The sequence below is a fragment of the Saccharopolyspora sp. NPDC047091 genome, from assembly GCF_040643635.1.
In the GTDB taxonomy this organism is placed as follows: Bacteria; Actinomycetota; Actinomycetes; order Mycobacteriales; family Pseudonocardiaceae; genus Saccharopolyspora_C.
The window spans coordinates 56636-100042 of record NZ_JBEYUS010000014.1; the positions used below are offsets into that span (position 1 = coordinate 56636).

Here is a 43407-nt window from a genome sequence, read left to right on the forward strand (position 1 = left end):
TGCCGCAGGACCGTCCAGGTCAACCCCGAGGCCTGCAACGCCTGTTCGGCGAAGACGTCCGAGTCCGTGACACCGGCCTGCCGGACGTCCGAGTCCTCGTCGCGCTGGACGGCCGTGAAGACCACGTGCTCGACCCCGGCCTGCTTCGCCGCGGCGATCGCGTTGAAGTGCTGCGCGTTCCGGTCGGTGAGGGCGACGGCCGAGACCAGCAGCAACCGTTCCACCCCGGCGAAGGCCCGCACGAGCGATCCGTGGTCGAAGTAGTCGCCGCGGCGCACCTCGACGCCCCGCTCGGCCAGGTCCGCGGCGCGGGACGGGTCGCGGGCGAGCCCGAGCAGCCGGTCCGCGGGCTGCCTGCGCAGCAGCTGGTGCAGGACGGCCCGACCGAGATGACCGGTCGCGCCGGTCACCATCAACTTTCCCATCGTTCTCGTCTCCCGTTCGGTGGTGATCGTTTCGGTGGTGATCGTTCGGCGGTGATCGTTCGGCGGTGATCGTTCGGCGGTGATCGTTCGGCGGTGATCGTTCGGCGGTGATCGTTCGGCGCGGACCGAGCTCAGAACCGGATCACGGTCTTCCCGACCGTCCGCGCGCTCTCGACCAGTTCGTGGGCCCGCCGCATCACGTCCGCGCCGAGGCCGTCCAGCACCGTCGTGGCGATGGGGCGCAACTGGCCCGCGACGACGTCCCGCGCCAGCTCGGCGAGGATCCGGCCCTGGCGGTCGACGTCGACTCCGGCCGTGATCCGGCTGAACACCATCTCGGTGTGCAGCGACAGGGACTTGGCCGCGAGCGGCATCGGGTCGAGCGGGCCGGTCAGATCGACGGCGGCGAGGTGGCCGAACGGCCGCAGCACCTCCGCGATCCAGCCGAGGTTGCCCGCGGTGCCCGCGGTGGACAGCACCAGGTCGACCCGGTCGATCCCGGCGGCGCGGAGCTGGGCGGGCACGTCCCCGGTGTGGTCGACGACGAGGTCCGCCCCCATCGCCGTGCACCACTCGCGCGATGCCGGGCGCGAGGCCGTGGTCGCGACCAGCGCGGGCGTCCTGGTCTTCAGCAGCCGGGTCGCCAGGGTGCCCACCCCGCCCGCACCGCCGACGATCAGCACGCGGTCGATCCCCGCGGCCAAGCCGTCGTGCTCGCGGAACAGCGCTTCCCACGCCGTGAGGCCGCCGATGGGCAGCGACGCGGCGTCGGCGAAGGCCAGCTCGTCCGGGATCGGCGCCACCACCCGGTGGTCCACCGCGACCCGTTCCGCCCAGGTGCCGTCCCGCGCCATGTCCCCGGTGCCCATGACGCGGTCGCCGACCGCGAAGCCCGCGGCGGCCGGTCCCACGGCTCGAACGACCCCGGCGAACTCCCAGCCCAGGACGAGCCGTCCACCGGGTTCGGCGCTGCGGGTCCGCCGGACGCCGGCCTCGCCCGGGTTGATCCCGACGGCCCGGACCTCCACGAGCAGGTCCGCGTCGCGCAGCCGCGGTTCGGCGACGTCGACCAGCTCCATCGCGAACGCGTCCAGCGGGTGGGCCTGCTGGTAGGCGAGTGCTTTCATCTGCCGTCCTTCCCTGCGCTCAGTCCTGCTTGAGGGCGTGCAGCGCGGACAGCGGGCCGCCGCCGACCTGCATCAGCCGGCCGCCTTCGCGCAGCGCCCCGACGTCCACCGGCGCGAACCCGATCTCGTCCGCGATCGCGTGGAAGTCGGCTTTCGCGGCCGCGTCGTCCCCGGCGTAGAAGAGCAGGCGGCGGCCTTCCGCGTGCCGGGGATCGGGGGCGATGTGCTCGGCGAACAGCGTGTTGAACGCCTTGACCACCCGCGCGCCCGGCGCGTGCCGGGCGACGAACTCGCTGCCGGTGTCCGAGCCGAGGTCGACGAGGTCCGCGGGCGTCACCCCGGTCAGCTGGTTGGTCGTGTCGACCAGGATCCGGCCGTTCCACGCGGGCAGGTTCGCCAGCGCGGCGGGGATGTCCGACCACCGCACGGCGAGGAACACCACGTCGGCCGCGGCCGCTTCCGCGACGGTGCCCGCGGTGGCCGACGGGCCCAGCCGCTGCACGACCTCGCTCAGCGAGTCCGGGCCGCGGCCGTTGCTGAGGACGACGCGATGGCCAGCCGCGACGAGGTGACCGGCGATGGCCTGCCCGATGGCGCCGGCGCCGATGGTTCCGAAGTGCACGAGTCCTCCCGGAGCGCGTGGGGCGCTCGGCCCCGCCAATTTTTGATGACGACCGCCATCAAAATTAATGATGATGACCCACATCAATACTTGTCAAGGCGCGCCGCGCTCGTTTTGATGACGGGTATCATCGACCAGGCGACATGCCGACCGGGGCCGCGCGACACGGGCCCCGCGCGCCGAGGAGGCCCAGGTGCCACGCATCACGCAGGAGCAGAAGAAGCTCAACCGCGAACGGATCGTCGGCGCGGCGGGCGAAGGCTTCCGACTGCGCGGCATCGACGGGATCGGCATCGACGAACTGATGAAGGCCGCCGGGATGACGCACGGGGCGTTCTACAACCACTTCTCCTCGAAAGAGGACCTCGCTCTCGAAGTCTTCAACCGCGGCTTCACCGACTCGCTGGCCGCGCTCGACGCCGTCCGCGAGTCCCATCCCGGTGCCGCCCGCGCCGCCCTGGACGCGGTGGTCGAGCAGTACCTGACCGCCGACCACCGCGACCACCCGGAAACCGGCTGCGCCTCGGCAGCCCTCGCCGCCGACGCCGGACGCCACGGCTGCGCGGCCCAAGCCCAGTACCAGCGCGGGCTCGCGGGCTACTTCGACACCATCACCGACATGGTCCGCGAAGCCGCGCACCAGGAGGGCACCGAACCGGACCCGGCGGAATCCCGCGAGCAGGCGGTCGCCCTGTTCTGCCAGCTGGTCGGCGCACTGGTGGTCTCCCGCGCCGTCGCCGCGGCCGACCCCGAACTGTCCGAAGAGGTCCTCAAGGCCAACCGCGCCCGCCTCACCGCGAACTGAGTGCTAGGCCACCGAAGGCGTCTTTGATCTCGCGCAGCAGACCTTGTCGGTTCCCTGTCAGCGGTGAAGCCGCTGAGCCGACGACCACCGAAGCAACCGGACCACCCGCGGGTTCTCAGCGGTTCCCTCGCGAGGACAGCGATTTCGCTGTGTACGGACCGGTACATGAGAAATCGCAGCCACACCGGGCAAGCGGGCAGCGAGGGAACCGCTGAGGTTCCGCTACCCGAGCGCCCCGCAAACCGGGGGCGAAGGCAGGCAGTGCGGTTCCGCCACCTCAGAGCTCCACGACTCGACCATCGTCGACCTGCAACCGCCGCGTCACGTGCACCGCGTCCAGCATCCGGCGGTCGTGCGTCACCAGCAGCAGGGTGCCGGAGTACGACGCCAGCGCCGACTCCAGCTGCTCGATCGCAGGCAGGTCCAGGTGGTTCGTCGGCTCGTCCAGCACCAGCAGGTTCACCCCGCGCGCCTGCAGCAGCGCCAGCGCCGCCCGCGTCCGCTCCCCCGGCGACAAGGTGTGCGCGGGGCGCAGCACGTGCACCGCGAGCAGCCCGAACTTCGCCAGCAGCGTGCGGACCTCGGCGGTCGGCCAGTCCGGCACCTGCGCGGCGAACGCGTCCAGCAGCGCCTCCGCGCCGAAGAACAACCCGCGCGCCTGATCGACCTCGCCGACCACCACGCCGGAGCCCAGCGCGGCGCGGCCCTCGTCCGGGGCGAGCCTGCCCAGCAGCGCGGCCAGCAACGTCGACTTCCCGGCGCCGTTCGCGCCGGTGATCGCCACCCGGTCCGCCCAGTCGACCTGCAGGTCCACCGGCCCCAGCGCCCACGGGCCGCGGCGCAGCACCGCGCCGTGCAGGGTCGCCACCACCGAACCGGAGCGGGGCGCGGCGGCGATGCTCATCCGCAGCTCCCACTCCTTGCGCGGCTCCTCCACCACGTCGAGGCGTTCGATCATGCGCTCGGTCTGCCGCGCCTTCGCCGCCTGCTTCTCGGTGGCCTCGCTGCGGAACTTGCGGCCCACCTTGTCGTTGTCGGACGCCTTGCGGCGGGCGTTCTTCACGCCCTTCTCCATCCACGAGCGCTGCGAGCGGGCCCGGGATTCCAGCGCCGCGCGGGTGTCGGCGTACTCGTCGTACTGCTCGCGGGCGTGCCTGCGCGCGACCTCCCGCTCCTCCAGGTAGGCCGCGTAGCCGCCGCCGAACGACCGCACCTGCTGCTGCGCCAGGTCCAGCTCGACCACCCTGGTCACGGTGCGCGCCAGGAACTCGCGGTCGTGGCTGACCAGCACCGTTCCCGCGCGCAGCTCGGCGACGAAGCGCTCCAGCCGCTCCAGACCGCCCAGGTCCAGGTCGTTCGTCGGCTCGTCGAGCAGGAACACGTCGTAGCGGCTCAGCAGCAGCGAAGCCATGCCGGCGCGCGCCGCCTGCCCGCCGGACAGGCTCGTCATCGGCTGTTCCAACGCCGTGTCCAGCCCGATCTCCGCGACGACGTCCTCGGCGCGTTCGGCCAGGTCAGCACCACCGAGCGCCAGCCAACGGTCCAGCGCCGTGCTGTACGCGTCGTCCGAACCCGCCGCGCCCTCGGTGAGCGCTTCCGTCGCCGCGTCCAGTTCCCGCTGCGCCGCCGCCACACCCGTGCGCCGGGCGAGGAACGCCTGCACCGACTCGCCCGGAATCCGGTCCGGTTCCTGCGGCAGGTAGCCGATCGTCGCGGTCGGCGGGCTCAACCGCACCGAACCGTCCGTCGCCGGCACCAGGCCGGCGAGCATCCGCAGCAGCGTCGACTTGCCCGCGCCGTTCACCCCGACCAGGCCCACCACGTCGCCGGGAGCGACGACCAGATCCAGGCCGGAGAACAGGACGCGCTCGCCGTGACCTGCGGCGAGCCCCTTCGCGACGAGTGTGGCGCTCATAAGGACTGCGATCCTAATCCCCGCTCACCGCGGGGCCGCGCCCTCGTCCCCGCGTCCTCGTCCCCGCGCCCGGCCCCGCCGCGCGGGACTACGCGGTCCGGCCGAGGACCGTGCCGTGCGGAATCCCGTCCAGGGCCTTCTCGAACTGTTCCAGCACGTCGGCCAGCGGAGCCGAGCTGTCCTCGTGGATCGCCAGGTCCTCGCCGGTGACGGTCAGGTGCTTGTCGATGAGGAAGAAGCTCTGCACCACGTGCCGCGCACCCAGCGAACTCACCACCGGGCGCAGCCCGTAGTCCAGCGCCAGCACGTGCGCCAAGCTGCCGCCGGTGGCCAGCGGCAGCACCGCCTTGCCGGTGAACCCGAACTGCGGCAGCAGGTCCAGGAACACCTTCAACAGCCCCGAGTAGGCGGCCTTGTAGGTGGGCGTGGCGAGCACGATGCCGTCGGCGCGCCCGACCTTCGCCACCGCGTCGGCGATCTCGGCGTCGCTCGTGTCCGCACCCAGCAGCGCTTCGGCGGGCAGGGTGCGCAGCCGCAGGTGCTCGGCGCGGCGGCCGGACGCGGTGAGCCTGCGCGCCAGGTGCTCGGCGACGCGTTCGGTCTTGGAGGTCTTCGAAGGGCTACCGGAAATGACCAGGACGGTGGACACGCGCGTTCTCCTCACGGGGGTGGCCGGTGATCCGAGGCGGGGAAACGAACCGGGGCAGTCCACAGTGGAATGATCAGTGAGCTGCGGAGGCGCCGGTCCGGCGGCGGGAACGACACCCCTGCGCCGCGACGCGCAGCAGATCCACGTGGCGGCGCTCGGTCAACGACGCCGGGAGGGCGGGCAGGTCCGGGAGCACGGAACCATCGCAACACCGGCTCGAACGGGGTGTCAACCAGACGGGACGCGAATCCCAACTCGCGGAACCGGGAATCCCTCCCGGCGGCGCGTCAGTCCGCCGCGCCCCGGCTCAGGCGGTCCAGCCGCCGCGGCGTCGGCCACTTCACGTGCGACGCCCAGCCGAAGCGCTCGAACAACCAGATCACCCGGGCCGACACGTCGATCTGCCCGCGCCGCACGCCGTGCCGCGCGCACGTCGGATCGGCGTGGTGCAGGTTGTGCCACGACTCACCCATGCTCAGCAGCGCCAGCGGCCAGAAGTTCGCCGCCTTGTCCCGGCTCTTGAACGGCCGCTCCCCGATCAAGTGGCAGATCGAGTTCACCGACCACGTCACGTGGTGCAGGAACGCCACCCGCACCAGGCCCGCCCAGAAGAACGCCGTCCACGCGCCCCACCACGTGCCCGTCACCGCGCCACCCAGCACCGCGGGCAGCAGCAACGTCAACACCGTCAACGGCCCGAACAGCCGGTGCACCAGCACGATGTCCCGATCCGCCATCAGGTCCGGCGCGAACCGCTCGCGGTTCGTCAGGTCCCGCTCGAAGAGCCACCCCATGTGCGCGTGCCAGAACCCGCGCGCCAACGCCAGCGGTGACGTGCCGAACGCCCACGGCGAATGCGGATCGCCCTCCCGGTCCGAGAACGCGTGGTGCCTGCGGTGATCCGCCACCCAGTGCATCACCGGACCCTGCACCGACATGCTGCCCGCCACCGCCAGCGACACCCGCAACCAGCGCTTCGCGCGGAACGCGCCGTGCGTGAAGTACCGGTGGAAACCCACCGTCACCCCGAGGATCGTGAACACGTAGAAACCCGCGGCCAACCCCACGTCCCACCAGCTCAGGCCCCACCCCCACGCCAGCGGCACCGCGGCCAGCAACGCCAGGAACGGCAGCAGGATGAACACGTAGACCGACAGCTGCGGCGCCCACCCCCGACGCCCGGCCAGCAGCGGCGCCCGTTCCTTGCCTGCGGTGGATTCGGTGGTGACCATCGCGCGAGAACCTCGAATCTGGCGGGAGCTGGGACCGTGCGCTCCACATTCCAGGTACCCGAGCCGCCCGGCAACGAACCGCACCCCACACCGCGGTGAACTTCGCCTGATCAGGGTGAATCCAGGCCGGTGGGGTTCAGCGCGTCACCACCTGGGCGAGGACCATCGAGAACGCGTCCCGGTCCACCGCGGCCGGCTCCGCCGCCAGCCACTCGCCGATCTCGCGGACGAAGCCCTCCGGCGTCAGCGGTTCCACCGGCGCCGCCGCGTCCGACTCGCCGATGCTCACCTCACCGGCCCGGTTCGGGTAGAGCAGCAGCACGCCGCGCACTTCGACCTCCGGCAGCAGCGCCTCGAACGCCGCGACACCCTCGCCGAGCCGCGTGGTGCCACCGCGGAACACGTGGCCGTTGCGCCACACCTCGCCGTCCTCGTCCACCTCGTAGTGGCCGGGCAACCACCGCTTCGACTCGACCAGCACCAGCCGCCTGCCGCACAGCACCGCGTGATCCACGTCCGCGAACACCGAACCCGGCCAGGCCACGCCGTGGAAGATCCGCACCCCCGGCAGCCGCGTCAGGTGGTCCGCCAGCAACTCCGCGGACCGCTGCTTCACCACCGCGTCCGCGGCCACTTCCTCCGCCGCGGTCCCGCCGAACACCCGGCCCCGGTTCTCCGCCTCGAACAAGCGGTCCGTGCGGTGCGCCTCCAGCAGGCGCCGCAGCAGCACCAGCACCACCACCCCGGCCGACACCAGCAGCGCCAGCCACATCCCCAGCAGCACCCCGCTCAACCCCACCAGCAGGCCCGCCGCCGCCAGCAGCACCCAGCCACCGGCCATCGCCAACGCCGCCGTCCGGTCCGGCGCCGTCACCGGCAGGTACACCACCCGTTCCGCCGGATCGACCTCGTCCCACCACGGGATGTCCGCGGCGCCCAGGTCCGGGGCGGGCGGTGCGAAATCCGGATCGTCGCCGAAGTCGCGGCGCTGTCCCGGCCGGTACACCCACCGCCGGGACGGCGTGCGGGACCGGGGCTCCGCGACCACCGGCTCCGGCTGCTCCGCGCCGTCACCCCCACCGTCGTAGTCCGCGCGGCGCACCGGATCGTTCAACGTCTCGTACGCCTGCTGCAGCAACCGGAAGGTGCCCGCGGTGCCGCCGACGTCCGGGTGCATCGTCCGCGCCAACGTCCGGTACGCGGATTTGATCTCGGCGCTCGACGCGGAGCGCTCCACGCCCAGCAGCTCGTAGTAGTCGACCCCGCGCACGAAACTCCGTCCACCGTAAGCGATCGGCCAGCCACGACCGCGCGGATATGATAAGTGCAAGCGGCCGTTCAAGATCAGCCAGTGGTGCCGGGCGAGCCGCGTTCCGCGACCGGTTCGGCTAACCGGGTGACGACCGCAGCCGCCACGCCAGCAACCCGCCCAACGCCAACGGCAACCAGAACACGAACACCCGGAACACGAGCACCGCCGCCGCCGACACCCCGATCGGCACCCCGTACGAGGCCAGCGCCGCGGCCGCACCCACCTCCACGAAACCCACCCCGCCCGGCAGCACCCCGACGATGCCGAACAACGTCGACACCGCGTACGCCACCAGCGCCACCAGCGGCCGGTCCCCCGCGCCCACCGCCACCATCGACGCCCACAGGACCGCCGCCCCCAGCAGGTCGATCAGCACCGCGAAGCACACCGCGGGCAACGCCGTCCACGGCCGGGCCCGGATCGCCGCCACCGCGTCGTAGAACTCGTCCGCGGCCTCCGCGTCCCGCTCCCGCGGCTCGCGGCGCAGCACCCGGTCCAGCACCCGCCCCGGCCACGACCACACCCGGCGCAGCACCTCCCGGCTGCGCACCGCCGCCACCAGCGCCACCACCCTCGCCAGCAGCCCGATGGAGAACAGCACGGTGGCGACGATCTCCGCGCGCTCCATCCGGCCGTCCCAGCACACCACCGCCAACCCCGCCGCCAGCGTCACCACGAAACCCACCTCGGCGGTCTGCGCCGCCGCCAAGTACGCGCCGGTGACCCGCCCCTGATCGCGCGTCCCCCGACCGCGCGCGTGCAGCGAGAACGCCGCCAAGCCCGCCAGGTTCCCCGACTTCACCGCCAGGTTCAGCGCGATCGACGCCACCGTCACCGGGAGCAGCTCCGCGAATTCGTGGTAGCCGCCCGCCCCGGTGACGCGGCGCGCCGCCACGTGCAGCAGCACCCAGTTCGCGATCCACACCAGCAGCACTCCCGCGCCGACCGCCAACCAGCGCGGATCGGCGTCCCGCAACGCCCGGCCCGCCGCGGGCAGCTCGTGGCGGTTCGCCCACACCAGCGCGGCGATCGCCGCCGCCACCAGCAGCACCGCCGCGACCTGGAGCCAACGGGAACGCACCGGAGCAGGGTGGCAGCAGGGCGGTCTGAGCGCCGCCCGGACAGGACCGTGTTCGCTCGCCCGGAAGCGATCACGATACGTGTCGACCAGTGCGGGCTCGCCCACCTTTTCCGGTGAATCCGCTGCCCCCGTTCAGCGATCTCGGTGCGCGGTGCCGCGTCGGCGTGTCGCGTCCCGCCGCCGCCGGGCCCGAGTCACCTGCCGCTTGGCGTCCCGCAGCCGATCGGTCAGCTCCGACAGCTCCGCGCGGAGCTCGTCACGACGATGTTCGAGCCGGTCCCGCTCCTGCTCCACCGACCGCAGCGCCTCCTCGGCGCGGTGCCGGTCGGACTGGGTGCCGCGCTGGTCGGATTCCGTGCCACGCCGGTCGGACTCGGTGCGGCGCCGGTCAGACTCGATGCGGCGTCGATCTGTTCCGGTGCTGCGCACGTCGGACTCGGTGCCGCGCGGGCCCATTCCGGTGCTGTGTTGGTCGGACTCGGTGCCGCGCCGGTCATCTCGCGTTCGCCGCGTTCCGTCCTTCGCTTCCGCCGCGTTCTTGTCGTCGGTCGTCCCGGCCTTCGCAGTCCCGGACTTCGCAGTCCCGGACTTCGCGGTCTCGGACTTCGGCCGCGAGCGGGCGGGCGGCGCGTCCTCCTCGCCGGTCGGGGCTGGTGCGGATTTCGTTCGGTCTCGTGCTGCCTTCGCCCGGACCCGCGCACCGGCCGGGCCGTCGTGCGCGGCCTTAGCCTGGCCCTGCGCCGTTCCCGACCGCTCCCGCCCACCGGCCGACCGGTCCTGCGCCGCTTTCGGCCGACCCTGGGCTGTTCTGGTCCGCTTCTGAGCAGCGCTCGTCGGGTCGTGCGCCGTCCGCACCCGGTCCTGCGAGGTGGCCGCCGGATCCTGCTTGGCCGTCGCCGGATCCTGCGTGGCCGTCGCCTGATCCTGGGCCACCTTTCTCCGGCGCGGCGCAGCGGCGGCCCGCTCCCGCCCAGCCTCCGACCCGTTCTCCGCCGCAATCTCCTGGCCGCGCGCGGTGGCAGATCGGCCCTGCGCAGACTCCCGTCGGGCCTGCGCCGCCTCCGGCGGACCCTGCGCAGTCTTCGTCCTGTCCCACTCGGCTTTCGTTCGACCGTGCGCGGTCTCCGGCCGGCCCCTCCCCACTGTCGTCCGGCCGTGCGCCTGCGCCGCTTTTGGCCGGTCCTGCACGGTCTCCGCCTGATCTCGCGTGGTGGCGACCCGCTCCCGCGCGCCCTCCGACCGGTCCGGCGCCGCCTTCCTCTGAACCCGTGCGGTGTCCCGCCTGCCGTGCGCGGTACCTGGCTGGTCCCGGGCAGTGCGCGCCGTGGGACGTTCCGCGATGCGCGAGCCGGACCGACCGGCCGCCGCCGGCGATGCTTCCTCCGCCGAAGCGCGCGTCCGCCGCTCCGGGCTTCGCTCTCGGCTTCCGGTCTCCCGTCCGCCCCTCAGCGGCGGCGCGTCATCCCGGGAGTGTTCGGCGCCCCGCTGCGCACCCTCGCGCGGGCCGTGTCCCCGCGGCCCGGTCCCCTGCTCACGGCGAGCCGTGGCGCTGCGCATCGCCGCCACCGACAGCTCGTCCAGGCCGAACCCGCTGTACTCCAGCGCGCCGCTGAGCACCCCGGCCCGCACTTGGCGCGCGGAGTCCGGTTCCGCGACCGCCGCGGTGAAAGTGCTCTCCACCTGCCTGCGCGCCTGCTCACCCAGCGGTTTCCCGCCGCGTTCCACCACCTGCGCCGTCCGAGCCGTCAGATCCGTGACGACTTCCGCGCGCCGCCGGTCCAGCCGCCGGATCTCGTCCCCGCGCAGCTCGCGTTGCGCTGAACGCAACTCCTCGCCGACCTCGACGAGTTCGGCCACCCGCCGCGGATGTTCGACGGCCACCCGGTTCACCGCCCACGCCGCCGTCGTCGGCTTGCGCAGCTCCCCGATCGCCCTGGCCAGGTCCTCGTCACCGGCGTCCCGGGCGGCGCGGACCCGCTCGTTGCGGTCGGCCACGAACCTCGCCGGATCTCCCTGGTAGAGCTGCTGCAGCAGCTCGTCCGGCACCTGCTCTCCGGCCATCCACCCAGCCCAGCACGGGCCCCGCCGCCGCGCACCCGAGCCCGAGGCGTGGCGCCGGGTCCGGCGGGGAACCCCACCGGCATGACGACGGTTCTGCAACGCCCCCGCAGCGGGGCTCTGATCGCCGGGGTGTGCGCGGGCATCGCACAGCGCTTCGGCTGGAACGTCGGCCTGGTCCGGCTGCTGTTCGTGCTCTCCTGCATCCTGCCCGGCCCGCAGTTCTTGATCTACCTGGCGCTGTGGATCGTGATGCCCAAGCAGTGAACCCGGGATCGAGGACCAGGGCCGAGCACCGCCGTGACCTGGCCCGGAACGCGAAAAACCCGCTGACTCTGGAGTCAGCGGGCCTTTCCACGCGGATGGCCGAGGCGGCGGAACCGCCCCTCCCTTGTGGCCATCCGGAACAGCCGTGCTCGGTCAGGTGGCGCCCTGGAACCGGCACGGCCAGCTCATCGCCGGCGCACCGTGCTGATGTCCACGGTAACCGCTACGGGTGACATAAGCCCAGGGCGCGCCGCACTTCACCGGACGGAAACCGGGTGTTCCACCGAAATCAAGTGTTCTGCGGGAAGCCCAGATCCACCCCGCCGTCGCTCGGATCCGGCCAGCGGGTCGTGATCACCTTGCCGCGGGTGTAGAAGTGCACCCCGTCCGTGCCGTAGATGTGGTGGTCGCCGAACAGCGACTCCTTCCACCCGCCGAACGAGTGGTAGCCGACCGGCACCGGGATCGGGACGTTGACACCGACCATGCCCGCCTCGACCTCCAGCTGGAACCGGCGCGCCGCTCCCCCGTCGCGGGTGAAGATCGCGGTGCCGTTGCCCCACCGCGAGGAATTGATCAAGTCGACCGCGTCGCGGTAGCCGTCCGCCCGCACCACGCACAGCACCGGCCCGAAGATCTCGTCGGCGTAGGCGTCCATCTCCGGGCGCACCTTGTCCAGCAGGCTCACCCCGATGAAGAAGCCGTCCTCGTAGCCCGGCACCACCAGCTCGGTGCCGTCCACCACGACCTCCGCACCCTGCTCCCGGGCCAGCGGGACGTAGGAGGCCACCTTCGCCCGGTGCTCGGCGGTGACCAGCGGCCCCATCTCCGAGGACTCCCGGTCACCGGGCCCGATGGCGAGCGCCCGGGCCCGTTCGGCGATCTTGCCGACGAGCTCGTCGCCGATCGGATCGACCGCCACCACCACGGACACCGCCATGCAGCGCTCCCCGGCCGAGCCGTACGCGGCCGAGACCGCGGCGTCGGCGGCCTGGTCCAGGTCCGCGTCCGGCAGCACCAGCATGTGGTTCTTCGCGCCCGCCAACGCCTGCACCCGCTTGCCGTGCTCGACCGCAGTGCGCTGCACGTACCGCGCGATCGGCGTGGACCCGACGAAGCTGACCGCCGCGACATCCGGATGGGTGAGCAGCCGGTCCACCGACTCCTTGTCGCCGTGCACCAGGTTGAGCACGCCGTCCGGCAACCCCGCTGCCGCGAACAGCTCGACGAGGCGCTGGGTCGCCGACGGGTCCTTCTCGCTCGGCTTCAGCACCACGGCGTTCCCGCAGGCGATCGCCATCGGGATCATCCACAGCGGCACCATCGCCGGGAAGTTGAACGGCGTGATGCAGGCGACGACGCCGACCGGCTGCCGGATCGACTCCACGTCCACCCTGGTGGAGACCTGCGTGGAGCTCTGCCCCTTGAGCAGCTGCGGGATGCCGCAGGCCAGCTCCACGATCTCCAGGCCGCGCGCGACCTCGCCGAGCGCGTCGGAGTGCACCTTGCCGTGCTCCGCGGTGATCAGCGCGGCGATCTCGTCCCGGTGCGCGTCGAGCAGCTCCCGGAACTTGAACAGCACCTGGGTGCGCTTCGCCAGCGAGGACGTGGACCACGACGCGTGGGCCTTCGCCGCCGCGGCGATCGCGGTGTCCACCTCGTCCGCGCTCGCCAGCGGGACCTGTCCGGTGACCTGCCCGGTCGCCGGGTTCGTCACCTGTCCGAAGCGGCCGGAGGTCCCGTCCGCGGCCGCCCCGTCGATCCAATGCCGAATACCGTTCACGATCTCCCGAAACCTTCCCGATTCGCCGCGAATCCGTGCTCGGGCACCCTGCGCGTTCACAGGTGGTGCCGCTGCTCCCGCACGTGTTCTTCGTAGTTCTGCCGGGCCGCCCGGGTGCTCTCCAACGCGGAGACCTCGGCGACCGGCACGTCCCACCAGGCCTCCGGCGGCAGCTGCGCCTTCGCCAGGTCGGTCTCCACGTACACCGCCGTGGGCCGCGCCGATTCCCGGGAGGCGCGCAGCGACTCGCGCAGCTCGTCCACCGTGTCCGCGCGCAGCACGTCCACGCCGAGGCTGCCCACGTTCGCCACCAGGTCCACCGGCAGCGGATCTCCGGTGAAGCGGCCGCCCTCGTCCCGGAACCGGTAGGCCGTGCCGAAGCGCTCGGCCCCGACCTTCTCCGACAGCCCGCCGATGGAGGCGTAGCCGTGGTTCTGCACCAGCACCAGGTTGATCTTGATGCCTTCCTGCACGGCCGTCACCAGCTCGGTGGGCAGCATCAGGTAGGTGCCGTCGCCGACGAGCGCGAACACCTCGCGCTCCGGATCGGCCAGGCGCGCTCCGATGGCCGCCGGGATCTCGTAGCCCATGCAGGAGAACCCGTATTCCACGTGGTACTGGTGGGGTTGCTTGGCGCGCCACAACTTGTTGAGGTCCTCCGGCAGCGAACCTGCGGCGTTGACCACCACGTCCTCGTCGGCCAGCACCTCGTCCAGCACGCCGATCACCTCGGCCTGCCCTGGTCTCCCACCCCCGTCGGCGGCCCGCGTGACGCGGTCCACCACCGCCGACCAGGTCGCCGCGGCGTCCCGGTACTCGCGCACGTACTCCTCGTCCACCCGGTGGCCCGCCAGCCGTTCCGCGAGACCGGCCAGCACGGCGCGCGCGTCCCCGACGACCGGGGTCGCCGCCTGCTTGTGCGCATCGCCCGGCGCGATGTTGACGTTGACGAACCGCACCGCCGGGTTCGCGAACAAGGTGCGCGAGGCGGTGGTGAAGTCCGAGTAGCGGGTGCCGATCCCGATCACCAGGTCCGCCCGCCGCGCCAGGTCGTCAGATGCCGAGGTCCCGGTGTGCCCGATGGAGCCGAGCGCGCGCGGATCGTCGAACCGCAGCGAACCGCGCCCGGCCTGCGTCTCCGACACCGGGATGCCGGTGTCGGAGACGAACTCCTGCAGCCGTTGCTCAGCTCCGCTGTGGTGCACCCCGCCACCGGCGATGATCAGCGGACGCCGGGCCGCGCGGATGCGTTCCGCCGCCTCGTCCAGGGACTCCGGGTCGGCCGGCGGGCGGGGCACCCGCCAGGTCCGCTCGGCGAAGAACTCCTCCGGCCAGTCGTACGCCTCGGCCTGCACGTCCTGCGGCAGCGCGAGCGTCACCGCGCCGGTCTGCACCGGATCGGCCAGCACCCGCATCGCCTCCAGCGCCGACGGGATCAGCGCCTCCGGGCGCCAGATCCGGTCGAAGTACCGGGACACCGGGCGCAGCGCGTCGTTCACCGAGACGTCCCGGGCGTGCGGGAGTTCCAGCTGCTGCAACACGGGGTCGGCGGGCCGGGTCGCGAACACGTCGCCCGGCAGCAGCAGCACCGGCAGGTGGTTGATCGTCGCCAGCGCCGCCCCGGTGACCAGGTTCGTCGCTCCCGGGCCGATGGAGGTGGTGCACGCGTAGGTGGACAGCCGGTCGCGCTGCCGCGCGTAGCCCACCGCCGCGTGCACCATCGCCTGCTCGTTGCGCCCCTGCACGTAGGGAAGTTCCGGCGTCTCCAGCAACGCCTGCCCGATCCCCGCCACGTTGCCGTGGCCGAAGATCCCCCAGCAGCCCGCGATCAACCGGGTCCGCTGCCCGTCGCGTTCGCTGTGCTGCTGCGCCAGGAACCGCACCAGCGCCTGCGCGACGGTCAACCGCCTCGTTCCGGAGCTCATCCTCGATCCCCTCCCGCTTCGGCCGCCGGGGCCGCGTACAGCGGCAGCCGCGGGTCGACCGGCTGGTCCCGCCAGGTCTCGCGCACCCACGCGTGCGCGGGGTCGTCGCAGATCAGCCACGCCCGGTCCGGGGACGGGCCCGCCATCACGTTGAGGTAGTACATGTCGTAGCCCGGCACGGCCATCGACGGCCCGTGCCAGCCGTCCGGGATCAGCACCACGTCCCCGCTGCGCACCTCTGCCAGCACGTCGGTCCGCCGATCCGGCCCGGACGGGTACACGCGCTGGTAGCCGACGCCCTCGGTACCACCGCCGGAGACGATCTCGAAGTAGTAGATCTCCTCCAGCTCCGACTCGCCGTCGCGCTCGGTGTCGTGCTTGTGCGGCGGGAACGACGACCAGTTCCCGGCCGGGGTGAGCACCTCCACCGCGATCAGCCGGTCCGCTTCGAACACGTGCGCCGCACCGAAGTTGTTCACCTGCCTGCTCGCCTGCCCGGCGCCGCGCAGCTCCACCGGCACGTCGGAGGCCGCGCCGTAGCGGGCGGGCAGCCGCCGCTCGCAGCGGGCTCCGGTCAGCGCGAACCGGCCGCCCGCCGCGCTGCGCACCCGCACCGAGGAATCCCGCGGCACGTAGGCGAAATCGGTGACGCCGCGGAACACGCTGTCGCGGCCGTCGAGTTCGAACACCGCGGTCTCACCCGCGCCGTCCACCGAGCGCACGGTGCAGCCGCCGGTGAGCGGCAGCACGATCCACTCGCTGTCGTCGGTGGCGAACTCGTGCTCCGCACCCGCCGCGAGTTCCAGCACGCGCAACGAGGAATAGCCCCAGCCCGCGCTCTCCGGGTCGACCCGCACGGCGTACTCGTCCTGCGCCGCCGTTCCCGCGGGCAGGTGGAATCGCTTGTCCGGCACCACTTCTCCCTCCGTCCTCACCGGTCGAACTCCCCCGTCGTCACCAGGCCGGCCGGGCGCAGCAGGCCCGCGGCGGTGTCCACCGCGGCGGCCACGTCACCGTCCGGCGGGTAGAGCAGGCTGCGGCCCACCACCAGCCCGTGCACGTTCGGCAGCTGCAGCGCCCGCTGCCACCGCGCGAAGGTGGCGTCCTGGTCGGCCGCGACCTCGCCGCCCAGCAGCACGGTGGGCAGCGTGGTGGTCTCCATGACCGGGCCGATCCGTTGGATGTCGTCCACCACCGGAACCTTCAGCCAGGTGTAGGCCGAGGTGCCGCCGAGCCCGGCGGCGATCGCGATGGACCGGGTGACCGCCTCCGCGGACAGGTCGTTGCGCACCTTCCCGCCGACCCGGCGGGACAGGAAGGGCTCGACCAGGGCCATCAGGCCGCGCTCCGCGAGGTCGTTCACCGCCTGCGCCGCGCCGGCCATCGTCTCCAGCGAACCGGGGTCGCCGTAGTCGAGGCGCAGCAACAACTTCCCGCCGTCGAACCGGAGCCGTTCGACGTCCTGCGCCCGGTGCCCGGTGAACCGGTCGTCGAGCTCGAAGGAGGCACCGGCCAGCCCGCCCCGGTTCATCGAACCGATGACGACCTTGTCCTCCAGCGCGCCGAGCAGCAGCAGGTCGTCGAGCACGTCGGCGGTGCCCAGCACGCCGTCCACGCCGGGCCGGTCCAGCGCGGTGCACAGCCGTTCCAGCAGATCGGTCCGGTTCGCCATCGCCAGCGCGTCGTCCCCGGCGCCCAGCGCGCCCCGCGCCGGGTGGTCGGCGGCGATGATCAGCATCCGGCCGTCGGCGCCGAGCAGCGGTCTGCGGTGCCGGGACGCTGCCGCCTCCCGGATCGCTTCGGGCCGGGTGGCGCGCACCCGGGTGAGGTCGGTGATGCTCACAGTGGACACGGTTCTCGCTTTCGCACTAGCCGCTCAGCCGGTGGCACCGGGGCGGTCGGCGGACAGGAGGCTTTCGATCTCGTGCGCGTGGGGCATGGCGGCGGAGCAGGCCAGCCGGGAGGCGACCAGCGCCCCGGAGGCGTTGGCGAACCGCATCGTCCGCGCCGCTTCCCAGTCCTCGAGCAGGCCGTGGCACAGCGCGCCGCCGAAGGCGTCGCCCGCGCCCAGCCCGTTGACGACCTCCACCGGTACCGGTGGCTCGACCAGGTCGGCGGTGACCGATCTGGCGAGCACGCCCGCCGGACCCTGCTTGACCACGGCCAGCTCCACCCCCGCCGCCAGCAGAGCGTCCGCGGCGGCGTCCGGGTCCCGGGTGCCGACGGCGCGTTCGCACTCGTCGAGGTTGCCGACCGCGACCGTGACGTGGCGGAGCGCCTGCCGGTACCAGGAGGTGGCCGCGGAGTGGTCGGGCCAGAACATCGGCCGCCAGTCCAGGTCGAAGACGGTGTGGCCGCGTCGCGCGCGATGTTCCAGCGCGGCCAGCGTGGCCGTGCGGCTCGGTTCCTCGGCCAGGCCGGTGCCGGTCATCCAGAAGATCCGGGCGGACGCGATGGCGTCCAGGTCGAGCTCGTGCGGGTGGATCTCCAGGTCGGGCGCTTTCGGGTAGCGGTAGAAGTACAGCGGGAAATCGTCCGGTGGGAACACTTCGCAGAAGGTCACCGGTGTCGGATACCGCTCGACGGGGGTGACCCACCGGTCGTCCACGTCGAACTCGCGCAGCGCCTGGTGCACGTACTCGCCGAACGGGTCGGCCCCGGTCCTGCTGATCACCGCTGCGCGCCTGCCGAGCCGGGCGGCGGCGACCGCGACGTTGGTGGCGGAACCGCCGAGGTACTTGCCGAAGGTCTCGACCTGCGGCAGCGGCACCCCCGTCTGCAGCGGGTACACGTCGACCCCGATGCGGCCCATGGTGATGACGTCGAACGGGATGCTCATCGGATGCTGACCTCCGAAACGGGCGCGTGGAGCGAAATGGGCTCGGGATGGATACCTGGTGGGGCCGCCATCCGGGCGAGGCCTGGCGGGAAGCGGAACCGCGGACGCCGGTGGTGGGGCGGACCCGCTCGGGACCGACCGCGGCAGGACCGGGGAGCACGAGAACGGGCCGCCCCCGCCCGCGTGCTCCCCGGACTCGGCCACCTCGTCCGGTGGGCCGAACCGGCGACGACCGGATCGTCACCGGGCGCCGGAACCGCGCGTTGTGATTTCGTGTCTACTCGGCCGCCACGGCGCCTGTCAATAGTATGTCCGGACATACTTACTTAAGGATGACACCCGATCTTGCTAACGTAAGGAACGTGACCTCCATGCAGCACCGATCCCGACCTGCGGACGGGAACTCCACCTGGGACCCGGCCAGCCGGATCACCGTGGACCACTCCAGCCCCGTGCCGCTGTACCACCAGGTGGCGACCCAGATCGAAGCCGCCATCGAGGGTGGCGACCTGCCGGTCGGCACCCGGCTGGACAACGAGATCGAACTGGCCGGCCACCTCGGGCTGTCCCGGCCGACCGTCCGGCAGGCCATCGGCTCGCTGGTGGACAAGGGCCTCGTCGTGCGCAAGCGCGGCGCGGGCACCCAGGTCGTGTTCAACAAGGTGAAGCGCTCCGTCGAGCTGAGCAGCTTGTTCGACGACCTCACCGAGATCGACCGCAGGCCCAGCACCCAGGTGCTGATCAACGAGGTCGAGCTGGTGTCCGACGAGCTCACCGGCACCCTCGGGCTGAAGCGGACCGACAGCGTGCTGCACCTGGAGCGCGTCCGCTACGCCGGCGGCGAGCCCATCGCCCGGATGAACAACTTCCTGCCCGCAGAGCTGATCCACCCCTCGACGGAATCGCTGATCGAGCGCGGGCTCTACCAGCTGCTGCGCGGCGCCGGCGTGCCGCTGCACGCGGCGCGCCAGACCATCGGAGCCCGCACCGCGACCGAGCAGGACGCCGAGCTGCTCGACGAACCCGAGGGCGCCGCGCTGCTGACGATGGAGCGCACCACCTACGACCAGTCCGGCCGGATCGTCGAGTACGGCTCGCACGTGTACCGCGCGTCGCGCTACTCCTTCGACCTCTCCCTCCGCGGCGACGCCTGACCGGCGGAGCCGCTCGCACCTTCCACCGGCGGCCCCGCCGGTCGATCCACCGCCTCGCCCCACGACCCTTCGCGCGCGGGCGCGCGTTTTCGCGCGCGCGGAGGCCTCGATGCGCCCTGCCGCGCCCGCCGTCCCCCGACCGGATCATCGGAATCATCCGTACGTAAGTATGTCAGGACGAAGTCTTGACACGGGTCCGCTCGCGGGGGAAAACTACGGCTACCGAATCGCGGAGACCGGCGTCACACCCGATCTCCGGAGCGGCCCGCCGCCCGGCGCCGCACCTCCGCTCCCCGACGACCGCGCCACCGGCCGAGCCCTGGCCGCGGCCGTCCGCGCGCCGATCCACCGCGCGCAGCTCCGACCCTCCGCCGCAACGCAGCAGCAGAAGGAGATTCCGATGAGCAACGGCAACGAGGCCGGCGACCGGCTGCGGGTCGGCTCGGCACCCGACTCGTGGGGAGTCTGGTTCCCCGAGGACGATCAGCAGACCCCGTGGCAGCGGTTCCTCGACGAGGTGTCCGACGCCGGGTACCGGTGGATCGAACTCGGCCCGTACGGCTACCTGCCCACCGACCCGCACCGCCTGCGCGACGAACTCGCGCGGCGCGAGCTGACCCTCTCCGCGGGCACCTGCTTCACCGCGTTCCACCGCGGCGACGTGTGGGAGCAGACCTGGGCGCACGTCCGCCAGGTCGCCGACCTCACCAGCGCGCTCGGCGCCCGGCACGTCGTCGTCATCCCGGAGATGTGGCGCGACCCGGCGAGCGGCGAGCAGCTCGAGGACCGGTCGCTCGGCGACGGTTCCTGGCGCGCACTGGGCACCGGCATCGACCGGCTGGCCAAGGCGCTGCACGAGGAGTACGGGGTGCACCTGCAGTTCCACCCGCACGCCGACAGCCACGTCGACACCCAGCAGCACGTGGAGCGGTTCCTGGAGATGACCGACCCGGAACTGGTGACGCTGTGCCTGGACACCGGGCACATCTCCTACTGCGGCGGGGACAACCTGGAACTGATCCGCAAGTACCCGGACCGCATCGGCTACCTGCACCTGAAACAGGTCGACCCGCGGGTGCTGGCCGAGGTGCAGGAGCAGGACTTGCCGTTCGGGCCGGCGGTGCGCCGCGGCGTGATGTGCGAGCCACCGCAGGGCACGCCCGCCCTCGAACCGATCATCGAAGCCACCCGCGGGCTCGACGCCGATCTGTTCGCGATCGTCGAGCAGGACCTGTACCCGTGCGCACCGGACGTGCCGCTGCCCATCGCCAAGCGCACCAGGGAGTTCCTGAACCGCTGCGGTGCGGGCGCCCGCTGAGGCACCGCACCACCACCACACCACCGCACCCGCACCCGCGGTGCGCCGCCCGCCGGTCCTGCCGGACCCCGCGGCGCACCGCGACCAGCACCCGCCGCCACCGGCCGGCGCGCACCGCGCGACGGCCCCGATCGGCGCACCCAGGAGGGACGACCATGACCGATCAGGACCTCCGGGTCGGGGTGATCGGAGCCGGCATGATGGGTTCCGACCACGCCGCCCGCATCCACGAACGACTCAGCGGCGCCCGCCTCGTCGCCGTCGGCGACCCCGACGCGGAGCGGGCGGACCGCGCCGTGCGCGGTGTGCCCGAGGCCCGCGCCGAAACCGACCCGCTGGCCGTGATCACCGCGTCCGACGTGGACGCGGTGGTGATCGCCTCTCCCGGCCCCGCGCACGAACCGCTGCTGCTCGCCGCGGTGGAACGCGGCATCCCGGTGCTGTGCGAGAAACCGCTCACCCCGGACCCCGAGTCCGCGCTGCGCGTGGTGCGCGCCGAAGCGGCGGGCGGCCGCAAGCTCGTCCAGGTGGGCTTCATGCGCCGGTTCGACCCGGAATACCTGCGTCTGAAGGAACTGCTGGACGCCGAGGAGTTCGGCCGGACGCTGCTGCTGCACTGCGCGCACCGCAATCCGTCCGCACCACCGGGGTTCACCACCGACATGCTCATCACCGACTCGGTGGTGCACGAGTTCGACACCACCCGGTGGTTGCTCGGCCGGGACCTCACCGCCGTATCGGTCCGCCAGCAGGGCACGGCGCCCAGCACCGACGCCGGCGTCCCCCAGCTCGTCACGATCGAGACCGGCGGTGGCGTGCTCGTCGACGTCGAGATCTTCGTGAACTGCGGCTTCGGCTACCAGGTCCGCTGCGAAGCGGTCTGCGAGCAGGGCACCGCGCTGGTCGGCGGCGACACCGGGATGCGCACGCACCACGCGGGCCGCTGGGGCGGCGGCGTCACCTCGGACTTCCGGCCGCGGTTCCGGCAGGCCTTCGACGCCGAGTTCCAGCGGTGGGTGCGCGCCGCCCGCGCCGGCGGTATCGACGGCGCCTCCGCATGGGACGGCTACGCCGCCGCGGCCGCCTGCGAAGCGGGCGTGACCGCCCAGCGGACCGGGCAGCGCATCGAGATCGTGCTCGCCGAACGTCCCGAGCTCTACGCCTGACCGACCTGAACCGGCCCTGAGGAGAACTGGTGAAGATCGCGCTCGACCCGAACATGTTCCGGTTCACCCCGTTGCTGGAACTGCCGAAGCTCGTCGCCGAACTCGGCTACGAGTGGATCGAACTGTCTCCGCGCGAGGACGTGCTCCCGTTCTTCCGCCACCCGCGGATCGACGACGACACCCTCCGCCGGTTCCGGCGGGAGCTGGACGCCGCCGGGGTGGGCATCTCCTCGGTGCTGCCGCTGTACCGCTGGTCCGGCCCCGACGAGGAGGAGCGGGAAGCGGCCGTGCGGTACTGGAAGCGGGCCATCGAGATCACGTCGTTGCTCGGCGTCGACGCCATGGTCTCGGAGTTCAACGGCAGGCCGGAGGACTCCAGCCGCAGCGAGGGCAAGTTCTTCAAGTCGATGGAAGAACTGCTCCCGATCTTCGAGCGGGAGGGGATCTCGCTCAGGCTCGAACCGCACCCGGACGACTTCGTCGAAGACGGACACGTCGCGGTGGACATGATCCGCGGGCTGAACTCGCCGAACGCGCAGTTCCTGTACTGCGCGCCGCACACCTTCCACATGGGCGACGACGCGCCGGGCATCATCCGGCACGCCGGTGAGCTGCTCACCCACGTGCACCTGGCGGACAGCTTCGACCACACCGCCTCGTCCGGGCTGCGCTACATCGTCAACCCGCCGGGCTCCCCGGTCCGGGTGCACCAGCACTTGGACATCGGGCAGGGCGAGGTCGACTGGGACGAGCTGTTCGGCGCGCTCCGCGACAACGGGTTCGACGGCACCATGACCGTGGCCGTGTTCGCGTGGGAGGACCGCGCCCGCGAATCCTCGGTGTTCATGCGGAAGAAGACCGCCGAGTACTTGGCCCGATGGTGAGGACGGAGATCGATGGTGGCGAGAACGCTCTCGAACGACGAGCCCGGTGAGCAGGCCGAGCTCGCCGCGGTGCGCAAGGCGAAGCGGTTCGTCCTGCTGGTGGCGATCGTGTCCGCGCTGGGCGGGGCGCTGTTCGGCTACGACACCGGGGTGATCTCCGGGGCGCTGCTGTTCATGACCCCGCACTTCGGGCTGACGCCGTTCCTGGAAGGACTGGTCACCAGCTCGCTGCTGCTGGGCGCCGCCGCGGGCGCGCTGGTCGGCGGCCGGATCGCGGACCGGGCCGGGCGGCGGCCGATGCTGATCGGATCGGCCGTGGTGTTCGTGGTGGGCACGCTCGGTTCGGCGCTGACCCCGGACGTCCCGATCCTGGTGCTCTCCCGGGTGGTGCTGGGGCTGGCGGTCGGCGCCGCCTCGGTGGTGGTGCCGCTGTACATCTCCGAGATGGCGCCGGCGCAGGTGCGCGGCAGGCTGGTCACCTTCAACGGCCTGATGATCGTGACCGGGCAGCTGCTGGCGTACGTGGTGAACGCGCTGCTCGCCGAAGCCGGGGCGTGGCGCTGGATGCTCGGGCTCGCGACCATTCCCGCGGTGTTGCTGGGCGTGGGCATGCTGTTCCTGCCGGACAGCCCGCGGTGGTACGCGGGCAAGCAACGGCCGGAGCAGGCCCGCGCCGTGCTGCACCGCGGCCGGTCGCCCGAGGAGGCCGAGCGGGAGCTCGCGCAGATCACCGCCGCGCACGAACAGCAGCCGACCGGCCGGGGTTGGCGGGAACTGCGCTCGAAGTGGCTGCGCCGGGTGTTCTTCATCGGCATCGGGCTGGCGATGCTGCAGCAGGTCACCGGCGTCAACACGATCATCTACTTCGCACCGATGCTGCTGACGCAGACCGGACTGGGCGAGGTCGCCTCCATCGCGGCGACGATCTCGATCGGGGTGATCTCCGTGCTGGCGGCGCTGGTCGGCCTGCTGCTGATGGATCGGGTCGGCAGGCGGCCGCTGCTGCTCACCGGCCAGGCCGGGGTGACCAGCTGCCTGGCGCTGCTGGGCTTGGTCTTCCTGCTGCCGACCGGTGCGAGCTGGGTCAGCTACCTGACGCTGACGATCATGGTGGTGTACATGGCGTTCCAGCAGAGCAGCGTGAGCACCGTGACCTGGCTGATGATCACCGAGCTGTTCCCGTTGAAGATCCGCGGCTTCGCGATGGGCGTGGCGGTGCTGGTGCTGTGGCTGACGAACTTCGTGGTGGCGCTGGTGTTCCCGCCGATGGTGGCGGCCATCGGGGGCAGCGCCACGTTCTGGGTGTTCGCCGCGCTCAACATCGGTTCGCTCGTGTTCAGCGTGCGGCTGGTCCCGGAGACCAAGGGGCGCAGCCTGGAAGAGCTCGAAGCCGACCTGCGGGTGCGCTACTCCTGAGCCGCTCCCCCACGCCCGGGCGGGCCGATCGGCACCTCCGCAATTCCACTCCGGACGAGAGGAACGACGATGCAGTTGGGACTGATCGGTACCGGCCGGATCGGCGCGATGCACTCCAGGACCTTGCTGGGGCTGGACGGCGTCACCGGGCTGCGGATCACCGACGCGCTCCCGGACCGGGCCGCGCGGCTCGCCGCCGAGCTGCGCGCCGACGGGCTCGCCGCCGAAGCGGTTCCGACCGAGGAAGAGCTCTACGCGGCGGGGGTGGACGCGGTCGTGATCACCGCCGCCACGCACGCGCACGCCGAGCTGATCCACCGGGCGCTGGACCGGGGCAAACCGGTGTTCTGCGAGAAACCCGTCGCCCTCGACCTGCCCGGCACCCGCGAAGTGGTGCGGCGCAGCACCGAAGTGGACGTTCCGCTGCAGATCGGGTTCCAGCGCCGCTACGACGCCGGATACCGGGCGGCGCGGGAGGCGGTCCGCAGCGGCCGCCTCGGCTGGCTGCACACGTTGCGCGCCGTCACCGGGGACCAGGACCCGCCGCCGGCCGAGTACCTGCCGACCTCCGGCGGGTTGTTCCGGGACTGCAGCATCCACGACTTCGACGCGCTGCGGTGGGTCACCGGCCGCGAGGTCGTGTCCGCGTGCGCGCTCGGGGCGAACCGCGGCGCGGCGTTCTTCGCCGAGGCCGACGACGTGGACACCTGCGTGGCGCTGCTGGAGTTCGACGACGGCACCCTCGCCACGGTGAGCGCCAGCCGCTACAACGGCGCTGGGCACGACGTGCGGTTGGAGGTGTGCGGTTCGCTGGGCGCGCTGTTCGTCGGCCACGACGACCGGGCTCCGCTGCCGTCCGCGGAGCAGGGTGTGCCCTGGCCGTCCGGCACCCCGTACCGCACGTTCCTGGAACGCTTCCGGGCGGCGTACGTCGCCGAGCTCACCGAGTTCGTCGAGGTCGCGGCCGGGCGAGCGGACAACCCGTGCACGGCGGCGGAGGCACTGGAGGCGCTGTGCATCGCGGAGGCGTGCGAGCGGTCTCGCCGGGAGCGGCGCCCGGTGAGCATCGCCGAAGTCCGCGGCTGAGCGACGTGGCGCCGGGATGTCGACGCGCACGACCGCGCCGCGCGGCCGGGCCGCCGGAACCTCGGGAAGCGTCGGAACCTCGGGAAGCACGGTCGGCGGCACCGGATGCGCCGGTGCCGGACTCGGCCGGTCCGGACAGGTGCGCGGACCCGCCCCGGCACCTCGCGGGCGCGGCGGTGTCATTCGGCGATCAGTGCGGAACTCCCGGCGCACGGCCGCTTTCACCTGGCCGCCCGGTGCGGTATGCAGGGCGCGTGACGAATGTGGTGCTGGGGCCGATCCTCCGCTACACCGACGACACGTCGGCGACCGTGTGGCTGGAACTGGACGAGGCCTGCACGGTCGAGGTGCTCGGCACCGCTGCCGACACGTTCCAGGTCGGTGGGCACCACTACGCGCTGGTCGCGCTGCGCGGACTGCGGCCGGGCACCTCGACTCCCTACGACGTGCGGGTCGGTGGTGCCGTGGTGTGGCCGGCCGCCTCCGACACCCATCCGCCGAGCCGGATCCGCACGGTGCCGCCGGGAGCTGGAGCCCGGCTGGTGTTCGGATCGTGCCGGTTCGGCCCGACGGAGGACGCGGGCCGCCGCCGAACGCTGGGGCCGGACGCGCTGGAGTCCTGCGCCCGCAGGCTGATGGACACCCCGGAACGGGACTGGCCGCACGCGATGCTGTTCCTCGGCGATCAGGTGTACGCCGACCAGACCGCGCCTGAAGTGCAGCGGGAGCTCGCGGCCCACCGGGACCTCCGCGAACCCCCCGGCGAGGAGATCGCCGACTTCGAGGAGTACACGGTGCTGTACCGGCATGCCTGGGGCGATCCGCTGGTGCGCTGGCTGCTGTCCACCGTCCCCAGCATGATGATCTTCGACGATCACGACGTGCGGGACGACTGGAACACCTCGCTGGAGTGGCGGACCGCGATGTCCGCCCAGCCCTGGTGGCGGGAACGTCTGCTCGGCGCCCTCGTCGGCTACTGGGTGTACCAGCACATCGGGAACCTCTCCCCCGACGACCTGGACGCGGACCCCACCTACCGGGCGGTGCTGGCCGCGGGTCGCACCGGGGATGCGCTGCCGGTGCTGCGCGAGTTCGCCGCGGCCGCCGACACCGAGCTGCGCACCCCGGGCACCGCGGAGGAGGTGGGCGGGCCGCGGGGCCGGTACAAGGACGTGCGCTGGAGCTACCGGCGGGACCTGGGCGCGCTGCGGCTGATCGTGCTGGACACCCGGGCGGGCCGGATCTTGGAGGGCGGCAGCCGGGCGATGCTGTCGGACGTCGACTTCGACTGGCTGCGCGAGCAGCTGCGGCTCGATCCGGCCCAGGAGCCACTGCCGGACCACGCGCGCGAGCGCCTCGCCGGGAGTCGCGGATCCGCGGGCGGCGGCGCTGCGAACGGCGTCGGGCCGGGGGCGCCACCGACCTCCTCGCCCGGGATCTCACCGCCGGGGAGCGGTGCCGGACCGGACGACGACTCGGAGCTCGACGGCGGTGTTCCACGCAGCAGCCGGTCCGAGGGGGACAGCCGGGCAGAGGGCGGCGCCCGGGCCGAAGGAAGCGGTCTGGCCGGGCTGGGCGAACGGTCCGGGCACGCCGAGGAATCTCGGCGCGACGGGGAATCTCGGCGTGACGAGGAATCTCGGCGCGACGACGACCACCGACGGAACGATGAACACCGGCGCGACGACGAACCCGGGCACGACGACGCGCCCCGACGAGACGACACAACGGCGGGCGCGGCCCACCCCGGGGATCCGGGCCGTGCTTCGGAGTCGCCGGAGCACGTCGTGATCGCTTCCTCGCTGCCGTGGCTGCTCCCGCACGCGGTGCACCACCTGCAGGCCTGGAACGAGGCGGCGTGCACGGATCGCGGCCGGTGGCCGAAGCTCGCGGAGCGCGTGCGGCAGGCGGGCGATCTGGAGCACTGGGCCGCGTTCGGCGAGTCCTTCGACCGGTTGTCGGAACTGCTTCGCGAAGCCGCGGATCGGCCGGACACCGCCTCGGTGTCGGTGCTGTCCGGGGACGTGCACCACAGCTACGTCGCGGAGGCGGTGTACGCCCCGGCGACCCGGTCCCGGGTCGTGCAGGTGACGTGTTCGCCGTTGCACAACGCGACGCCCGCGCACTTGACGACGCCGCTGCGGATGGCGTGGGCGCGCTCGTTGGCGGCGTTGTTCCGCGGGCTCGGCAGGCGGCTCGGGGTACCGCCGCTACCGCTGGCCTGGGCGAGGACGGCGGGACCGTACTTCGGCAACGCGATCGGTGTCCTCGACGTCGACGGCGCGCACGCGGTGGTGGCGCTGCAGCGCGCCGAGGAGGACGGCGCCCTCACCACCATCCACCGCTCCCGCCTGTCCTGAGCGCCGCGCCCCTCGGACGAATCCCCGCAGCTCGGAGAGCCGGTGCCGGACGAGTTGGCCCGCCGCGGCAAGTTCGGTCGAACGCCCGCCACCACTACGGCGCGCACAGCGACGCCACAGCCACCGCAGTACCCGCCGCGCGTCGCGCCGCTACCGATCGCACCGGCGCCTCCACCCGGGGCACCGCCGCGGCTCGGGTCCGTTCCGCACCGGCGCCTCCGGCCGTGCGCGCTGCCAGGTCCGAAGAACCACCGGCAGGTGATCGACGAACGCGCGCTCCCACCGACCGCCGCCGCCGCACCGCACCGCACCGCACCGAGAACAGCACTGAAGGACCGCTGTCACCGAGCACCCGGCCACGACTGACCAACCGGACCGAGAACCACCCCGGCCGAACGGTTCACCCACCCGGCACGCCGCGACGGGCCCACGCGCTCGCGACTCCGGGAGACCAGCCCGCACACCCGACCAGCCCGGGCGAGCCGCCCACGCACTCCAGACGACCAGTCCGCGCACTCCACTACCCGGGCGACAGCCCTCACCCGGCGGACACACGGACACCATCATCCGATCTCGGCAGTGATCGAGGACGCTGTGCAGCGGCCACCCGAGCAACAGGACACCCGCGGGCGCTCAGCCGCTCCCTGGTGAGAACGGCGATTCCTCCTCAGCCAGGGCCACATGTGCCGGACGACCCGCAGCCAGGTGCACCGCTGACCGCCGCTCGTCACTCCCTGCGCCGAGAGACCCGCCGATCGCTCGCCGGCGGCGAAGCCGCTGACCCGCCGACCACCAGAACAACCCGCACCGCCAACCGGAAGCCGGGCGCGCAGCGATTCCCCCGCGAGAACGGCGTTTCCTTCCCACACCAGAGCCACGTTTCGCACCACGACCGGCAACAAGGTGCACCGCAGACGCAGCTCCGTCGCACCTGCGCCAAGGAAGTCGCCGTTCACTCATCAGCGGCGAAGCCGCCGAACCAACGACCACCAGAACAACCCGCGCCACCAACCGGACTCCCAGCAACCCCCGACCAGCACGACGGTTCCTCCCACACCAGAGCCACGTTTCCCACCACGACCGGCAACAAGGTGCACCGCAGACGCAGCTCCGTCGCACCTGCGCCAAGGGACTCGCCGTTCACTCACCAGCGGCGAAGCCGCCGAACCGACCAGCACCATCCGCAGGTTCTCAGCGATTCCCCCACGAGAACAGCCATTCCTCCCGCGGCGCAGCCACGTTCACCGAACGGCCCCGCATCCGGACGCACCCGACCGCCGCTCGTCACACCTGCACCGAGAGACCCGCCGATCGCCCGCCGGCGGCGAAGCCGAACCGACGACCACCAGAACAACCGGCACCACCAGCCGGGCTCTCAGGGGTTTCCTCGCGAGGACGGCGATCTCACGGAGCCGTCCGAGAAATCGAGCTCGCGGCGCGGGAACCGCTGACTGCCCGTCGCCGAACCTGCCCGGCGGGTCGGTTTCTCGTCAGCAGCGACGCCGCTGAGCAACGACCACCCAAGACACCGGCACCGCGGCGGGTTCTCAGCGGCTTCCTCGCGAGGACGGCGATGTCGCAGTGTGCCGGACACACATCAGACATCGATCCCGCAGCGAGGAAGCCGCTGAGGTTCGGCCACCCGAGCACTGCACATCAGAAGCAGCGAGACGGGCAGTGCGGTTCCGCCATCCGCCCCGCCGAGGAGCGGACGCGGATTTCGCTCAGCCGATCGCGGACTCGACGACCGGGAGGTAGCCCTCCGCGTGTCCGGTCACGTTGGGGTGGAAGGATTCCTGCAGCGGCGTGCTGGGCCCGTTGATCCATTCCGGGTCGCCGCAGACGCCGTGGCCGTCGAAGGCGCTGCGCGGGTCGGCGTAGGTGAACCCGGCGGCTTCGGCCCGTTCGGAGATGACTTCGGCGAGCACGTCGGCGCCCTTGTTGATGCGTTCGCGCTTGGTCTCGCTGAACCCGGGGATGCCGCAGTCGCCGGTCGAGTTGATGCGCGGGTAGCCGACGACGACGATGTCGGCGTTGGGCGCGGCGCTGCGGATGCCTTCGTAGGTGGCGTCGAGCTTGGCGGGCAGTTCGTCGCGGGTGGCGGTTTCTCCGTCGGTGACGGCGGAGTCGCAGTTCTCGTCGCTGCCGAGCAGGCAGCCTTGGATGACGTTGGCGAATCCGATGTCGTTGCCGCCGATCTGCACGGTGACCAGCGTGGTGTCGGCGCTCAGCGAGCCGAGCTGGTCGGCGTTGAGGTCGTCGGTGGTCGCCCCCGAGCAGGCGTCGAAGGTGAAGGAGGCGGCGCCGTGCGCGTCGGCCCACAGCTGCGGGTAGGCCTTGGGGCTGCGCAGGCAGTCGCCGCTGTCCTCGAAGTAGTCCCTGGTTCCGGTGCCGGAGGCGAACGAGTCGCCGAGCGCCGCGTAGTTCTCGTCGGCTTGCGCGGCGTACGCCGTCCCGCCGGTGACGGATGTTCCGATGACGACGGTCGCTGCGATGGCGCGCGCGATTCCCCGAATGTGACGCATGGCTCCTCCGAACGAAGTCCTCGACCCCAGAACGCGACCGTCCCGGCCGAGATCGATTGAACGTCCCGAATGGACCACACGTGCCGTGTTGGCGAATTGACGCCACGCGAATTCCCGCGAAATCTTCCAGAGTTCACCCGATCTTGAAGGGCGATTCCCCGATCAAGCCCAATCGGGCCGAATTCGATCACTCAGCGCCGCCGAATTCGCCGCCGCGATCTACCCTTTCGGCGGTGCCCGGAGCGGACGGGCCCTGCTCCAGCTCATCGAGGGTCCTGCCCGCGGAATCCGGCATCCCGACGAGTCCGATGACGCCGAACAGCACCAGCATAGCCATCATGATCATGGCCATTCCGGACACCCCGAACTCCGATTCGATCATGGCCGGGACCAGGAAGCTCCAGATTCCGAGGATGATGCGGGCGAACGCGAACGTGACGCCTTGCGCGGTGGCGCGCAGCATCGTCGGGAACATCTCCTGCGACCAGAGCTTGTAGAACGATTCCCCGGCGAGCACCGCACCGATGCCGAACAACCCCACGTTCGCGACGGCCACCCCGACTCCGATCGGCAGCACCGCGAAGCAGCCGAACGCGGCGATCTGCAGGACGGCGCCGAACGCGAACAGCGGCCGCCGCCGGGCACCGTCGGCCAGCGGCATGAACACCAGCGCGACGGCGAGCAGCGTCACCAGCGAGTTGAACGCTTGGACGGCCACGCTCGTGGCCTGGTCCACGCCTCCCGCGTGTTGCAGCAGGTACGGCAGGAACGCGCCGTTGGTGCCCGCCACGGTGTTCCAGAGCGCGTAGAGCCCGCCGGTGAACAGCAGCGCCCGCAGGTTCCGCCCGGTGACCAGGTCGCGCAGGCGCCCGGCAGCGAGCGGGTTCCCGCTGTCGCGGGCCGCGCGCCGGGCCTGCGTCCACCGCGCCGATTCGACCATGCCGCGGCGCAGGTACCAGGTGACGAGGGCGACGACGAGCAGGTGCACGAACACGATCCGCACGCCCAGCACGCCGAGCGGGGCGAGCGCGAACGCCAGCAGCAACGTGATCAGCGGCCCTAGGCACCACGCCACCTGGGTCAGCCCGATGAGCTTGCCGCGGGACCGGCCGGGGGCGAATTCGGCGACCAGCGCGAGCGAGGTGGGCAGGTCGGCGCCGACGGCGAGTCCGACGATGACGTAGCCGACGAACAGCATCGGCAGGTTGACGGCGCACACGATCCACAGCACGCCGAAGGCGAACACGAGCAGGTCCCACGCGTAGATCCGCTTGCGGCCGAACCGGTCGCCGAGCCTGCCGCCGATGAGCGCGCCGACGGCGGCGGAGATCGCGTTGGAGCTGAACGCGGTGAGCAGCCCGATGGCGGTGGAGTCAAGGCCGAGGAACGCTTCCCACAGCGGGAGCCCGGCCGCGGCGGCGACGATGGAGCCGGCGTCGATGTAGGACGCCATGGAGGCGAGCCCCGCCCACTTCCACTGCTCGCGGGTCGGTTTCGCCGCGTCGGGATCGAGTTCCGGCCCGGTGGTGTCCATGCCATTCCCCGTCCTCCGCGGGTGCCCGCGCCCCGCCGGGCGGGCACCGGTGCAGAACGGTCTACCGAACCGGCCGCACGGCGAGGAACCTCCGTCCGTGCGGTTTCCCGCGACCCCCGCGTCCGATCCGGACGAATCACCCGCCCATCGGGCTCGTGCCGCCGCTCCTGCCGCGAGCGAGGACGGTGCCCACCCGCACCCGCTCCTCGTCGTCCGGCTCGTCCGCGGCGGGAGCAGCCGAACAGGAACCACCCGGGACACCGGCACCGCCGCGGTTCCTCGACCGCTCCCGTGGCCAGGAGGCGGCCGGGAGTCCACCACCCGCCCCGGCTCGCCGCAGGAGCGGAGCGGCTCAGCGGGCTGGCGGCAGGCTGGATCTGCGCACCACCAGTTCCGGTTCGTAGATCACCTGCTGGTGGACGTGCCCGGGATCGGCTTCGGTGAGCACCAGTTCGGCGGCCTTGCGCCCGATGCGGAACGCGGGCTGGCGCACCGAGGTCAGCGGTACCGCGGCCGCGGCGGCGAATTCGATGTCGTCGTAGCCGACGAGCGCGATGTCCTCCGGCACCCGCACCCCGGCGGCGAACAGGGCCTGCAGCAGGCCGAGGGCGAGCAGGTCGTTCGCGCAGAACACCGCGCTAGGCCGGGTGGGCAGGCCGAGCAGCCGGGCCCCGGCGTCCCGTCCGGAGGCCACGTCGAGCGCGGGCACTTCCAGCACGCTCAGCACGTCGTCGTCGAGCCCGTGCTCGTGCAGCGCGCTGAGCGCGCCGGTGCGCCGGTCGAGGCACTGGGTGAGCGAGCCGGGACCGGTGACGAAGGCGATGTCGCGGTGCCCGCGTTCGAGCAGGTGCCGCACCGCGAGCGCCCCGCCCGCCACGTCGTCCACCGCCACCGAGCACGCCCGCTCGCTGCCGACCTTGCGGTCCACCAGCACGGACGGAATTCCCTGCCGCCGCAGCGAATCGAGGTTGGCGCCGCTGACGTCGGCCGGGGTGACGAGCACACCGCGCACCCGCTGCTCGGCGAACAGCGACAGGTACAGCGCTTCGGCCTCCGGGTCCTGCCCGGAGTTGCACAGCATCACGCCGAGCCCTTCGTCGCGGGCCGCGGCCTCCACGCCGCGGGCCACGTCGACGAAGAACGGATTTCCCATGTCCAGCACCAGCAGCGCGAGGAGGCGGCTGTGCCCGGCGCGCAGCTGCCGCGCCGATTCGCTGCGGACGTAGCCGAGCTCGTCGATCACCGACAGCACGCGGGCCCTGGTGGTGACCGAGACCCGGTCGGGCCGGTTGAGCGAGTTGGACACGGTGGCCACCGAGACTCCGGCGCGCTCGGCAACGTCCTTGATGCTGACCATGCCTCCAGGGTGCCCGGTGCGGCCGCCGCGCACCGAAGTGGCCTCACCGCTCGCCGCCGGGCCGGAACACCGAGCCCGCCGCACGACCCGAACACCGAGCCCACCGGGCGGCCGGAGCAAGGCATCGCCGCACAGCCGGAGCAAGGCATCGCCGCGCGGCCCGGACACGGCGCCCGGAGCGGAGCCCGGAGCACTGGCCTCGCAAAGCCCGGACCGGCGGCAGGCAGCAGGGCAGCGGCAAGCCGTGCGGTGACAGGCAGGGCAGCGGCAAGCCGTGCAGTGGCGAGCAGGGCAGCGGCAGGCGGTAGCAGCAGCGAGCAGTGCCGGCTGCCCGCCCCGCCCGTCCCGCCCGATCAGAGGGGGCTCGCCGCCGGCCGCACCACGATCTCGGAGACGTCCACGGACCTCGGCTGCTCGATGGCGAACGCGATGGATTCGCCGACCGCGGACGCGGGGATGCTGACGGACCGGTAGTCGCGCATCGCCTCCCGCGCGGATTCGTCCGTGATGGTCTCGGCGAGTTCGGATTCGGCGACGCCGGGCGAGACGACGCTGACCCGGATGCTGCCGTCGGATTCCTGGCGCAGCCCTTCGGAGATCGCGCGCACCGCGAACTTGGTCGCGCAGTACACGGCCGCGGTGGGGCTGACCACGAGGCCGCCGACGGAGGCCACGTTCACGAACTGCCCGCCGCCCTGCTCGCGCATGATCGGCAGCGCGGCGGCGATGCCGTGCAGCACGCCGCGCACGTTCACGTCGATCATCCGGTCCCACTCGTCGACCTTGAGCGCGTCGATCGGGGACAGCGGCATCACGCCCGCGTTGTTGACGACGACGTCGACGCTGCCGTACTCGGCGCGGGCGGCGGCGGTGAAGGCGTGCACGTCGGCGGCGTCGGTGACGTCGAGCCTGCGGTGCGCGGCGGTGCCCCCGGCCGCGGTGATCTCGGCGGTGAGCGCTTCCAGCCGTTCGGTGCGGCGGGCGCCGAGGAACACCCGGTGTCCGCGCTGCGCGAGCACGCGGGCACTGGCTTCGCCGATGCCGCTGCTCGCGCCGGTGATCAAGATGGTCTTCGCCACTGGTCCTCCCCTGGCCGACCCCCTGCGGGCCGTCGAGGACGACTCTGCGCGGTGCGGCCCCGCCGACCCAGGCCGTGGCGCACCTAGGAATCGCGCGGTCAGACCTTGAGGCCGAGCCAGTTGGTGAAATGGGCGATGCTGTCGGACTTGCGGCGCTCGGCCATCGCGATGGCGCGCGCGGTCTCGCGCACCTGCGGGTGGTAGCGGGTCTGCTGCGGCGCGACGCGGCGCGCGTTGTTCAGGGCGCGCAGCGCGTTGGCGTGGTCGCCCGCCAGCACCCAGGCGCGGGCGACGTCCTGCCAGTGGTGGCCGATCCGGTTGGCCCGCATGTCGTCGGGCAGCCGCAGTTCGGAGCCGTCGCGGGCGGCGCGGCCGGGGTCACCGCCTTCGAGGGAGACCGCCACGTCGTGGATGTCCACGTTGCCGGGCCCGAAGTTCGTGTCGTAGGCGGCGGAGGAGCGGCCGAGGCGGGCGCCGATCGCCCTGGCCTCGGCGATGTGCTCGCGGGCCCGGTCGAGTTCGCAGGCGCGGGCGTCGATCATCGCGCCGCGCAGGTGCGCCGATCCGCGCAGCGCCAGCACCTCTTCGCTGTCCGGTCTGGACTCCAACAGGTCCAGCGAGTGCTCCACCAACCGGGTTCCGGTGTCGTAGGACGCGCAGGACATCAGGATGAGCGCGCGGTGCTGCACGGCGTGCGCGGCGAGCAGCGGGTCGTCGCTGCGTTCGGCGGCGCTCTCCATCCGGTCGACGGCCTGGGTGGCGAGCGGTATCCAGCCGAAGCGGTAGACCAGTTGCGCGGTGTTGCCGTAGGCCTGGGCGAGGTACCGGTACCCCCGTTCGCGCGCGGAATCGGTGCTCGCCTGGCGGATCGCGCCCGCCATCCGGCGCAGCAGCGTCGGCGTCAGTTCGATGGCCTGCCGGGCGCGGTCGGAGTGCCGGAGGTCGCGCACCTTGGCGAGGTCGGCTTCGATCTCCTCGGTGGAGCCGGGTTCGAGCGCACCGGCGTAGCGCCCTTCGGCGAACAGGGTGCGGAGTTCGGTGAGCCCGGGCGGGATTCCGCCGTCGTCGTCGAGGGTCGCGCGGTACGGCTGCCCGTAGAGCTCTTCGGCTTCGATGCCGAGCGCGCGGGCGACGGCCGCGACGAACGCGGGCGAGCCGGGTTCTCGGCCCTGTTCGACCGCTCGGAGCATGCTGATGCTGTAATTGGCACGCTGCGCCAGGGCCTGCTGGTTGAGTCCCGCGACTTTTCGAGCCATCGCAACGCGTTCGCCGAGGGCCGATCCCTGTTCAGGCCGTGGCACGGGGCTCCTTCCACGTAGGGCCAAAGAACCACCAGACTAGGTGACCCACGTTGGAGTGGGCAGCATATTGCCGCACTGTCACATAGCTGTCACTCCGCCTTGCTGCGCAGTCGTAACTTGACAGGACAAGCGCTCACCCACCGCTAGCCAGTCAGGTGAGAACCATGCCTGCTTTTCACGATTGCCACTCCGAACCCGGCACGGCGCCGCTGCCCGACGTGATCGGTGCCGACCCGCCACCGCCCGAGGAGCCCGCGGTGCTCAACGTCCGCTACCGCGCGGGAATCGTCGGCGAACGAGCCCGCGTCGTGCACGCCGCGACCTGGACGCCGCGCGACGTCCTGATCACGTTGTGCGGCATCCCGCTCGATCCGTCCCTCGTCGAGGAATCCACCGGGATGCCGTGCATGCGCTGCATCCGCATCGCCGCCCGGCGTTCCCGCGAAGCGGACGAGCAGCGCGGCATCGAAGGCTGAGGGTCACCGCGCGGGTTCGACATCCCGCGCTCCTCGGTCGAAGGTGCCGCCGTTCCAGCGGAAGCGATCGGTGACGACGAATCCGGGATCGGCGTTGGGATCTCCCGGTCCGTAGCCGAACGACGTCACCACGAGCACCCCGTCCAGCAGGTCGACGGAGTCGACGAACAACCCGCGCTCGTCCGTCCCGTCCCGCGGACCGAGCGGAATCCCCAGCAGCCGTGGGGAATTCTCCGCAGCCGTCCCGGCGTAGACGCGGACCTCGTCCGGCATCCCGGACGTCGGCGCCGTGCAGCTCACCAGGACCACCGCATCGTCCAGCCCGTCACCGGTGAGGTCACCCCGGTACGCGACGGACGGTTCCACCGGCAGCTCGTCCGGGCACCACGACTTCCCGATCAGCGCGGGCCAATCGACGTCGCCCAGCCCGCGCGGCGGACCGGGCGCGCACACCGGGAGCGCCGCGGGCACGGCGTGCGCGCAGTCCCGGACGAATCCGGTGAACCGCGGTGCCGCTGCGCCGCGGGGGAAGTCGAACAGCGCCGCGGACTCCCCCGCGCGGTAGCGGATCAGACCGTCCACAGTGGTCGCTCTTCCTTCCAGGGCGCGAGCGAGGTCGCCGAGCGCGTCCGGGGGCACCGGTTCCCGGTCCACCGGCACCACCCCGCCGTCCGCGAGGAACGGGTCGGACGTGAGGTCGCGGACGTCGAGCACTTCGCGGGCGCACGCGACGTCGTGCAGCGCTTCGACGAACTCCGCGGGCTGCGCCGCGCCGGGGTCCGGGAGGTCCTCGACGCGGGACGCCGCACCGGCGCAGCCCACCGGGCCCTCCGGCGCCGGACGCGGGGCGAGGAACGTGGTGCGCGCGGTCGCGTCGAACGAGCCGAGGACTTCGCGCGCGGCCGCGAACAGCTCCTCGTCCGGACCGGAGTCCGCGTGCACGGCGACGAGCCACTCCCCCTGCACCGCGTGCAGCGTGGTGCCGCTGCGGGCGATGACGGCGGGTTCGCCGTCCAGCCGCACCCGCCCCAGCCCCCGGTAGATCGCGGTGGCGTCGCCGAACACCGGGCCGCGCATCCGGTAGTACCGGTCGCCCACGACGTCGGCGCCGAACACCTGCTGCTCGCAGGTCTCGGCGGCACCGCGCAGCGCGGCCGCGGTGTCGGCGATCCCCGCTTCGGCCAACCGGACGAAGCGGACCCGCACCGGCCCCGCCCCGCGCAGCTCCAGGTCCGCGGCGGCCGGAGAACTGCGGGTGGGTGGCGTGCCGAGCCCGCCGGGCAGGCAGAGCTCGGCAGGCAACGGCCACGGGCCCTCGTCGACGCCGTCCGCAGGCACGTGCGGGCGCACGGCGAGCACCGATCCCGAACCGGGCTTCGGCAGCAGGCCCAGCATCCCGGCCGCCGAGTTCAGGTCCGCGCCCGCTCCCGCCACCGGCGGCGGCTCGTCGCCCGAGCCGCCGAGCGCGACGCCGCCGAGGAACAGCACCGGCAGCAGCAGGGCGAACGCGACACGACCGGGCCTCATCCGCACTTCCCCGCACCGCAGTAGGCGACCGGATCCGGATGGTTCCACCGATCTCCCGCCCACTCGTAGACCGCCGAGTAGTGGCCGCCGAGACCGCTGAGCCGGAACGGGCCGTCGGCGCGCTGCACGGTCCGCGTCTCCGCCTTCCCGTCGACGACCAGGTCGATCTCCAGCGCCCACTCGTAGGCGGTGGGTTCGGCCGCGTGCGACTCGACCAGGAACACGGCGGGTTCCCCCGCGGCGAGCGTCACCGCGTTGTCCCGGAAGTACGGGTCGGTGCGGCGCCCGGCGACGAGGCTGCGCGCCACCGGGTTCACCTCGTCGAGGTCCACGCCGACGACGATCGTGCTCAGGTCCCCCTGCGCGGGGGCGAAGAAGTAGGTCCCGGTGGGCGCCGGTTCGCGGCGCAGCACCCGAGCCCGCATGTCGGTGATCACCACGGTGTGCGAGCTCTTGCCCTGCACGACGATCCGCGTCGTGGAGGTGCCCGCCTTGGTGGCGCGCCGCAGGGTGGGCGAGTCGCCGCCGAACAGGTTCGCGGGCTCGGCGATGGCGGCGGCCTCCGCGCCGCCGGGCACGTAGGGCAGGACGTAGCTGTGGTCGTCGGAGAGCTCCTGGCTCGCGACGGACACGACGACCGGCGGGTGCAGCCGGTCCGATATCGCGGTCCACGCCTTCGGCACCACCAGCCCGGCGGCGGCCGTCGCCAGCGCCAGCCCGATCGCGACCGCGGCCGATCGCCACCTGCCGCGCGGCGGCTGCCGCAGCTGCGCGTTCCGGCGTGCCCGGCCGTGACCGGCGACCTTGCTGCTCCGCGTGCCCATGCGACCCCCGCGCGTGACCTCGGATCATCCAGATTAGCGAGGCGCGCTCGCGGCGATGCCGCGTTTCGGCGGAATCCGGCCCGCCGTTCGGCCGAAACCGGCCGCGAGCGGGCCGCGGCGGGCCGTTTCACCGGCTTTCCCGAGGTGAGGCCGACCGCACGCGCGGGCCGCCGGGATGCGAGCATTCCGCGAGTTCGCATCGAGGAGAGGGTGGGTCACGTGCAGGTGCTCTGGGGCGCGGCCGGGATGGTCGTGCTGCTGCTGATCGCGTTCGCGCTGTCCACCGATCGACGGGCGATCCGGCCGCGCACGGTGCTGGGCGCGCTGGTGCTGCAACTGGTGTTCGCGTTCGTGGTGCTGCGCTGGGACGCGGGCAAGGCGGCGTTGAGCGCGGTGTCCTCCGGGGTGCAGCGGGTGATCGACTCGTCGAAGGAGGGCATCGACTTCCTGCTCGGACCGGTGATGCCGACGAACGGGGCGACGGTCGTCGCCTTCCAGGTGTTGCCGATCATCGTGTTCGTGGCCTCGCTGACCGCGGTGCTCTACCACTGGAACGTGCTGCAGTGGGTGGTGCGGATCGTCGGTGGCGGGCTGCGCAAGGTGCTCGGCACCACGCGCGCGGAGTCGCTGAACGCCACGGCCAACATCTTCCTCGGGCAGACCGAGGCGCCGCTGGTGGTGCGGCCGTACCTGGCGGGCATGACGCGGTCCGAGTTCTTCGCCGTCATGGTCGGCGGACTGTCCACTGTGGCCGGTTCAGTGATGGTGGGGTACGCGCTGCTCGGCGCGAGCCTGGACCACCTCATCGCGGCGAGCTTCATGGCCGCGCCCGCGGGACTGATGATGGCGAAGATCATCGTGCCGGAGACGGAGTCGACCACCGGCGAGGCCGAGCAGGCCGCCACCGGGTCCGCGGACGGGCGGCGCGGCGTGCTCGCGTGGTTCGCGAAGAAGCCCGCGGCCGGGACCGGCGCGGAACCGGCGGCGGACACCGGCGGCACGAGCAGCGCCGACGCCACCGCCGACACCACCGGCACCGACGCCGAACCGGAGCGCACCGCCACCGACACCGCCGAACCGGAGAAGGCGGGCACCGCCACCGCGGTCGACGACGACGAAGCGCTGGAGACCAAGCCGCGCAACGTGATCGACGCGGCCGCGACCGGTGCGTCGGACGGGCTGAAGCTGGCGCTCAACGTCGGCGCCATGCTGTTCGCGTTCGTCTCGCTGATCGCGCTGCTGAACCTGGTGCTCGGCGCCGTAGGCGGCCTGGTCGGCCTCGGCGACATCACCTTCGAGCAGATCATCGGCTACGTCTTCGCACCGGTGATGTGGGTGATCGGCGTGCCGTGGCAGGACGCGGTGGCGGCGGGCGGTTTCGTCGGCCAGAAGCTGGTGCTCAACGAGTTCGTCGCGTTCACCGACTTCGGCCCGCAGGCGGCGTCGTTCTCGCCGCACACCGCCATCATCATCACCTTCGCGCTGACCGGGTTCGCGAACTTCTCCTCGCTGGCGATCCTGCTGGGCGGGCTCGGCGGGCTGGTGCCGTCGCGGCGCCCGCTGATCGCCGAGTTCGGGATGCGGGCGATCGCGGGCGGCACGCTGGCGAACCTGATGAGCGCCGCCATCGCGGGGATGCTCGTCTAGCTCCCCAGCTTCGGCAGCAGGTAGGCCCGGAGGCCCGCGAGGTCTCCGGGCTCCCCGGCCCAGCCGAGGTAGCCGTCCGGCCGCACCAGCAGCAGCGCGGACCGGTCGACGCCGTAGCCGTCGTGGGCGTGGCCGTGCACGTCGTGCAGTGCTCCGGGCCGCGGGTCCCGCAGCACGGCGTGCACGTCGAGCCCGGGGATGCCGGGGTCGGGGACGGTGCCGCCGAAGTCCAGCAGCGTCCAGTGCGGTCCGGCGAACAGCTCGAACAACCGCACCGCCGCCCCGTCGAGCAGGACCGGGGCGTCCGGCGCCCGGTCCCCGGCGCGCACCGCCGCGGGGTCGGTGCGGCGGTCTTCCGCCAGCGGCCCGCCGCGGTAGTGCAGCCCGAGCTGGTTGAGCTCGGGTCCGCGCCGGTGCGCTTCGGGATCGTCCTCGCGCAGCAGGTCCAGCAGCCGTCCGCTGAGCCGCAGCACCCCTTCCGCCACCGGATACCGCTCGGCCTCGTAGCTGTCGAGCAGCGCCTCGTCCGCGCCGCGCAGCACGGCGGCGAGCTTCCAGCCGAGGTTGTGCGCGTCCTGCACCCCGGTGTTCATGCCCTGGCCGCCGGTGGGCGGGCAGACGTGCGCCGCGTCGCCCGCGAGCAGCACCCGCCCGTCCCGGTAGCGCTCGGCGAGGCGCGCGTTGGCCCGCCACACCGAGTTCCAGTGCACCTCGTGCACCTCCAGATCGAGCCCGGTCACCGCGCGCAGCCATTCCTGCAACCGCGCCGGCACGGGATCGAGGTCGTAGCGGGAGGAGGTGACGGTGAACAGGTCGGTGCCCGCCAGCGGCTGCACCGAGGCGATGTCGCCGTCGCGGGTCCAGACCAGGGCCCGTTCCCGGCCGAGCCCGGTGAGCCGGACGTCGGCGATGAGCGCCTTGGTCGTCTCGTCGGTCTCGCCCAGGAAGGCGATGCCGAGCGCGCGGCGCACGGTGCTGCGCCCGCCGTCGGCGCCGACGAGGTAGCGGGCGCGCAGTGCGGTGCCGTCGGCGAGCTGCGCGACGACCTGCTGCCCGTCCTGGTGCAGCGCGCGGAGCCCGACGCCGAGCTCGACCTGGCCGCCGTGTCCGGCGAGCGCCTTGCGCAGGACCTCCTCGATGCGGAACTGCGGGACGAACCACGGGTTCGGGTGCGGCACCCCGGGCGTGGCGGGCACCGGCTCGCTGGGGTAGCCCTCCCAGACGAGTTCGTCGCCGTCGTACTTGCGCAACGGGATGCCGCCGTCGCCTGCGGCGTGCAGTTCGTCGAGCACGCCGAGGTCGGCGAAGACCTCCTGGGTGCGCGGGTGGATGCCGTCGCCGCGGGAGCCGCCGAAGTGCTCGCTGGCCTGGTCGATGATCCGGAACGCGATGCCGCGCCGGGCGAGTTCGCAGGCCAGGACCAGTCCGGTCGGGCCGGCTCCGGCGATGAGGACGTCGGTGTCGTGCTGGGCGCTCATGCCCACCTCCTTCAAGCGGTACGGCGTACTCCATGTTCGTACACCGCACGAACAACGTTAGCGGTACGGTGTACCACATGGCAACCGAGCACGAGCCGATCTGGGCCGCCCCCGCCCCGGGAACCCGCAAACCGCGCTTCACCCGCGAGCAGATCGCCGCGGCCGCGCTCGCCCTCGCCGACGCCGAAGGCTTCGAAGCCGTCTCCATGCGCCGGGTCGCCGCCGAACTCGGCGCCGGGACGATGACCCTGTACCACTACGTGCGCACCAAGGACGACCTGATCGCGCTGATGGACGACGCCGTGATGGCCGAAGGGCTGCTCCCCGCCGACGCACTGCCCGCCGAATGGCGGGCCGCGCTCACCGCCATCGCGCACCGCACCCGCGACGTGCTGCTGCGTCACCCGTGGTCGATGCAGGGCCTGCGCGGCGCGCGGCTCGGGCCGAACGCGCTGCGGCACGCCGACCAGTCGTTCGCCGCGCTCGCGCACACCCCGCTGGACGCCGAGGCGAAGATCGCGCTGCTGGGCGCGGTCGACGACTACGTGCAGGGCAACGTGCTGCGCACCGACGACCCGCAGCACGGCGAGCTCAGCGCCGACACCACCCGGTTCGTCCGCGAGCAGCTCGCCCACGGCGACCTCCCGCAGCTGCGCGCCCTGCTCGGCGACGCCGACCCGGGCAGCGCGTGGGCCCGGCTCAGCGGCACCGGCTCCGCGCGGCAGCGCTTCGCGGACGGCCTCGACGCGCTGCTCGACGGCGTCGCCGCCCGCCACGGGATCTGAGCCCTCGGCCGAACGGCCCGGAAAATCCCGGTGAACCCGGCCGTTCGGTGGAGATCATCCCGGGCGCAACGGCCGATGCCCGCACCCGCCCGCACTCCCTAGCGTGGGGACCAGTCCAGCACCGCGAGCCACCGACCGGCTCCTCGTCCCACGGAGTCCAGATGACCACCACGTTCCCCGCCCCGAGCCACCCCGTGGACGTCGACGGGGTCCGCGAGCGGGTCGACGCGGCCCTGTCCCGGTTCCTCGACATGCAGGAGGACCGGTACCGCGACATGACCGCCGACGCCACGGGGCGCGCGCAGTGGGCCGCGGCGATCGACACCCTGCGCACCTTCCTCATCGGCGGCAAGCGGCTGCGCCCGGCGTTCTGCTTCTGGGGCTGGCGCGGCGCGGGCGGTGCACCCGACGACGAGGGGATCATCGCCGCGGCCGCCGCGCTGGAACTGCTGCACGCGTTCGCGCTGATCCACGACGACATCATCGACGAGAGCGACACCCGCCGCGGCGCCCCGTCGCTGCACCGCCAGCACGCCGACCTGCACCAGCACCAGCGGATGCGGGGTTCCTCGGAGCTGTTCGGGACCTCGGTGGCGCTGCTGCTCGGCGACCTGTGCCTGGCGTGGTTCCACGAACTGCTCGGTTCCAGCGGGCTGCCACCGCAGCGGCTGGCCGCGGTGCAGCCGATGGTGGCGCAGGCGTTCGCGGAGCTGGTGCTCGGCCAGTACCTCGACGTCGCCGAGCAGGCGGGGTCCACGCACTCGGTGGAGCGGGCCTGCACGATCATCCACTACAAGACCGCGAAGTACACCATCGAGCGGCCGCTGCACCTCGGCGGGCTGCTCGCCGGGGCCGACGCGGAGCTGCTCGACTCCTACACGGCCTACGCGCTGCCGCTGGGCGAAGCGTTCCAGCTGCGCGACGACGTGCTCGGCGCGTTCGGCGACGCCGCCGTCACGGGCAAGCCCGTCGGCGACGACCTGCGCACCCGCAAGCCGACGGTGCTGCTGGCGACCGCCCGGCGGCGCGCCGGGGCCGCCGAACTCGCCGAGATCGACCGCGCCTTCGCGGCGGGCGACCTCGACGACGAGCAGGTGCGGCGGGTGCAGTCGGTCATCGTGGAGAGCGGCGCGCTGGCGGAGGTCGAAGGACTCATCACCACCCGCGCCGACGCGGCGCGACGAGCGCTGGCGACGATGCGAGTCCCCGAGCACACCCGCCGAACCCTCACCGACCTCCTCACCGCCGCGACCGACCGCGAGTTCTGATCCCCCGGAACCGCACCCGGGTCTCGACCTTCGTCCTCTCAGCGGCGAAGCCGCTGAGCAGCGACCCAGCACGCAACCGGCACCGCCGCGGGTTCTCAGCGGTTCCCTCGCGAGGACAGCGATTTCTCCTGTGGCGGAGCCACCGGTGAAATCGATCCCGCAGCGAGGGAACCGCTGAGGTT

Annotated in this window: 35 protein-coding genes (1 of these 35 running past the window's edge); 13 read left to right on the forward strand and 22 right to left on the reverse strand. The window is 72.5% G+C overall.

All coding sequences use genetic code 11. The features are described 5' to 3' along the window. The 3 genes from ABZ805_RS09485 to ABZ805_RS09495 all read right to left on the reverse strand — a co-directional run. Positions 1-425, reverse strand: partial view of an SDR family oxidoreductase gene (locus ABZ805_RS09485; protein WP_358436823.1) — the start only. The gene continues 484 nt to the left of window position 1, outside the view; only the first 425 of its 909 coding nucleotides appear in the window; the start codon lies at positions 423-425; its stop codon lies beyond the left edge, outside the window. Between the two features lie 131 nt (positions 426-556). After that, positions 557-1552: a zinc-binding dehydrogenase gene (locus ABZ805_RS09490; RefSeq protein WP_358436826.1), complete on the reverse strand. Its 996-nt coding sequence runs from the start codon at positions 1550-1552 to the stop codon at positions 557-559. Between the two features lie 19 nt (positions 1553-1571). Further along, positions 1572-2174, reverse strand: coding sequence for an NAD(P)-binding domain-containing protein (locus ABZ805_RS09495; RefSeq protein ID WP_358436828.1), 603 nt, complete (start codon positions 2172-2174; stop codon positions 1572-1574). Between the two features lie 193 nt (positions 2175-2367). Between ABZ805_RS09495 and ABZ805_RS09500 the strand changes: the two genes are divergently transcribed. Further along, positions 2368-2979: a TetR/AcrR family transcriptional regulator gene (locus tag ABZ805_RS09500; RefSeq protein ID WP_358436831.1), complete on the forward strand. Its 612-nt coding sequence runs from the start codon at positions 2368-2370 to the stop codon at positions 2977-2979. Between the two features lie 277 nt (positions 2980-3256). Here the strand turns inward: ABZ805_RS09500 and ABZ805_RS09505 are convergent, their stop codons facing one another. From ABZ805_RS09505 to ABZ805_RS09530, 6 genes are all read right to left on the reverse strand, one after another. Then, positions 3257-4894, reverse strand: a complete 1638-nt coding sequence (locus tag ABZ805_RS09505) for an ABC-F family ATP-binding cassette domain-containing protein (RefSeq protein ID WP_358436833.1) — start codon at positions 4892-4894, stop codon at positions 3257-3259. An 88-nt stretch (positions 4895-4982) separates the two neighbouring features. Continuing rightward, a complete protein-coding gene (gene ssuE, locus ABZ805_RS09510) occupies positions 4983-5543 on the reverse strand; it encodes an NADPH-dependent FMN reductase (protein WP_358436835.1) in 561 nt (186 codons plus the stop codon). Positions 5544-5830: 287 nt separating this feature from the next. Next, positions 5831-6775 (reverse strand): acyl-CoA desaturase, encoded by a 945-nt coding sequence (locus tag ABZ805_RS09515; RefSeq protein WP_358436838.1) that lies wholly within the window; start codon positions 6773-6775, stop codon positions 5831-5833. Between the two features lie 136 nt (positions 6776-6911). Further along, positions 6912-8045 carry a DnaJ domain-containing protein gene (locus ABZ805_RS09520; RefSeq protein ID WP_358436840.1) on the reverse strand — a complete coding sequence of 378 codons (1134 nt, stop codon included), beginning with the start codon at positions 8043-8045 and terminating at the stop codon, positions 6912-6914. 118 nt (positions 8046-8163) lie between these two features. After that, entirely contained in the window at positions 8164-9168 is a 1005-nt protein-coding gene (locus tag ABZ805_RS09525; RefSeq protein ID WP_358436843.1) for a lysylphosphatidylglycerol synthase transmembrane domain-containing protein, read from the reverse strand. A 132-nt stretch (positions 9169-9300) separates the two neighbouring features. Beyond that, entirely contained in the window at positions 9301-11229 is a 1929-nt protein-coding gene (locus ABZ805_RS09530; protein WP_358436846.1) for a hypothetical protein, read from the reverse strand. A gap of 81 nt (positions 11230-11310) precedes the next feature. Between ABZ805_RS09530 and ABZ805_RS09535 the strand changes: the two genes are divergently transcribed. After that, the gene (locus tag ABZ805_RS09535) at positions 11311-11493 is read left to right on the forward strand and encodes a PspC domain-containing protein (protein WP_358436849.1); all 183 of its coding nucleotides are present in this window, start codon (positions 11311-11313) and stop codon (positions 11491-11493) included. A gap of 289 nt (positions 11494-11782) precedes the next feature. Here the strand turns inward: ABZ805_RS09535 and ABZ805_RS09540 are convergent, their stop codons facing one another. From ABZ805_RS09540 to iolC, 5 genes are read right to left on the reverse strand one after another with little or no spacing between them, the layout of a single operon-like run. Further along, on the reverse strand, positions 11783-13279 hold the full coding sequence (locus ABZ805_RS09540; RefSeq protein WP_358436918.1) for a CoA-acylating methylmalonate-semialdehyde dehydrogenase: 1497 nt from the start codon (positions 13277-13279) through the stop codon (positions 11783-11785). Between the two features lie 53 nt (positions 13280-13332). Further along, positions 13333-15201 carry a 3D-(3,5/4)-trihydroxycyclohexane-1,2-dione acylhydrolase (decyclizing) gene (iolD, locus tag ABZ805_RS09545; RefSeq protein ID WP_358436852.1) on the reverse strand — a complete coding sequence of 623 codons (1869 nt, stop codon included), beginning with the start codon at positions 15199-15201 and terminating at the stop codon, positions 13333-13335. Continuing rightward, a complete protein-coding gene (iolB, locus tag ABZ805_RS09550) occupies positions 15198-16115 on the reverse strand; it encodes a 5-deoxy-glucuronate isomerase (protein WP_358436855.1) in 918 nt (305 codons plus the stop codon). The genes iolD and iolB overlap by 4 nt, the downstream gene beginning before the upstream one ends. Before the next feature lie 17 nt (positions 16116-16132). Further along, positions 16133-17053 (reverse strand): deoxyribose-phosphate aldolase, encoded by a 921-nt coding sequence (locus tag ABZ805_RS09555; protein ID WP_358436858.1) that lies wholly within the window; start codon positions 17051-17053, stop codon positions 16133-16135. Between the two features lie 24 nt (positions 17054-17077). Further along, positions 17078-18040 (reverse strand): 5-dehydro-2-deoxygluconokinase, encoded by a 963-nt coding sequence (gene iolC / locus ABZ805_RS09560; protein ID WP_358436861.1) that lies wholly within the window; start codon positions 18038-18040, stop codon positions 17078-17080. A gap of 371 nt (positions 18041-18411) precedes the next feature. Here iolC and ABZ805_RS09565 point away from each other — a divergent pair, with 371 nt between their 5' ends. From ABZ805_RS09565 to ABZ805_RS09595, 7 genes are all read left to right on the forward strand, one after another. Then, entirely contained in the window at positions 18412-19194 is a 783-nt protein-coding gene (locus ABZ805_RS09565) for a GntR family transcriptional regulator (protein ID WP_358436921.1), read from the forward strand. Between the two features lie 400 nt (positions 19195-19594). Continuing rightward, positions 19595-20512, forward strand: a complete 918-nt coding sequence (locus ABZ805_RS09570; RefSeq protein ID WP_358436863.1) for a sugar phosphate isomerase/epimerase — start codon at positions 19595-19597, stop codon at positions 20510-20512. A 155-nt stretch (positions 20513-20667) separates the two neighbouring features. Next, entirely contained in the window at positions 20668-21678 is a 1011-nt protein-coding gene (locus ABZ805_RS09575) for a Gfo/Idh/MocA family oxidoreductase (RefSeq protein WP_358436866.1), read from the forward strand. 29 nt (positions 21679-21707) lie between these two features. After that, positions 21708-22562, forward strand: coding sequence for a sugar phosphate isomerase/epimerase (locus tag ABZ805_RS09580; protein WP_358436869.1), 855 nt, complete (start codon positions 21708-21710; stop codon positions 22560-22562). A 12-nt stretch (positions 22563-22574) separates the two neighbouring features. Beyond that, entirely contained in the window at positions 22575-23978 is a 1404-nt protein-coding gene (locus ABZ805_RS09585) for a sugar porter family MFS transporter (RefSeq protein WP_358436871.1), read from the forward strand. A 69-nt stretch (positions 23979-24047) separates the two neighbouring features. Then, positions 24048-25064, forward strand: coding sequence for a Gfo/Idh/MocA family oxidoreductase (locus ABZ805_RS09590; RefSeq protein ID WP_358436873.1), 1017 nt, complete (start codon positions 24048-24050; stop codon positions 25062-25064). A gap of 254 nt (positions 25065-25318) precedes the next feature. Continuing rightward, positions 25319-27424 carry an alkaline phosphatase D family protein gene (locus ABZ805_RS09595; protein ID WP_358436876.1) on the forward strand — a complete coding sequence of 702 codons (2106 nt, stop codon included), beginning with the start codon at positions 25319-25321 and terminating at the stop codon, positions 27422-27424. 1724 nt (positions 27425-29148) lie between these two features. Here ABZ805_RS09595 and ABZ805_RS09600 read toward each other — a convergent pair. From ABZ805_RS09600 to ABZ805_RS09620, 5 genes are all read right to left on the reverse strand, one after another. Next, positions 29149-29949 carry an SGNH/GDSL hydrolase family protein gene (locus ABZ805_RS09600; protein ID WP_358436879.1) on the reverse strand — a complete coding sequence of 267 codons (801 nt, stop codon included), beginning with the start codon at positions 29947-29949 and terminating at the stop codon, positions 29149-29151. 187 nt (positions 29950-30136) lie between these two features. Continuing rightward, positions 30137-31483: an MFS transporter gene (locus ABZ805_RS09605; RefSeq protein ID WP_358436882.1), complete on the reverse strand. Its 1347-nt coding sequence runs from the start codon at positions 31481-31483 to the stop codon at positions 30137-30139. Between the two features lie 352 nt (positions 31484-31835). After that, positions 31836-32840 carry a LacI family DNA-binding transcriptional regulator gene (locus tag ABZ805_RS09610; RefSeq protein WP_358436884.1) on the reverse strand — a complete coding sequence of 335 codons (1005 nt, stop codon included), beginning with the start codon at positions 32838-32840 and terminating at the stop codon, positions 31836-31838. A 353-nt stretch (positions 32841-33193) separates the two neighbouring features. Then, the gene (locus ABZ805_RS09615) at positions 33194-33919 is read right to left on the reverse strand and encodes an SDR family oxidoreductase (protein WP_358436887.1); all 726 of its coding nucleotides are present in this window, start codon (positions 33917-33919) and stop codon (positions 33194-33196) included. A gap of 98 nt (positions 33920-34017) precedes the next feature. Beyond that, positions 34018-35175: a helix-turn-helix transcriptional regulator gene (locus ABZ805_RS09620; protein WP_358436890.1), complete on the reverse strand. Its 1158-nt coding sequence runs from the start codon at positions 35173-35175 to the stop codon at positions 34018-34020. A 209-nt stretch (positions 35176-35384) separates the two neighbouring features. On the opposite strand from ABZ805_RS09620, the gene ABZ805_RS09625 reads away from it, so the two are divergent. After that, on the forward strand, positions 35385-35696 hold the full coding sequence (locus tag ABZ805_RS09625; protein WP_358436892.1) for a hypothetical protein: 312 nt from the start codon (positions 35385-35387) through the stop codon (positions 35694-35696). Between the two features lie 3 nt (positions 35697-35699). On the opposite strand, the gene ABZ805_RS09630 is transcribed toward ABZ805_RS09625, so the two are convergent. Then, on the reverse strand, positions 35700-37223 hold the full coding sequence (locus tag ABZ805_RS09630; protein ID WP_358436895.1) for a hypothetical protein: 1524 nt from the start codon (positions 37221-37223) through the stop codon (positions 35700-35702). After that, entirely contained in the window at positions 37220-38047 is an 828-nt protein-coding gene (locus ABZ805_RS09635; protein ID WP_358436898.1) for a hypothetical protein, read from the reverse strand. Before ABZ805_RS09635 ends, ABZ805_RS09630 begins: the two co-directional genes overlap by 4 nt. A gap of 210 nt (positions 38048-38257) precedes the next feature. On the opposite strand from ABZ805_RS09635, the gene ABZ805_RS09640 reads away from it, so the two are divergent. Next, positions 38258-39694, forward strand: a complete 1437-nt coding sequence (locus ABZ805_RS09640) for a NupC/NupG family nucleoside CNT transporter (RefSeq protein WP_358436901.1) — start codon at positions 38258-38260, stop codon at positions 39692-39694. Here ABZ805_RS09640 and ABZ805_RS09645 read toward each other — a convergent pair. Next, entirely contained in the window at positions 39691-41172 is a 1482-nt protein-coding gene (locus ABZ805_RS09645; protein ID WP_358436904.1) for an FAD-dependent monooxygenase, read from the reverse strand. The genes ABZ805_RS09640 and ABZ805_RS09645 overlap by 4 nt on opposite strands. Positions 41173-41249: 77 nt before the next feature. Between ABZ805_RS09645 and ABZ805_RS09650 the strand changes: the two genes are divergently transcribed. Together ABZ805_RS09650 and ABZ805_RS09655 are read left to right on the forward strand one after the other, a co-directional pair. Continuing rightward, complete coding sequence (locus ABZ805_RS09650) at positions 41250-41957, forward strand: TetR/AcrR family transcriptional regulator (protein ID WP_358436907.1); 708 nt, start codon at positions 41250-41252, stop codon at positions 41955-41957. Positions 41958-42118: 161 nt separating this feature from the next. Next, the gene (locus ABZ805_RS09655; RefSeq protein ID WP_358436910.1) at positions 42119-43225 is read left to right on the forward strand and encodes a polyprenyl synthetase family protein; all 1107 of its coding nucleotides are present in this window, start codon (positions 42119-42121) and stop codon (positions 43223-43225) included. The last annotated feature ends 182 nt before the right edge of the window (positions 43226-43407 follow it).

Coding starts and splice junctions, on each gene's coding strand:
- ABZ805_RS09645 (WP_358436904.1), bottom strand. CDS start 41,172: ATGAGCGCCCAGCACGACACCGACGTCCTCATCGCCGGAGCCGGCCCG.
- ABZ805_RS09650 (WP_358436907.1), top strand. CDS start 41,250: ATGGCAACCGAGCACGAGCCGATCTGGGCCGCCCCCGCCCCGGGAACC.
- iolD (WP_358436852.1), bottom strand. CDS start 15,201: ATGAGCTCCGGAACGAGGCGGTTGACCGTCGCGCAGGCGCTGGTGCGG.
- ABZ805_RS09655 (WP_358436910.1), top strand. CDS start 42,119: ATGACCACCACGTTCCCCGCCCCGAGCCACCCCGTGGACGTCGACGGG.
- ABZ805_RS09575 (WP_358436866.1), top strand. CDS start 20,668: ATGACCGATCAGGACCTCCGGGTCGGGGTGATCGGAGCCGGCATGATG.
- ABZ805_RS09505 (WP_358436833.1), bottom strand. CDS start 4,894: ATGAGCGCCACACTCGTCGCGAAGGGGCTCGCCGCAGGTCACGGCGAG.
- ABZ805_RS09610 (WP_358436884.1), bottom strand. CDS start 32,840: ATGGTCAGCATCAAGGACGTTGCCGAGCGCGCCGGAGTCTCGGTGGCC.
- ABZ805_RS09570 (WP_358436863.1), top strand. CDS start 19,595: ATGAGCAACGGCAACGAGGCCGGCGACCGGCTGCGGGTCGGCTCGGCA.
- iolC (WP_358436861.1), bottom strand. CDS start 18,040: ATGAGCATCCCGTTCGACGTCATCACCATGGGCCGCATCGGGGTCGAC.
- ABZ805_RS09590 (WP_358436873.1), top strand. CDS start 24,048: ATGCAGTTGGGACTGATCGGTACCGGCCGGATCGGCGCGATGCACTCC.
- ABZ805_RS09515 (WP_358436838.1), bottom strand. CDS start 6,775: ATGGTCACCACCGAATCCACCGCAGGCAAGGAACGGGCGCCGCTGCTG.
- ABZ805_RS09535 (WP_358436849.1), top strand. CDS start 11,311: ATGACGACGGTTCTGCAACGCCCCCGCAGCGGGGCTCTGATCGCCGGG.
- ABZ805_RS09630 (WP_358436895.1), bottom strand. CDS start 37,223: ATGAGGCCCGGTCGTGTCGCGTTCGCCCTGCTGCTGCCGGTGCTGTTC.
- ABZ805_RS09565 (WP_358436921.1), top strand. CDS start 18,412: ATGCAGCACCGATCCCGACCTGCGGACGGGAACTCCACCTGGGACCCG.
- ABZ805_RS09620 (WP_358436890.1), bottom strand. CDS start 35,175: ATGGCTCGAAAAGTCGCGGGACTCAACCAGCAGGCCCTGGCGCAGCGT.
- ABZ805_RS09530 (WP_358436846.1), bottom strand. CDS start 11,229: ATGGCCGGAGAGCAGGTGCCGGACGAGCTGCTGCAGCAGCTCTACCAG.
- ABZ805_RS09490 (WP_358436826.1), bottom strand. CDS start 1,552: ATGAAAGCACTCGCCTACCAGCAGGCCCACCCGCTGGACGCGTTCGCG.
- ABZ805_RS09605 (WP_358436882.1), bottom strand. CDS start 31,483: ATGGACACCACCGGGCCGGAACTCGATCCCGACGCGGCGAAACCGACC.
- ABZ805_RS09600 (WP_358436879.1), bottom strand. CDS start 29,949: ATGCGTCACATTCGGGGAATCGCGCGCGCCATCGCAGCGACCGTCGTC.
- ABZ805_RS09625 (WP_358436892.1), top strand. CDS start 35,385: ATGCCTGCTTTTCACGATTGCCACTCCGAACCCGGCACGGCGCCGCTG.
- ABZ805_RS09585 (WP_358436871.1), top strand. CDS start 22,575: ATGGTGGCGAGAACGCTCTCGAACGACGAGCCCGGTGAGCAGGCCGAG.
- ABZ805_RS09635 (WP_358436898.1), bottom strand. CDS start 38,047: ATGGGCACGCGGAGCAGCAAGGTCGCCGGTCACGGCCGGGCACGCCGG.